Annotated in this window: 47 protein-coding genes and 2 pseudogenes (1 of these 49 cut by a window edge); 21 read left to right on the forward strand and 28 right to left on the reverse strand. The window is 35.3% G+C overall.

Annotation, left to right across the window (positions count from 1 at the left end; genetic code table 11):
* Positions 1–75: 75 nt before the first annotated feature.
* The 3 genes and pseudogenes from ACM9HF_RS10380 to ACM9HF_RS10390 form a co-directional block, all read right to left on the reverse strand.
* A complete protein-coding gene (locus ACM9HF_RS10380; RefSeq protein ID WP_193332372.1) occupies positions 76–438 on the reverse strand; it encodes a hypothetical protein in 363 nt (120 codons plus the stop codon).
* Positions 439–632: 194 nt separating this feature from the next.
* Positions 633–2,015, reverse strand: coding sequence for a PhoH family protein (locus ACM9HF_RS10385; RefSeq protein WP_193332371.1), 1,383 nt, complete (start codon positions 2,013–2,015; stop codon positions 633–635).
* Positions 2,016–2,273: 258 nt separating this feature from the next.
* A pseudogene (locus tag ACM9HF_RS10390) lies at positions 2,274–3,119 on the reverse strand (PIN domain-containing protein); the annotation flags it as partial.
* A gap of 604 nt (positions 3,120–3,723) precedes the next feature.
* On the opposite strand from ACM9HF_RS10390, the gene rapA reads away from it, so the two are divergent.
* The 3 genes from rapA to ACM9HF_RS10405 all read left to right on the forward strand — a co-directional run bounded on the left by rapA (position 3,724) and on the right by ACM9HF_RS10405 (position 8,692).
* Positions 3,724–6,633, forward strand: a complete 2,910-nt coding sequence (rapA, locus tag ACM9HF_RS10395; RefSeq protein ID WP_473607390.1) for an RNA polymerase-associated protein RapA — start codon at positions 3,724–3,726, stop codon at positions 6,631–6,633.
* A complete protein-coding gene (gene rluA / locus ACM9HF_RS10400; RefSeq protein ID WP_473607394.1) occupies positions 6,633–7,301 on the forward strand; it encodes a bifunctional tRNA pseudouridine(32) synthase/23S rRNA pseudouridine(746) synthase RluA in 669 nt (222 codons plus the stop codon). The genes rapA and rluA overlap by 1 nt, the downstream gene beginning before the upstream one ends.
* A 458-nt stretch (positions 7,302–7,759) precedes the next feature.
* Entirely contained in the window at positions 7,760–8,692 is a 933-nt protein-coding gene (locus ACM9HF_RS10405; protein WP_473607398.1) for a DUF3530 family protein, read from the forward strand.
* Between the two features lie 27 nt (positions 8,693–8,719).
* On the opposite strand, the gene djlA is transcribed toward ACM9HF_RS10405, so the two are convergent.
* Genes djlA through ACM9HF_RS10420 form a run of 3 tightly spaced genes read right to left on the reverse strand, consistent with a single transcriptional unit; the run spans position 8,720 to position 11,334 of the window.
* On the reverse strand, positions 8,720–9,520 hold the full coding sequence (gene djlA / locus ACM9HF_RS10410; RefSeq protein WP_473607402.1) for a co-chaperone DjlA: 801 nt from the start codon (positions 9,518–9,520) through the stop codon (positions 8,720–8,722).
* A gap of 33 nt (positions 9,521–9,553) precedes the next feature.
* Entirely contained in the window at positions 9,554–10,285 is a 732-nt protein-coding gene (gene murU / locus ACM9HF_RS10415) for an N-acetylmuramate alpha-1-phosphate uridylyltransferase MurU (protein ID WP_473607405.1), read from the reverse strand.
* Entirely contained in the window at positions 10,282–11,334 is a 1,053-nt protein-coding gene (locus tag ACM9HF_RS10420) for an aminoglycoside phosphotransferase family protein (RefSeq protein WP_473607409.1), read from the reverse strand. The genes murU and ACM9HF_RS10420 overlap by 4 nt, the downstream gene beginning before the upstream one ends.
* A gap of 178 nt (positions 11,335–11,512) precedes the next feature.
* On the opposite strand from ACM9HF_RS10420, the gene lptD reads away from it, so the two are divergent.
* The 7 genes from lptD to ACM9HF_RS10455 all read left to right on the forward strand — a co-directional run bounded on the left by lptD (position 11,513) and on the right by ACM9HF_RS10455 (position 20,303).
* Entirely contained in the window at positions 11,513–13,801 is a 2,289-nt protein-coding gene (gene lptD / locus ACM9HF_RS10425; RefSeq protein WP_473607414.1) for an LPS assembly protein LptD, read from the forward strand.
* Between the two features lie 16 nt (positions 13,802–13,817).
* The gene (gene surA, locus ACM9HF_RS10430) at positions 13,818–15,119 is read left to right on the forward strand and encodes a peptidylprolyl isomerase SurA (protein ID WP_473607418.1); all 1,302 of its coding nucleotides are present in this window, start codon (positions 13,818–13,820) and stop codon (positions 15,117–15,119) included.
* Positions 15,119–16,099, forward strand: a complete 981-nt coding sequence (pdxA, locus tag ACM9HF_RS10435) for a 4-hydroxythreonine-4-phosphate dehydrogenase PdxA (RefSeq protein WP_473607422.1) — start codon at positions 15,119–15,121, stop codon at positions 16,097–16,099. Before surA ends, pdxA begins: the two co-directional genes overlap by 1 nt.
* Positions 16,099–16,914 carry a 16S rRNA (adenine(1518)-N(6)/adenine(1519)-N(6))-dimethyltransferase RsmA gene (gene rsmA / locus ACM9HF_RS10440; RefSeq protein WP_473607426.1) on the forward strand — a complete coding sequence of 272 codons (816 nt, stop codon included), beginning with the start codon at positions 16,099–16,101 and terminating at the stop codon, positions 16,912–16,914. The genes pdxA and rsmA overlap by 1 nt, the downstream gene beginning before the upstream one ends.
* A gap of 3 nt (positions 16,915–16,917) precedes the next feature.
* Positions 16,918–17,301, forward strand: a complete 384-nt coding sequence (gene apaG, locus ACM9HF_RS10445) for a Co2+/Mg2+ efflux facilitator ApaG/CorD (protein WP_473607430.1) — start codon at positions 16,918–16,920, stop codon at positions 17,299–17,301.
* Between the two features lies 1 nt (position 17,302).
* Positions 17,303–18,130 carry a symmetrical bis(5'-nucleosyl)-tetraphosphatase gene (locus ACM9HF_RS10450; RefSeq protein WP_473607434.1) on the forward strand — a complete coding sequence of 276 codons (828 nt, stop codon included), beginning with the start codon at positions 17,303–17,305 and terminating at the stop codon, positions 18,128–18,130.
* Between the two features lie 154 nt (positions 18,131–18,284).
* Positions 18,285–20,303: a methyl-accepting chemotaxis protein gene (locus ACM9HF_RS10455; RefSeq protein ID WP_473607437.1), complete on the forward strand. Its 2,019-nt coding sequence runs from the start codon at positions 18,285–18,287 to the stop codon at positions 20,301–20,303.
* A 78-nt stretch (positions 20,304–20,381) separates the two neighbouring features.
* On the opposite strand, the gene folA is transcribed toward ACM9HF_RS10455, so the two are convergent.
* The 4 genes from folA to rplU form a co-directional block, all read right to left on the reverse strand.
* Positions 20,382–20,870 carry a type 3 dihydrofolate reductase gene (gene folA, locus ACM9HF_RS10460; protein ID WP_473607441.1) on the reverse strand — a complete coding sequence of 163 codons (489 nt, stop codon included), beginning with the start codon at positions 20,868–20,870 and terminating at the stop codon, positions 20,382–20,384.
* A 107-nt stretch (positions 20,871–20,977) separates the two neighbouring features.
* A complete protein-coding gene (gene cgtA, locus ACM9HF_RS10465; protein ID WP_473607443.1) occupies positions 20,978–22,138 on the reverse strand; it encodes an Obg family GTPase CgtA in 1,161 nt (386 codons plus the stop codon).
* A 257-nt stretch (positions 22,139–22,395) separates the two neighbouring features.
* On the reverse strand, positions 22,396–22,653 hold the full coding sequence (gene rpmA / locus ACM9HF_RS10470; protein WP_076417120.1) for a 50S ribosomal protein L27: 258 nt from the start codon (positions 22,651–22,653) through the stop codon (positions 22,396–22,398).
* Between the two features lie 15 nt (positions 22,654–22,668).
* Complete coding sequence (rplU, locus tag ACM9HF_RS10475) at positions 22,669–22,980, reverse strand: 50S ribosomal protein L21 (RefSeq protein WP_076417121.1); 312 nt, start codon at positions 22,978–22,980, stop codon at positions 22,669–22,671.
* A gap of 234 nt (positions 22,981–23,214) precedes the next feature.
* On the opposite strand from rplU, the gene ispB reads away from it, so the two are divergent.
* Complete coding sequence (ispB, locus tag ACM9HF_RS10480; protein WP_473607449.1) at positions 23,215–24,186, forward strand: octaprenyl diphosphate synthase; 972 nt, start codon at positions 23,215–23,217, stop codon at positions 24,184–24,186.
* Between the two features lie 67 nt (positions 24,187–24,253).
* On the opposite strand, the gene ACM9HF_RS10485 is transcribed toward ispB, so the two are convergent.
* From ACM9HF_RS10485 to mdh, 3 genes are all read right to left on the reverse strand, one after another.
* Entirely contained in the window at positions 24,254–26,149 is a 1,896-nt protein-coding gene (locus tag ACM9HF_RS10485; protein ID WP_473607453.1) for a sulfatase-like hydrolase/transferase, read from the reverse strand.
* 31 nt (positions 26,150–26,180) lie between these two features.
* Complete coding sequence (locus ACM9HF_RS10490) at positions 26,181–28,061, reverse strand: sulfatase-like hydrolase/transferase (RefSeq protein ID WP_473607457.1); 1,881 nt, start codon at positions 28,059–28,061, stop codon at positions 26,181–26,183.
* 340 nt (positions 28,062–28,401) lie between these two features.
* Positions 28,402–29,337 (reverse strand): malate dehydrogenase, encoded by a 936-nt coding sequence (mdh, locus tag ACM9HF_RS10495; protein ID WP_473607460.1) that lies wholly within the window; start codon positions 29,335–29,337, stop codon positions 28,402–28,404.
* Positions 29,338–29,553: 216 nt separating this feature from the next.
* On the opposite strand from mdh, the gene argR reads away from it, so the two are divergent.
* Positions 29,554–30,027, forward strand: coding sequence for a transcriptional regulator ArgR (gene argR, locus ACM9HF_RS10500; RefSeq protein ID WP_473607463.1), 474 nt, complete (start codon positions 29,554–29,556; stop codon positions 30,025–30,027).
* Positions 30,028–30,114: 87 nt separating this feature from the next.
* Here the strand turns inward: argR and ACM9HF_RS10505 are convergent, their stop codons facing one another.
* From ACM9HF_RS10505 to ACM9HF_RS10530, 6 genes are all read right to left on the reverse strand, one after another.
* A complete protein-coding gene (locus ACM9HF_RS10505; protein WP_473607467.1) occupies positions 30,115–31,038 on the reverse strand; it encodes a Dyp-type peroxidase in 924 nt (307 codons plus the stop codon).
* 112 nt (positions 31,039–31,150) lie between these two features.
* Positions 31,151–31,834 carry a 2'-5' RNA ligase family protein gene (locus ACM9HF_RS10510; RefSeq protein ID WP_473607470.1) on the reverse strand — a complete coding sequence of 228 codons (684 nt, stop codon included), beginning with the start codon at positions 31,832–31,834 and terminating at the stop codon, positions 31,151–31,153.
* A 126-nt stretch (positions 31,835–31,960) separates the two neighbouring features.
* A complete protein-coding gene (locus tag ACM9HF_RS10515; RefSeq protein ID WP_473607474.1) occupies positions 31,961–33,244 on the reverse strand; it encodes an ammonium transporter in 1,284 nt (427 codons plus the stop codon).
* Positions 33,245–33,257: 13 nt separating this feature from the next.
* A complete protein-coding gene (gene glnK, locus ACM9HF_RS10520) occupies positions 33,258–33,596 on the reverse strand; it encodes a P-II family nitrogen regulator (RefSeq protein WP_076417128.1) in 339 nt (112 codons plus the stop codon).
* Between the two features lie 307 nt (positions 33,597–33,903).
* A complete protein-coding gene (locus ACM9HF_RS10525) occupies positions 33,904–34,749 on the reverse strand; it encodes an HDOD domain-containing protein (protein ID WP_473618287.1) in 846 nt (281 codons plus the stop codon).
* A 97-nt stretch (positions 34,750–34,846) separates the two neighbouring features.
* A complete protein-coding gene (locus ACM9HF_RS10530; RefSeq protein WP_473607481.1) occupies positions 34,847–35,680 on the reverse strand; it encodes a DUF2797 domain-containing protein in 834 nt (277 codons plus the stop codon).
* 163 nt (positions 35,681–35,843) lie between these two features.
* Here ACM9HF_RS10530 and ACM9HF_RS10535 point away from each other — a divergent pair, with 163 nt between their 5' ends.
* Entirely contained in the window at positions 35,844–36,119 is a 276-nt protein-coding gene (locus tag ACM9HF_RS10535; protein ID WP_473607484.1) for a GIY-YIG nuclease family protein, read from the forward strand.
* 151 nt (positions 36,120–36,270) lie between these two features.
* The gene (locus ACM9HF_RS10540) at positions 36,271–36,978 is read left to right on the forward strand and encodes a DUF3581 family protein (RefSeq protein ID WP_473607488.1); all 708 of its coding nucleotides are present in this window, start codon (positions 36,271–36,273) and stop codon (positions 36,976–36,978) included.
* A gap of 31 nt (positions 36,979–37,009) precedes the next feature.
* Here the strand turns inward: ACM9HF_RS10540 and ACM9HF_RS10545 are convergent, their stop codons facing one another.
* A complete protein-coding gene (locus ACM9HF_RS10545) occupies positions 37,010–37,252 on the reverse strand; it encodes a PGPGW domain-containing protein (protein ID WP_473607492.1) in 243 nt (80 codons plus the stop codon).
* Between the two features lie 150 nt (positions 37,253–37,402).
* Positions 37,403–37,903 carry a hypothetical protein gene (locus tag ACM9HF_RS10550; RefSeq protein ID WP_473607496.1) on the reverse strand — a complete coding sequence of 167 codons (501 nt, stop codon included), beginning with the start codon at positions 37,901–37,903 and terminating at the stop codon, positions 37,403–37,405.
* 113 nt (positions 37,904–38,016) lie between these two features.
* Here ACM9HF_RS10550 and ACM9HF_RS10555 point away from each other — a divergent pair, with 113 nt between their 5' ends.
* From ACM9HF_RS10555 to ACM9HF_RS10565, 3 genes and pseudogenes are all read left to right on the forward strand, one after another.
* Complete coding sequence (locus ACM9HF_RS10555; protein WP_473607499.1) at positions 38,017–38,172, forward strand: hypothetical protein; 156 nt, start codon at positions 38,017–38,019, stop codon at positions 38,170–38,172.
* A 12-nt stretch (positions 38,173–38,184) separates the two neighbouring features.
* Positions 38,185–38,847: pseudogene (locus tag ACM9HF_RS10560) on the forward strand (DNA ligase); the annotation flags it as partial.
* The gene (locus ACM9HF_RS10565; RefSeq protein ID WP_473607503.1) at positions 38,847–39,461 is read left to right on the forward strand and encodes a LysE family translocator; all 615 of its coding nucleotides are present in this window, start codon (positions 38,847–38,849) and stop codon (positions 39,459–39,461) included. The pseudogene ACM9HF_RS10560 and the gene ACM9HF_RS10565, both read left to right, overlap by 1 nt.
* A gap of 244 nt (positions 39,462–39,705) precedes the next feature.
* Here the strand turns inward: ACM9HF_RS10565 and ACM9HF_RS10570 are convergent, their stop codons facing one another.
* The 4 genes from ACM9HF_RS10570 to ACM9HF_RS10585 all read right to left on the reverse strand — a co-directional run bounded on the left by ACM9HF_RS10570 (position 39,706) and on the right by ACM9HF_RS10585 (position 43,742).
* Positions 39,706–40,599 carry a class I SAM-dependent methyltransferase gene (locus tag ACM9HF_RS10570; protein ID WP_473607506.1) on the reverse strand — a complete coding sequence of 298 codons (894 nt, stop codon included), beginning with the start codon at positions 40,597–40,599 and terminating at the stop codon, positions 39,706–39,708.
* 98 nt (positions 40,600–40,697) lie between these two features.
* Complete coding sequence (locus tag ACM9HF_RS10575) at positions 40,698–42,116, reverse strand: sodium-dependent transporter (protein ID WP_473607510.1); 1,419 nt, start codon at positions 42,114–42,116, stop codon at positions 40,698–40,700.
* 199 nt (positions 42,117–42,315) lie between these two features.
* Entirely contained in the window at positions 42,316–43,161 is an 846-nt protein-coding gene (locus ACM9HF_RS10580; protein WP_473607514.1) for an HDOD domain-containing protein, read from the reverse strand.
* Between the two features lie 98 nt (positions 43,162–43,259).
* Positions 43,260–43,742 carry an Lrp/AsnC ligand binding domain-containing protein gene (locus ACM9HF_RS10585; RefSeq protein ID WP_473607519.1) on the reverse strand — a complete coding sequence of 161 codons (483 nt, stop codon included), beginning with the start codon at positions 43,740–43,742 and terminating at the stop codon, positions 43,260–43,262.
* A 140-nt stretch (positions 43,743–43,882) separates the two neighbouring features.
* Between ACM9HF_RS10585 and putA the strand changes: the two genes are divergently transcribed.
* Positions 43,883–47,725: a bifunctional proline dehydrogenase/L-glutamate gamma-semialdehyde dehydrogenase PutA gene (putA, locus tag ACM9HF_RS10590; protein ID WP_473607523.1), complete on the forward strand. Its 3,843-nt coding sequence runs from the start codon at positions 43,883–43,885 to the stop codon at positions 47,723–47,725.
* Positions 47,726–47,812: 87 nt separating this feature from the next.
* On the opposite strand, the gene ACM9HF_RS10595 is transcribed toward putA, so the two are convergent.
* A complete protein-coding gene (locus ACM9HF_RS10595) occupies positions 47,813–50,392 on the reverse strand; it encodes a sensor domain-containing phosphodiesterase (protein WP_473607527.1) in 2,580 nt (859 codons plus the stop codon).
* Positions 50,393–50,644: 252 nt separating this feature from the next.
* Here ACM9HF_RS10595 and ACM9HF_RS10600 point away from each other — a divergent pair, with 252 nt between their 5' ends.
* Positions 50,645–51,484 carry a 2OG-Fe(II) oxygenase family protein gene (locus tag ACM9HF_RS10600; RefSeq protein ID WP_473607531.1) on the forward strand — a complete coding sequence of 280 codons (840 nt, stop codon included), beginning with the start codon at positions 50,645–50,647 and terminating at the stop codon, positions 51,482–51,484.
* A gap of 66 nt (positions 51,485–51,550) precedes the next feature.
* Here ACM9HF_RS10600 and ACM9HF_RS10605 read toward each other — a convergent pair whose 3' ends face one another.
* Together ACM9HF_RS10605 and ACM9HF_RS10610 are read right to left on the reverse strand one after the other, a co-directional pair.
* Entirely contained in the window at positions 51,551–54,772 is a 3,222-nt protein-coding gene (locus ACM9HF_RS10605; protein ID WP_473607535.1) for an efflux RND transporter permease subunit, read from the reverse strand.
* Positions 54,773–54,774: 2 nt separating this feature from the next.
* Positions 54,775–55,971: an efflux RND transporter periplasmic adaptor subunit gene (locus ACM9HF_RS10610; protein WP_473607539.1), complete on the reverse strand. Its 1,197-nt coding sequence runs from the start codon at positions 55,969–55,971 to the stop codon at positions 54,775–54,777.
* A 358-nt stretch (positions 55,972–56,329) separates the two neighbouring features.
* Here ACM9HF_RS10610 and ACM9HF_RS10615 point away from each other — a divergent pair, with 358 nt between their 5' ends.
* Both ACM9HF_RS10615 and ACM9HF_RS10620 read left to right on the forward strand, forming a co-directional pair.
* The gene (locus tag ACM9HF_RS10615; RefSeq protein ID WP_473607541.1) at positions 56,330–56,782 is read left to right on the forward strand and encodes a tellurite resistance TerB family protein; all 453 of its coding nucleotides are present in this window, start codon (positions 56,330–56,332) and stop codon (positions 56,780–56,782) included.
* A gap of 398 nt (positions 56,783–57,180) precedes the next feature.
* On the forward strand, positions 57,181–57,671 hold the 5' portion of the coding sequence (locus tag ACM9HF_RS10620) for a CvfB family protein (RefSeq protein ID WP_473607545.1). The gene runs 340 nt beyond the window's last position; 491 of the gene's 831 nt are visible here — the first part of the coding sequence; its start codon is at positions 57,181–57,183; the stop codon falls past the right edge of the window.

A 57,671-nucleotide genomic window follows, 5' to 3' on the forward strand; every position in this document is an offset into this window, starting at 1 on the left:
CGTAGGCTGTCCGTTCAGCCTTCATCATATAATATCGCCAAAAAACAAAATGACAACTTACGTATTTGTACAATCTTAGGTAGATATTTTGAGTTTGAACTGCTCAAAGCTAAGCCCAAATAGGGATATAACCATTTCCTCATCTATATTGGAGCCGGGAAATTTTTTTTCAAAATTTCCGATGATGCTATCTAGGTGGCTAGCCAATATTTTTACTAAAAATATTTCCGAGTTTGGTGATAGAGCAGATAGTGCTATCAATGAGTTGTCAAAGGATTCAGCTTTTATTTTTACTAGTAAATCGCTGTAACTGTCACAGCCATACAGACAAATAGCAACCCCTTCTTGGGCTTGTCCAAGGGGAATTGATAACTTTTTTGACAACCTCTTTGCCTGACGCTTTATATTACTTATAAGCGCTTCTGATTCAAAAGACATACGCACACCAAAACATAACAACTAAGGTCCACAGCACCTAAGTCATTACATCTTCAATGTATGATTAATCTTTTAAACCCAGAGTAAATCCATTTCGTCCGCAAGTGTGGAAACTGGCTTCTCTGAAAAGCCACTACAATAAGCAGTGGCTATTGTCGCAATATTATAAGTAAATGTGAATTGTAGTTTGATGTCTACATGTTCTTTTCAGTGAACTCAGCTAAGCTACTACGCTCTACTTCATCAAAAATTAGAACAGACCCTTTCTCATAGTTTCTATACACATTAACAGCCGCACTTGCACCAGACGAAGCAGGTGTTACAAACTTATCATCAATCTGGGCAAGGTTACCAAGTACAATTGTACGACAATTTTTACCTCCCCTACTAAGCATCCCTTTAATTTGAGCGCGTGTCATATTTTGAGCTTCATCAATGATTAAAACAGCATCGTCTATTGAACGGCCTCGAAAGTAAGCCATACTAGTAAATTCTATATTGGCTTTTTCGATCACATGCTCAACTGTTGCATGAATATTTGTTTCATGATTATCATCTGAATGCATTGAAATTAATGCATCGGTAATGCCTGCCAGAAGAGGCATCGATTTTTCAGTTAAATCCCCCGGAAGAAATCCGGGATCGTCGTCCATGAAGTCTCTAGAGCGTACCACAACGATTTTTTTGTACTTTTTCAACTCCAATACTTGATGCAGCGCCGAAGCAACTGCCAAAAAAGTTTTTCCGGAGCCAGCAGGGCCAAGGATAATATTTAAGTCATAGTAAGGGTCTGTTAATTGGCTTAAAGCTACCGCTTGACGCTGATTTTTTGGCAATATGCCCCATACCTTTTCTTGCTTACGAGGCAATAACTTTGTGTATACCTCAGTATCAGTCACTTCTGAAATCCGGCCAATGTGTCCGGCTTCATCGTACCAATACATGTTTGGCTGAACTTCATCGTTGAACAAGCTGATTGGGAATGTATAAACCTCTCCTGAGACTTTGAAATCTTTATCTGATTCAATTCGATCAAAAAGATCACCTTCAAAGGCTTGTACGCCTGTATAAAGCAAATCTATATCTGCGATTTGATTATCAACGGATACATCTTCAGCCATAACACCAACAGTTCGAGCTTTTAATCGCATATTGATGTCGCGGCTAACGATGGTAACGTCTTTATCTAACTCTTTCTGAAGATGGAGTGCATAGTTAATTATTCTATTGTCAGCATCGCTACCTATCGTGTGCTTTAATTCTTTTGCCATGTCCAATTGAGTATCAATACCAATGAACAACTTGCCTCTTTTAGCTGTTTCAGTAGAAGGCAGTGGAATACCTGCTTCCATTTCTTCTGCACTGTGCCCATTAATTATGTCTTCAAGCATACGAATACATACACGAGCATCAGCACTTACCGATTTATTGGTTCTTTCTTTTAAATTATCTAACTCTTCTAAAACTGTTAGACAGATGTATACATCTTCACTGTAAGCGAGCAATGACTTTGGATCATGAACTAGTGCCGATGTATCTAATACTCTTGGGTTTCTGTGTTCACTTAGATTATTCATTTTAGTTCTCCTTTGAGAACGATTTTCATTAATTAGCATTTTAGATTTACCTTAGGTTTATTATTTTTGTTTGTGCCTTCTTGCAGGTTAAATCCGTTATTTATATTTATTGATTAATGGTTCTGTTCTTTAAGTCACACTTAATGACATGTTAGAGAGATTAGATCTGAGCTTGTTATAAATACTCAATTTCTTCAGTAAGAATAAGGTCTGTAGATAGGTCTGCACAAATATTGGAAAAAAGCTTGCAGTAATACCTGTTTTACCACTCCCTGCTGCGCCTGTTAAAATAACTAAATCAATGGTGGGATCTAGCAAAGCATCCATTGCCATACCTTGATAGATGTTTTTAGGATTAATTCCCCACGCTTGTTTAGCCATTAAACGTTCATAAGATAAATCAGCAATGGCGAGTCTTCCTTCATCCCAACCCGTTATTTTACCTGCAAAGTGTTGGCTATCATCTAAAATATATTCGTTCATATAGCTATTAGGTAAAACATCTCTGTTGACGTAATGAGTGGTATTTCTTCCCTCACTTTCGCTATCGCATTCATCAATATGCTGCCAAAAATCACCTTCAAACTTATGGTAACCTTTTGATAAAAATTGAATATCGTCAATAAGTTGATCTGTTCTATAATCTTCAACGTGCGCTAATCCGGCTCCTTTAGCTTTAAGTCGCATGTTGATGTCTTTTGTTACCAGTACAACTTTTTTCTTTGGATTTTCTTTCTGAATATGTAAAGCGGCATTAATAATACGATTATCATTTTCATTAAACGACAACGTACCTGCGGTTTGTTTTAAGGTGTAATCATTAAAAATAGATAAATGACCACTAGGATGTTCAGGATCATTTTCAGGTAACTTAACACCTGAAAGAACTTCTTCAGGCGATGCATCAACTAAGGAATCTTCTAGCGCTCTTATGGCAACTCGTGCATCTCTGCTCACATCTCTCTTTCGATCTTTTATGGAATCAAGTTCTTCTAATACCGTCATAGGGACAATAACGTCGTGTTCTTTGAAAGATAAAAAAGCGAGAGGTTCGTGGAGTAATATATTGGTATCTAAGATATAAATAATTTTATGTTCATTCATATAGGCATCCTTAGTTTAGGCACTAGGTATAATTTAATTGAGGAGGAAAACATAAATACGATTTCACTCAAATGCTTTGCCAAGCTATGTATCGATATTTTTTGATAAAATGATCCTCTACGTTAATGAATACTACATCGAATCATAAGAGTATCTAAGCTTTATTACGATTATATGAAGTCATGTAGAGCATACTGCTTCATATTTTTTTAACTCTTATAAACTAAATATAGACCATATTGAGAGATTTATTGTTGATTTATTAAGATCTTAAAATCAATATTTTATAATTAATATTACTCGACTTTGTGCGGTTAAATATAAAGCAATAAAAGTTCATTTATTAAACTAAACTCTATTATCTTTACTATTATTACAAAAAAGAGAAAGCATTGACCTGTATGAGTTATACCCATTTAAAAACAATTTACCGAAAATATTTTAAGTAAACAGCCATGTTTTTATATAAAAATTATATGACTAACTAAATTCTTTCTCTTTTTAGCACTTTTTTAATGACCCATTTTACGAAAAACGTTACTATAGCGCCCGTTTTTCAAGCCCTATTACCTTATAAAGCTAAATTTTAAAAGTTGGAGTTGTTATGTCGTTTCACCCTGGTCAACGTTGGATAAGTGATGGTGAGTCAAATCAAGGACTTGGTACTGTTACTACTGTTGAACACAGATTTGTAAGTATTGTTTTTACCGCTACTGGAGAGTCAAGACAATACGCAATAGCGAACGCTCCGCTTACACGCGTTATATTTAATGAAGGCGACACTATTCCTAGCCATGAAGGTTGGACGTTGGTTGTTGAATCGCTTGAAGATATTAACCATTTAATTACTTATCACGGTACTCGACAAGATACAGGTGAAAAAGCCTCGATAAAAGAAGTGATGATCGATCACTTTTTAAAATTCAATAAACCTCATGACCGTTTATTAAATGGCCAAGTAGATCGTTTAGATTGGTTCCAGCTTCGTAAAGACAGCCTAAAACATCAGCATACTCAGCAACAATCAGAACTTATGGGCCTAAGTGGTGGCCGAGTGAGTTTAATTCCTCATCAGTTATATATAGCTGAAGAAGTAGGAAGTCGATTTGCTCCACGTGTTTTATTAGCTGATGAAGTTGGTTTAGGTAAAACCATTGAAGCGGGTTTGATCATTCATCAACAGCTGGTAAGTGGCCGCGCACAACGCATTCTTATTATTGTGCCTGAATCACTCATGCATCAATGGTTGGTTGAAATGCTACGTCGCTTCAACTTACCTTTTAGTATTTTTGATAATGAACGCTGTGTAGAAAGCTCAAGTTCAGAAGATGGCGCTAACCCATTTAGCTCTGAACAATTAGTATTAGTAAACTTAAACTTTATTACTGAAAATCCAAAATGGTATGAAGCACTTATTGCCGAAGACTGGGATTTAATGGTAGTTGATGAAGCTCATCATTTAAATTGGACACAAGACGCTCCAAGTATTGAATATCAATGTATTGAGCAATTAGCACAAGTAATACCTGGTGTATTATTACTTACGGCAACACCTGATCAATTAGGCCATGAAAGTCACTTTGCTCGTTTACGCTTACTCGATCCTGATCGTTTCTTTGATTATCAAAAATTTATTGCTGAAGAAGAAAACTACACTCAAGTAGCTGATGCCGCCAATACACTTGTAGCAGGTGAGCGACTAACTCAAACACAATTAGATACACTGACTGACTTATTAAAAGAGTCAGACATTAGCTCGCAATTAGCGATTATTAATGAAGACGACAGCGAAGCCGACGAAGCCCGCCAGCAAGTGCTTGCGCAATTATTAGACCGTCACGGCACAGGTCGTATTTTATTTAGAAACTCGCGTAATACCATTAAGGGCTTTCCTGAACGACAATTATTACCTACGCCTTTAGCAATGCCAGAGCAATATCAAACCATTATTAATGATTTGTTATTAAGTGATAGTGTTGACAATTTACGTGAGCTTTCACAAAGTAAATTCGTATTTACTCCAGAAATATTATTTGGTTTAGAGCAGCATGATAATTGGTATGACGTTGATCCAAGAGTTGATTACTTAATCAATTTATTAGACAGCTTAGGTAAAGAAAAACTACTTGTTATTTGTGCACACGCGCAAACGGCTATCGATTTAGAAACCGCGCTTCGTGTTAAAGAAGGCATACGTGCTGCAGTATTCCATGAAGGTTTAAGTATTTTTGAACGTGATAAAGCCGCGGCTTACTTCGCACAAGACGAAGACAGTGCGCAGTTATTATTATGTTCTGAAATTGGTAGTGAAGGTCGTAACTTCCAATTTGCTCATCACATGGTGTTGTTCGATTTACCAAATAACCCTGATTTACTTGAACAACGTATCGGACGTTTAGATCGTATAGGTCAAAACCAAACAATACGTATTCATGTACCTTACTTTGAAGATTCACCGCAAAGTTTATTATTTAATTGGTATCACCAAGGTCTTAATGCTTTTGAACATACTTGTGTTACTGGCCATGCAATATTTAAAGAATTTGGTGCTAAATTACAAAACTTAGCTTTATCTGCTCAATGGCAATCAGACGAGTCTGCTCAGCTTATTGAAGCAAGCCAACAAAAACATTTGATCATTAAAAAAGAATTAGAAAGCGGTAGAGATAAACTACTTGAACTTCATTCTTCAGGCCAAGGTAAAGCCCTTGAATTAGTGAAGAAAATAGAAAAACTAGATGAACAAATTGAATTACCTCAATTTATGTTTCAAGTACTTGATGTGTTTGGTATTCAGCAAGACGATAAAGCCGATAACTCTATCGCATTGCAACCGTCTGAACATATGTTGAACAGCAACTTCCCTTGTTTACCTGAAGATGGAACAACGATTACGTTTAACCGCGACACGGCACTAGTTTCTGAAAACTATCAATTACTGACTTGGGATCATCCTATGGTACGTGGTGCTATGGACTTAGTGCTTTCTGACGAAATTGGTAATTCGTGTATTGGTTTATTAAAAAATCCAGCGCTACCTGTAGGAACTTTCTTTGTTGAATGTTTATTTACCGTTGAAGCAACAGCGCCAAGCAACTTACAATTAGGCCGTTACTTACCTACCACACCAATACGTGTATTAGTGGATAAAAATGGTAACAACCTTGCTGATAAAGTGGGTGAAGAAGTGCTTGATCAACAACTTAGCCCAACCAAAAAACAAGTAGCCCTTCAGTTAGTTAAGGCGTTAAAACAGCAAATTACACCACTGGTGACTAAAGCTGAAGCACATGCCGAAACCAGTGTTGCTAGTATCCAACAAAATGCGCTTGATACCATGCGAAACAATTTAGATAAAGAACATGCTCGATTAGCCGCGTTAGCGAAAATTAATCCGAGTGTTCGACAAGAAGAAGTAGATTTTATTCAGCTACAAAAATCTGAGCTTGAAAGCTATATCAACAAAGCACAGTTGAAGTTTGAAGCGATAAGACTGATTGTTGTAACTCATTAATGAGTGCTAACCCTGACTTTGTCTATCAACCGCCACTCGATCCCTATTTACACATAGTTTATAGGGATAACGACCTTATTGTTTTAAACAAAGGTAGCGGACTGTTAACCGTTCCGGGGCGATTACCTGAACACAAAGACTGTTTAGAAAACAGAGTAGCGCGGGTATTACCTAGCGCTACTGTTGTGCATAGGTTAGATATGGCAACGTCTGGCATCATCATCATGGCGCTAAACAAACCTACCCATGTCGCTATTAGCCAACAATTTGAAAAACGTAAAACCAAGAAAAAATATATCGCTAGAGTATTTGGCCGTGTAAAAGAAGCCCAAGGCTCTGTCGACCAGCCGCTTATTTGCGATTGGCCTAACCGCCCTAAGCAAATGATTGATCACAAAAGAGGCAAACCCTCTTTAACTCATTACAAAGTGCTCAGTTATGGCGACAATTCAACCTTAGTTGAACTAACACCTATTACAGGTCGCTCGCATCAATTAAGAGTTCATATGCTTTCAATAGGTCACCCTATTTTAGGAGACCGACTTTATGCTCATACTGAAGCTCTCGCGATGGCTAACCGACTAAATTTACACGCTCAAATGCTAAGTATTTCTCATCCCGTAACGCATGAAGAAATGACTTTTTTAGCTGATTGCCCGTTTGAGTAGCCCTCTTTATATACCCGTTATCATTCAAGATGCAGGTTTCAGTGGGAACTAAAAACAATTTAGGCACAGATTTCATGTTCCAGACGAAATCTAAGTACATACATCCATGTATGCAAGGCATTAAGTTTACGTCATGGTTATTCCCTTACTAAAGTTAATAACGAAGCATAAATTGTTTTTAGACCCATCGAAGAAGCGCTTGAGCAAAATCACTTCTTCGTTAATGCTTTTTATAAGGGAACAACCATTATTACAAAGCACTGCCTTGAATTGATATCGCTCAAGCGCTCTGAAAAACGCATCTTGATCGGTAACGGGTATATGCTTTAAGCTATAGTTTTATATTCATCTAAGTTTATTTATCTCATTTTTTATTAAACAATCATCTAAGCAAGTCGATACATACTTATACCTGCTCATTTTGTAGGTATAAGTAAACCTCTTCACTTTAGGAATTCATGTTGTTGCGTATTTTATTTATTACTGCCCTTTTCTATTTAATACCTAATATACTTGGGTATAACCACGCACAAGCGTATTTTTATTTTGCCGAGGAAGAAGAAGCCGCTGAACCAGAAAAGGTTGATGAAGATAAAAAGCAGCCCTCAAAAAGTATTCAACGTAGTGATATAAAAATAGTAAAACCCGTCAGTTCATTCGAACAACAAAAACAAGATCTCACCCATTATTTATCCGGTAGTAAAACTCAATCAATTAAAGCGGGCGATAGCGAATATATTATTATTGAAGAAAGCAGTTCAACACAAAACAATAAAGGCGTGGCGATTTTAATACCTGATTGGCAACAAGGCGTAGCAAATCCAAAAGCCATGAATTTTTTACGAAAAAATCTTCCCGATGCAGGCTGGTCTACAATCAGTGTGCAATCACCTAATAAGCCAATGAACTACCCTTCGGTAGCATTAACAAAAGAAGAAAGAATAGAACAAAATAAAGCGGCGCTTATGCCCTATCAAAATGAATTAAAAAGCTTAGTCACCGCAGTAATGGAAAAAGCTAAAAATTACCCCGGTATTTTTTTGGTGATCACAGAAGGAAGCCAAGCAGCGATACTGATAGATCTTTATAAAAACAACCAAGATTTATTACCCGCAGCACTGATTACATTAAGTGCAGGCATGTATTCTGAATTAGAAAACGATACTTTTGCGAAAAACATAGCGATGTCTGAGTTGCCTGTTTTAGACTTGATACTAAAAAAAGACCGTAATAGCGTGCTAGAAAATGCCATGTTAAGAAAGAAATACGCTACAAAGGAATTGAAAGTTTATTATCGCCAAAAATATCTACACAATATGGTTCCGGGCTATTACCCAGAACAAACATTATTAACTGAAGTTAATGGCTGGTTAAAAACAATCGGTTGGTAATTTATTCAGAATAAAAATATTCTCCTCCTAACCTCTTGCTTTAGTCACCGCTTCATATGCTGATTGAATATCTTGTGTTTTTTGTTTAGCCATTTCCATCATTTCAGGAGGTAAACCTTTTGCCATCAGCTTATCAGGATGATGTTGAGACATGAGTTTACGGTAAGCTTTTTTAATTTCTTGTTCGCTCATTTCAGGCGTACAACCCAGTGCTTTATAGGCATTGCTAAGTTGTACCTTTGATGATTGTGGAGATCTATTGCCTTGTTGATTAAATTGGTCACCCGCAATAATCATTTCCAGCAAGCGATCTAAATCTCGGGTAGAAAAGCCTAAAATTTTAGCTATTTGGTGCAGCGCTTCACGCTCTTCCTGATCTAATGTGCCATCAGCAAAAGCCACTTGAATTTGAATTTCTAAAAACATCAGCAGTAAGTCATGACGCTTACCGCATTTGTGAGTAAAGTCATCCAATCGTTCTTTTAAAGGAAAACCGACAACTTTTCCGTCTCTAAAGGCGTCTTGAGCTTGTTGCCTAATATCGCCCGTTAAGCCCAATTTATCCATGTAAGCAGTAGCAAAGGCGATTTCTTGAGGAGTAACTCTACCATTAGCTTTAGCAACATATCCCATAACAGAAAAAGTTGTAGAGAAAAAAGCTTGTTGCCGCTCTGCATCTGTAAAACTTTGACCTGCCAAGTTATTAAAATTAAACCCACGTCCTTTATCAAAGCTATGACCGATCCAAACGCCTAGCAAAGCACCAAAAATATTTTTACTCAGCATGAAGCCAAATAAACCACCTAAAATTTTTCCCCAAACTTTCATGTTACTTTTACTACTCTAATTATGTGTTTATGTTTAACAAGATATCGTATTGTTAAGTTCATTTAATCGTTCTGGTGTGCCTACATCAGTCCATTGACCTTTCAATATAGTACCAGAAAGCTCTAAGTTTTCCGCGGTTTCTCTCAATAATGGCCCTAATGGCAATACATTTTCATTGGTATAAGCGGTAAAAAATTCAGGTCGATATAAAGCAATACCACTAAAAGTGAAAGACTGCTGCTGTTGGTGCTGATTAGCTTCACTTGTAAGATTATGTACTTTATTACTTTTGTTTAGCTCAGAAGCCTCTTCCGCAAATAAAAAATCACCTTTTATATTATGCTCTGGATTAGCGACCAGCCAAATATTAGCTAAGCAGTCTGATGGTAATAAAGGAATATGTGTAAAATCAAAGTCGGTATACACATCTCCATTTACGACTAAAAAAGGAGCATTAGGTTCATCTTTTTCTACTAATAATGGTAAGGCTTTAATAATACCGCCTGCAGTTTCTAAAGCCCCTTGTGTTTCTCGACTATAATGTATTGAAACTCCCCATTTGCTACCGTCTTGTAAGTACTCTTCAATTTTATCACCTAACCAAGCATGGTTAATAACAATATCGGTAATACCCGCTTGCGCAAGCTTAACAATATGATGCTCAATTAAGGGCATGCCTGCTACTTTCAATAAGGGTTTAGGGCAATCATCTGTTAACGGACGCATTCGCTCACCACGTCCTGCGGCTAATATCATCGCTTTCATGAATGATTATCCTTACTTTTTACTTTATTTTCTAACCGCGGTATTACTTTATGTAATACCAAATCATGTATAAAACTCAACTCTGGATACTTAGCACTAATATCAACAATATAAGATAAAGTTAACGGAATATCTTTTAAGTAACCGTTTTTGTGATCTCGATGATATAAACGAGCAAAAATACCACTGGCTTTTACATGGCGTTGCATTCCCATTAAGTCAAACCAACGAAGCCATTGCTCTTGTGTAACATCAGGATATTTATTATCGACATCTATTAATTGGCAGAAGTAATAAAAGAGGTCTTTTACTTTTGCATCAGGCCACCTTACATAACAATCTCTAAGTAGCGACACGATATCGTAAGTAATAGGGCCAAAAACAGCATCTTGAAAATCAATAACACCTAACGCTATCTCACTTTCGGTGGTATCTGCAGCCTCTTGTTCAGAGTTTATTAGCATCAAGTTACGACTATGGTAATCTCTATGCATTATCACTTGAGGCTGTTCAAGGGCGTTATCTACTAAGACTTTAAAACAAGATCGCAGCTGCGCTTTTTCTTCCTCATTAAGTGTAATGTTTAAATGTACACCTAATAACCATTCTGTAAAAATATGGCACTCTACATTAACAAAGTTGGCATCGTATTGAGGTAATGAGTAATTTTGAGGTAATTGTGCATTCGCTATTTTTGGTAAAAGCTTTATAGCGGTTTGATACGAATATTCCATATTCTCAAGCGTTAATAAGTCACTAAAAAGCTCATCACCAAAGTCACTTAAACACAAAAAACCTAATTCTAAATCTGAAAATATAATCTCGGGAACGTTAATAACTTGTTGTAATACTTTTTGAATTTCAACAAACGCAAGATTATTCGACATTGCAGGAATGGCATCAACAGCAATATAAGACTTATTGTTAATATTAAACCGATAATATTTTCTAAAACCCGCATCGCCGGTTAGTGAATGTAATTTTATTGAATTAATATCAAAATTGTTACATAGCCATATATTCAGTTGTACTAATCTTGATGGGTTCAATATTGCTACTCGCTTTAATTAACTGACAAAGAATATTTTATTTTACTATGATTTAAATTAGGGAAATACATAAAAGCCCTATATTATTGCAATATTTAACGTTAAAATGCGCGAAAATTTAATTTCTCCTTATAAAATTAAAAGCAAATTATAATTAAAGCTAATTTCCGGAATATAAATGCCTTTTCCCAAAACCATTACATTGCTTTTTTTAAGTTTATTCAGCGCAAAATACGCAGCTGCAAACGATAACTTTACTGCATATCAACAATGTCCTATTCCTAGTTACGCTAAATTAGCGACAGAAGAAATACCTAGTGATGTAAAATCAATAACCATTACATCTCAACATGCCAAAATTGAACAAAATCAATATGCTAAATTTACCGGTGGTGTTACTTTATTTACCCCTTCGGAAACTATTATTGCTGATGAATTAGAATTAAATAGACAAGATTTATTAGTTAATGCACAAGGTAATATTCACTTTCAAAATGATGGTATTGACGTATTTGCGTCTCAGCTTAATGCAAGTAAAGCTTTAGGTAGTACAACCTTAAGTGATACCTCGTATCAATTAATATCAAATGCGGGCCATGGTTCAGCAAAATCTATTTCGGTTAATCAGCTAGGCGTACTTTCCTTAATCGACTCGTCTTTTACTACCTGCTTTGGAGAAACGCCTGATTGGAATATTCAAGCAAGTGAATTAAGAATTAATGCCGCCGAACAACAATTAGAAGCATACCATGCTCGATTTAAAGTATTTGATGTGCCTGTATTTTATATCCCTTACTTTACTATGCCTATTGGCACTGAACGCCATTCAGGTGTTTTATTTCCAAGCATGAAATCTTCAAGTAAGTCTGGCTTTGAAATGGAGATCCCTTATTACATCAATATAGCTGAAAATATGGATGCAACATTAACACCTCGCTTTATGTCTGAGCGCGGTACACAGTTAAATACAGAATTCAGGTACTTATTCGGCCAGCAATCAGGCAAGCTTGATATTGAATATTTAAATAGAGATCATAATTTAACTCAAAATGACGATGCTCGTTATTTAGCACGTATTCAGCATGTGGGTACTTTTTCAGACCGTTTTCGCGCTTATGTTGACTACACAACCATTAGTGATGATAACTATTTAGTGGATTTAAATAGCGATCAATATAACTCAAACGATGCTTACCTGTATCAAATAGGTGAACTCTCTTATTTTGGCGATACTTGGAGTGCAAAAGTTCAACTACAAGATTTTGAAATTTTAGGTAATTACACACCTAGTTATCAAACAGAACCTCATATTGAGCTGAGTAAAACTCATCGCCTTCCTTTCGGTAATGCAATGTTTAACATGTATTCTGAAATGACTCGATTCACCACTGACGAAATAAATTTACCAACAGCTGAGCGTTATCATTTTGAAGCAGGGTTTACTTTACCTATATCTCGCCCTGCTTGGTTTATCAATTCAGAACTTAAATTATTACAAACCACTTACAGACAAGATAATATCCCTGTAGGCAGCTTACTCAAAGAAAAAGTCAATCGCACTTTACCTAAAGTGAGAATACACGGCGGGATGAACTTTGATAAATTAATTACTTTTAAAGATAAAACTTACACGCAAACACTAACACCACAATTACAATATTTGTATATACCCAATAAAGATCAAACAAGTATTGGTTTATACGACACAACTACACTACAAGATGATTTCAACGGATTATTTAGAGATAAAAGGTTTAGTGGGTTAGATAGAATTGCACAAGCAAATCAATATTCTGTGGGGGTTACAACACGTATATTAGATCCCGAAAATCAAGAGCGCTTAAGAGTGAGTCTTGGCCGCATTATGTACTTAAATAGCAAAAGTGATAATGAAGATCTTAGCTCATCTCAAAATATTGCTGTTGCTGAATCAGCCTTAGCAACAGAAGTCTATTTAAGAATTAATGATGTCTGGCAATTTACCAGTGATATTCAATACAATACAGAAAACAGCACAACGAATAAGAGCCAAAGTAAAATAGATTATCAATTTAGTAAAAATCAAACAATTCAATTGAACCATCGCTATACTCGTAATGTCTCAGGTAATAGACTTGAGACATTGTCGCTGTTAAGTAATGTGAATTTAGGTTCCAACTGGCAATTAGTAGGCCGTGTAACTCAAGACATTCAAAACAAACGCAGTTTAGAAAGCTATTTAGGTATGCAATACACAAGCTGTTGCTGGGGTATTCAATTCTCTTTTCATCGAAACATCAACACAACAATTGATGAAGAACAGAACAACCTAGTAAGCAACAATGATAGCCGTGATGCATTTGATAGCGGATTTAAGTTTAAATTTGTATATAATGGCGTGGGCGATAAACAAGCATCAGATAGTATATCGGACATGTTTAACTCAAGTATATTTGGCTATAAACGCCCTTACTTTCTCAATAATTAAAAGAATTCAACTGAATATGAAAAATACATTATCAGCATTAACCTTTATTACAACCTGTTTATTAAGTAGTACATTTCATGCTAATGCCAAGGAAGTAGAACTTGATCGAGTAGCCGCTATAGTCAATAAAGGCGTTGTTTTAGAGTCTGATGTAAAAAGCTTAATAGAAAATATTAAATCTCAATCAGCTAGAAACAATCAAAGCCTTCCCTCAGACAAAGCTTTACGTACGCAAGTTATTGATAAATTAATTAATACCGAATTAATTTTGCAAATAGGTGAACGTATGGGGCTACAAATTAGTGATGCTGAACTTGATCAAACGTTAACGAATATGGCAAAAGAAAATAAATTAACGTTAGAACAATTTCGTAAAACGATCATCGACAGTGGTTTAGATTATGAAGTTTATCGTGAAAATATCAGAAATGAAATTATTACAGGTGAAGTAAAACGCGCAGGCGTTGGACGTAGAATTTACGTATCCCCCCAAGAAATCAATAACTTAATGGGTTTAATGAAAGAGCAAACCAATAATAATATTGAATATCACTTAGGGCACATATTAATTGCTTTTCAGGGCGAACCTGACCAAGCACAAATTACGTCAGAGAAAAAACGAGCTGAAAAAGTTATTGAACTACTTAATAGTGGTAGCGACTTTACTAAAATAGCGATTGCATCGTCAGGTGACTCAACAGCCCTAGACGGCGGTGACCTTGGCTGGAAAGGGATAAACGAAATGCCTACATTATTTTCAGAGCTTGTAGATGGCAAAGAAAAAGGTACGGTTTTAGGACCTATTCGTACAGGTTTAGGCTTCAGTATTGTAAAAATATTAGACATTCGCGGTAAAGAAATTGTTGAAGTTGAAGAAGTAAAAGCCAGACATATTCTGATCAAACCTTCAGTGATCATGAGTGAAGCTAAAGCAGAAGCCACATTACAAGGGCTTTTAGATAAGATTGCCGCAGGAGAAGCTGACTTTGCAGAATTAGCTAAAGAATACTCTGAAGGTCCAACTTCAGTACGTGGCGGTGATTTAGGCTGGTCAGATCCTAAAAATTACGACCCTGCTTTTAGTGACGCTTTAGCCGCTCTTAAAATCGATGAATACAGCAAGCCTTTCCGTTCATCTTTTGGTTGGCATATTGCTCAGTTAACGGGCCGTAGAACACAAGACGCTACCGATGAAACAAACACGCGCAAAGCTCATAATATTATTTACAACAGAAAATTTGGTATGGAAAGCGCTCGTTGGATGAAAGAAACACGCGACGAAGCTTATATAGAAATTCTGGATAGAGGAAATCAATAATGGTACATCGCATAGCGATTACTCCAGGTGAACCAGCAGGAATAGGTCCTGATTTAGCAATAGCTATCGCTCAAAAGGCATGGCCAGTTGAATTAGTAGCCGTTGCTTCACCACAGCTTTTACAAGAAAGAGCAGCTTTACTTAACTTGCCTCTAAAGCTAATAACTTATGATCAGGAAAAACCGGCGCAACCATCACAGCCTGGTACTTTATCGATTTTACCTGTTGAATTAGCAGAAAACTGTATTGCTGGTGAACTTAACCAAGCAAATGGCGCTTATGTTGTTGAGACATTAAGAGTTGCCTGCGAAAAAAACATGAAAGGTGAATTTGACGCCGTTGTTACAGGTCCTGTACATAAAGGCTTAATTAACCAATCAGGCATCGCGTTTAGTGGCCATACTGAATATTTTGCACATCAAGCAAACTGTTCTGATGTAGTGATGATGCTAGCAACTGAAGGTTTACGTGTAGCATTAGTAACAACTCATATACCTTTAGCTTATGTATCAAAAGCAATTACCAGTGAAAGGCTTCATCGCGTTACCACTATTTTACATCACGATTTAGTTAACAAATTTGGTATAGAAAAACCTGTTATTTATGTTTGTGGTATAAATCCTCATGCAGGAGAAGGCGGTCATTTAGGCAAAGAAGAAATTGAAGTAATGACCCCAACATTAGATATTTTAAGAGCTGAAGGTATCAATGTAATAGGCCCATTGCCTGCTGACACCATCTTCCAAGAAAAGTACTTAAAAGAAGCCGACGCCATATTAAGTATGTATCATGATCAAGGCCTTCCGGTACTAAAATATAAAGGCTTTGGCTCATCGGTAAATATAACATTAGGCTTACCTTTTATTCGCACATCTGTTGATCACGGTACCGCAACAGATTTAGCCGGTAAAAATTTAGCCGATGCTGGAAGTATGATAGAAGCATTAAAAACAGCCATCGAATTAGCGAATAATCAATAATGAATTCAAGTACACATTTAGGCCATCAAGCAAAAAAAAGATTTGGTCAAAATTTTCTTAATAATGAAGTGGTTATTGAAAAAATTGTTGACGCTATTAATCCAGAGCCTAATGAAAATTTGGTAGAAATTGGCCCAGGATTAGGCGCATTAACAGAGCCCGTTGTAGAGCGTGCTGGAAACTTATCTGTTGTTGAATTAGATAGAGATCTTGCTCACCGTTTAAGACATCATCCCTTTTTAGCTCCTAAACTAACTATTTATGAAGAAGATGCCCTTAAATTTGATTTTTCAAGTTTAATAAAAGAAGGCCAGCCTTTAAGAATATTTGGTAACTTACCCTATAATATTTCTACTCCCCTTATTTTTCATTTATTAACGTTTAAAGATAACGTTCAAGACATGCACTTTATGCTTCAAAAAGAAGTAGTAGAGCGCATGGCGTCGGGTGAAAACAGTAAGTCTTTTGGTCGACTATCAATAATGACACAGTACCAATGCCAAGTAATACCTGTAATGGAAATTGGCCCTGAACACTTTACGCCGGCACCTAAAGTTGATTCAGCTATTGTTAGACTAGTACCTCATAAAGTCATTAAAAATCCAGTTAAAGACATTAAACTATTAAATACGGTTTGTTTAACAGCGTTTAACCAACGTAGAAAAACAGTCAGAAATAGTTTTAAAAAATTAATACCTGTAGAGATTTTGCAAGAACTGAACATTGATCCTACTTTAAGGCCTGAAAATTTAGCTGTTGATGATTTTATTAAATTAGCTAACTACCTTTATGATAATCCAGTTGAAATAAAATAATCTATGACTAACATGAAAAATGCGCTTGAGACAATAACGGTACAAACACAATTTATACCCGACCAATCAGATCCAGAAAACTTACGCTTTATATTTAGTTACACAATTACAATTACCAACAATACAGATAAAGCTTTTCAAGTGTTAACTCGCTATTGGTTAATTACTGATGCAAACGGCGAAACAACGACTGTTGAAGGAGAAGGTATCGTCGGCGAAAAACCTCATATTATCCCTGGCACAAGTTACACCTATACAAGTGGTTGTTTACTTAAAACCCCATTAGGGACTATGCAAGGCTATTATCAAGTTATTGATGATCAACAAAATACAAGCATTATCGATATTCCTGTATTTCAATTAGCTCTACCAAATATCATTCACTAATATGGCTATTTATTTTGTTGGAGATATTCAAGGATGTTTCTCTGAGTTATCTCTTTTACTTAAACAAGTAGAATTTAATAAAAACAAAGATGAACTTTGGGTAGCCGGTGACATGGTTGCACGTGGTACACAATCCCTTGAAACCCTCAGATTTCTTATATCGCTGGGTTCATCAGCTAAAGTCGTATTAGGCAATCACGATTTACATTTACTGGCCACCTATCACAAACTTAAAAAAGTAAAAGAACGCGACCATTTAACCGATGTACTCAATGCTCCTGATGTTGACAACATAATGAATTGGCTAGCCAGTCAACCTCTGATACAAAAATTGCCTAACGAAGAAGTCTATATGTCGCATGCAGGACTTTCTCCACAGTGGTCAGTTAAAGTGGCTTTAAAACAAGCGCAAAAAGCACATAAGCTTATAAAGTCTAAAAAAAGAATTGAATGGCTGAGTAAAATGTATGGTGAACATCCTAATAATTGGAAAAAAGCCAAAACAGACGTAGAAAAATTTCGTTACACTATAAACGCATTAACTCGTATGCGCTTTTGTCATGAAGATGGTTCATTAGATTTTGACTGTAAAAACACACCCAATAGTGCTCCAAAGCATTTAAAACCTTGGTTTACTCTGTCGGATCAATTAAAAGATGTACAATGGATTTTTGGTCACTGGGCGGCGCTAATGGGTGAATGTTCAAATTGTAATGTGTATGCGCTTGATACAGGCTGTGTTTGGGGAAGTCATTTAACCTTACTTCGTTGGCACGACAAAACCATATTTACACAAACATATGTACCCAAAAAAAATAAATTTCTTTAAATTCCCTTTACTATTATACATATTAGTTGAATTCACTCGTGAATACGGTAGAGTAATTGACTATAAGATAAATATTAGTCTAAGTACTAATTTTTTCTCAATCCGAGTCGATAATAACAATAATATTTAGATGTAACTTTATCAGGTGATATATATGAATTTAACCGTCGCGATAAAAATAATTGGTGGTTTTACCATTATTTCTATTTTCTTAATAGCAACAAGTCTTATCTCTTTAAATAATTTAGATACCATCCACTCTTCAACAACAGAACAAAATGAAGTTGCGATTCCTACATTAAAAGGTAGTAATAGGTTAGCTAATAAATTATCAAAAATTGGTAATTTAACATTAAAAGGCTATTACTTAACCGAGTTAACGCCATTATCTAATGAATTGGCTAGACTTAATACTACAGAAGCCGAATTTACTAACGAGCTAAATGATCTCAAAACCGTTGTAAAATCCAAACAAACACTTTTAGATAACTTAGAAAAAGTTGATGAATTATACGAAGCTCTACTAAAAGATGTGACTAGCGTATATACCAATAGAAAAATATCCATTGAGCAAAAAGCACTTTTAACAGAAAGAGTAGACTCTTTAGAAGAAAAAGCAGACGACTCTGTTACCATGTTACTTGATTTAGCAGACCACGATCTTGCAGATACTAAGTTACAGCGTGCTGTTACTTTAGGCGAAACGATTGAAACACGTTTTAATGGTATTGTTAGTTCTTCTTTTGAGTATAGAGACACAATTAATGCAACAACTGTCAATATAATTGAAAAAGAAATATCAAGTAACCTTTCTGAAATTAACACCTCTATTATTGAAATTCAAAACGAGCTTAACCAACTAGGCTTAACCGAGATATCGAACGACCTGTCTACTTCTCTTGTTGATATTTACGCGCTTATTTCTGGCAATAACAGTATTTTTAATAATAAAAAATTACAAATACAAGCTTTAGAAAATGCAACAAAAAGCTTAGCTTCTGCTGAATATGAAATTGATACCGTTAATGAGATTTTAACGAATCAAGTTAAACTTGCTGATGAAACTACATACAAAGCAGGTCAATCTGTAGAGCAAGCAGTTTCGGACGGTAATACACAAACTATCATTATCATGATTATATCTATTATATCTGCCTTGGGTATTGCTTGGGCAACACTCATTAGTATTACTCGCCCACTCAGTAAAGTTAACGAAATGCTTAATGTTGTTGCTTCAGGCGATTTATCTAAAAAGCTTGATGAATCAGGCCACGATGAATTTGCTCAGCTTGCTAAAAACTGTAATTTATTAATAGATAGTTTACGTACCCTAATCCAAGGTATCGTAAGTCGTTCAACTCAATTGGCTACAGCAGCAGAACAAACTTCAGCTGTTACAGCACAGGGTAGTGCAGCGATTGAAGAACAAAGAGCACAAGTTGAACAAGCAGCCTCAGCAACAACAGAAATGAGTAGTACTTCACAAAGTGTATTAACAAGCGCTAATGATGCTTTAAATGAAATTAAACAAGCAGACGATGAAGCTGAACGCGTAAAAGTTATTTCAGAACGAAATCGCCACACGATTGAAACATTAGCAAGTGAAGTAGAAGATGCTTCTCAAGTAATTAATCAGTTACAACAAGATAGCGCTTCAATTGGTGGTATTCTTGACGTGATTAGAGGCATAGCAGACCAAACTAACCTATTAGCATTAAATGCTGCTATTGAAGCCGCACGAGCAGGCGAACATGGTCGAGGCTTTGCTGTTGTTGCTGATGAAGTTCGTACACTTGCAAGTAGAACACAAGAATCAACTCAAGAAATTCAAACCATGATCACTGCCCTTCAAACAGGGGCTGAAAAAGCAGTATCAGTTATGGATACGGGTAAAATGCAAGCGTCTAATTGTGTAAAACAAAGTGAAGAAGCTGATAAAGCTTTAGAAATTATTACACATGCCGTACACGAAGCTTATGATCGCTCATCTCAAATTGCGACAGCTGCCGGAGAACAAAGCACGGTAGCACATGAAATAAGCAGTAATTTAGAATCTATCGTTGCGATTGCAGAACAAACAACCGAAGGCTCTAAACAAACAGCTGAATCAAGCAATGAAGTGGCTAAACTTGCAGAAGAATTACAGCAATCAGTACAAGAGTTTAAGTTGTAAGAAACGCTCAACAATAATTAGACAATAAAAAACCGCTAAATCAGCGGTTTTTTATTGTCTAATAAAGCAGGGTTAGTATTAGCTTTTTTCATACACACAAAAATCTAAATTATATTGATTTTTTTCATCGGCTAAAAATTTATTACTAACAACTTTTTTCCAAACATTTTCATCATAAAATGGAAATTGAGTATCTCCCTCAATATCCGCCTCTATATGAGTAATATACAAACGATGTGCCGCAGGTAAACAGTGTTGGTATATTGCACCACCACCTATCACCATAACCTCTTCAATTCCCTCTACTAAGCCTAACGCAGCATCAACTGTAGTTACAATATCAACGCCTTCAGCTTTATAATTAATATCACGAGAGATAACAATATTACGTCGACCCGGTAAGGGCCGCCCTATCGATTCATAAGTTTTACGTCCCATGATCACCGGTTTACCTAAGGTTGTTTTTTTAAAGTAAGCAAGATCAGCCGGTAAATGCCAAGGCATATCATTGTCTTTGCCAATAATACGATTATTAGCAGTAGCAACTATCATAGAAAGTATGGTCATATTAGGATTCTGTATTAAGTAAATTATAAGTAACTTGAATTTAAGTTAATAAAAAAGGTGCCTGTATTACTACTTATGCACCTTTATTAAGTGATAGATTAAAATAACTATTTACGATATTCCACTTCAACATCGTATTCGTCTTCATCCCAATCTTCATCGTCTAAGTCGTCATCTAAATCAGACATCGCATCTTCATGATACGTATCCCACTTAAATTCTACCGACTTACCATCAATAATTTCTTCTTCAACTTCTTTTGGTAATGCATCGATAAAATCCATTACATTATAACAAAGCTTTTCAGTCCCTGTTTTGTTAAAAGCAGAGATACTCTGAACATCACCTTCCCATGCTAAACCTTCAAGAATTCTATCAGTAACTTCTTTAGCTTCTTCTTCTAATAATAAATCTAATTTATTAAAAACTATCCATCTAGGTTTACTGGCTAACTTTGGAGAATGACGTTCCAGCTCGCTAATAATAGTTTTTGCATTCTCAAGTGGATCTGAACCGTCAGCAGGTAGTACATCAATAACATGGAGTAATATACGACAACGCTCTAAATGCTTTAAGAACTGTGTTCCTAAACCAGCACCTTCTGCAGCACCTTCAATTAATCCAGGAATATCAGCAATAACAAAACTACGCTGAGTATCTAATCGTACTACACCTAAATTTGGTACTAACGTAGTAAATGGGTAATCAGCTACTTTAGGTTTCGCTGCAGATACGCTACGGATCAAAGTTGACTTACCTGCATTAGGCAGTCCTAATAACCCAACGTCTGCTAATAAAAGCAACTCAAGTTGTAGGTTTCTAATTTCACCTGGTGTTCCATCAGTTTTTTGACGAGGAGCTCTGTTAGTACTACTTTTAAATCGAGTATTACCTAAACCATGCCAACCACCTTTAGCCACTAATAACTTTTGGCCATGAGTGGTTAAATCTCCAATTTGCTCGCCCGTATCCATATCAATAGTACGAGTTCCTACGGGAACCTTAAGCTCTAAAGCAGGAGAACCTTTACCTGTACAATCTCGGCTACGTCCATTTTCTCCACGTTTTGCTCTATGAAAACGTTCAAAGCGGTAATCAATTAGTGTATTTAAATTTTCATCTGCTACTAAATAAACATCACCGCCGTCTCCGCCGTCGCCGCCATTAGGGCCACCAAATTCGATATATTTTTCTTTTCGAAAGCTAACGCAGCCGTTTCCGCCGTCTCCAGCTTCAACTCTAATTTCAACTTCATCAACGAATTTCATTTCAGTTAGGCACTCCAAGTGATGCTTAGTTATATCTATTATACTCATTGCAATAATCAATTCACTATTTAGTGAGTAATCATTCAATGTGCATTATACCAATCGCAATAACCAATTGATCATTTATACTCGTCTAAATGATCAATTGATTAATACGTTTGGTATTATAAGCTATTTTCATTGCTTACAATATTTTATACAAAAAAAAACCCGCTAGCTGCGGGTTTTAGAACAATTTTGATTGTTATTAAATAAAACTACTCAGCAACAATACTTACAAATTTACGGCTCTTAGGACCTTTAACTTCAAACTGAACTTTACCGTCAGTTAAAGCAAATAATGTATGGTCTTTGCCGATACCCATGTTAGTACCTGGGTGAAATTTAGTTCCACGTTGACGAACAATGATGTTACCAGCCAAAATTGATTCACCACCGAAACGTTTAACACCTAGGCGTTTAGCTTCTGAATCGCGACCGTTACGTGTACTACCTGCAGCCTTTTTATGTGCCATGTTATAGTGCTCCTATTAGCCGTTAATACCAGTAATTTTCACTTCAGTGAACCATTGACGATGGCCCGCTTGCTTACGTGAATGTTTACGACGTTTAAATTTAACAATTTTAACTTTATCAGCGCGGCCTTGAGATACGATCTCAGCCACAACTTTACCACCAGCAATGTAAGGTGCACCTACATTAATAGCTTCGCCATCGGCGATCATTAAAACATTTTCAAACTCAACTGAAGAACCAACTTCAAGTTCAAGTTTTTCCAGACGAAGGGTTTGACCTTCGGTTACACGATGCTGCTTACCACCGCTTTGGAATACCGCGTACATAGCTACTCCGAACTGCGCCATCATTTAGTATGACGCTTAATTTTTAAAATATAGGGCGCGAATTCTACTCGAAGAAACCTATAAGGGCAAGCATAAAAGCGATCATTTTTAATTATTTTCTATTAGGTGTAAAAGAGTCAACATTGTGCGCTTCATTCTATCGTAAGATCGTGTAAACTCATCCACAATCTCGCATAAATTTTATCACGAAAAACAGGTTACTTTCTACGCTTTATGGATCTCAAAAACATACAACAACTTGCCCATGATGATATGTCATTGGTTAATGACCTAATTTACTCACAGCTTCAATCAGACGTTGCTTTAATTAATCAATTAGGTATTTATATTGTGAACGGTGGCGGTAAGCGTATGCGCCCAATGTTAACCGTTTTAGCTGCAAAAGCATTAGGTTATGATAGAAATGAACATATTTCTATTGCTGCCATTATTGAATTTATACATACAGCTACCCTATTGCATGATGACGTGGTAGATGAGTCTAATATGCGTAGAGGACGTGAAACAGCCAATGCATTATTTGGGAATAGTGCTAGCGTACTCGTGGGTGATTTTTTATATACACGTTCTTTTCAAATGATGACAAAACTCAATAATATGAGAATTATGGATATTTTGTCTGACGCTACAAATATTGTTGCTGAAGGCGAAGTGTTACAATTAATGAATTGTAACGATCCTGATACAACTGAAGAAAGTTACTTAGAAGTTATTTATTGTAAAACTGCAAAATTGTTTGAAGCTGCCACTCGTTTAGCTGCTGTAGTATCAGAACAGTCTGAAGAAATAGAGCTTGCAATGCTTAATTACGGCAAGCACTTAGGTACTGCTTTTCAACTTGTTGACGATATTATGGACTATACCGCTGACTCGAAAGAAATGGGAAAAAATGTAGGTGACGATTTATCGGAAGGCAAGCCTACACTACCACTACTTTATGCTATGCAACAGGGTTCTGAAGTCCAAAAACAGTTAATTAAAGATGCTATAGAGCACGGTAATGGCATGGATAACCTAGAAGCGATTCTTACCGCCATGAAAGAAACAGGCTCAATAGAATACACGCAGAAAAAAGCGGAAGAAGAAGCCGATAAAGCTATAACTTCGTTACACTTGCTTCCTGATTCACAATACAAACAAGCATTAATTGAACTTGCTCATGTTGCAGCTAATAGAAGTAGTTAATTAGTCTTTTGCCTTTACCTATCAGAGTCTGTTGTGCGCCATCATCAGACTCTGTAATTTTCATGCTTTAATGACACTCTTTAGGAAATAAGTTTTCTACTCCATTAAGCTTTCTATCATGGGCACCTATCGAGAAATCACTTACGTAATATCTATTGGGTTTGAGCCAATTAACCTCAACCCTACCATCACCAACAATAATATCTGTTAGTTTTTTTCTAAGCGCTATAGCCACTTTTTCATATGCTTTATCATAAGCGACATTATTTTGTTCGTTCGTATCACAATGTAAGTCATAAAGTGCCATTTCTACTTGTTCTGCTGAAGCAGAATATACCCACTTGATATTTTCACCAGGTTCATAGCCATGCCCAGGAAAACCATTTTCTTTACGTACTCTCATTGAAAAAGCAAATCGCTCTGCTCTAAGGTACGCTCTAGGAGTATTAAAAACATTAAGTTCACCAATAACATAATCCCTTTTAAGTTCTTTATCGCGAATAATTTGAGCTAAATCAAAGCCATCTAAATGCTTTCCTTCTGCGGCTAAATCAATCCCTGCTGCGCCTAATAAAGTTGGAGCTATGTCAACGTATTCAGTGAACTGATTAAATACGTGCCCTTGAGGAAAACGCTTTTTAGTTGAATCTACCGCAATAATAATACCTTGATTAGAAGTGTTCCATGGTGAAAATTTCGCTTCTATACCTTGCTCACCTAACTGCCATCCATGATCTCCAACCGTTAATAAGATTAAATACTCTTGATCTAATTTCTTATTATATTCCTTAAAAGATTCAACTGCTTGTCCAATTAAATAGTCTCCATATGCACAAAAAGCATAATAATCAGCAATAGCTTGTTGTTTCTCTTCAGGTGTTAATTCATCTGTTTTTAAACGATTAAATACGGTCCTTAATTGTGGAGGTAATTTCTTCAATTCATCGCGGCTAAAATCAGGTACATCGTAATGTTTATTTTTAAACTTATCGCGGAATGATTTTGGCGGTAATACTGGTGTATGAGGAAAATGAAATCCCAAGTTAACCATCAAAGGTTTAGATGTATTTGGCCCAGACAACTTTTTATTATAATCGGTTTGATAAGACTGATTTTGATTACTTAGATATTGTTGAAACGACTTTAAAATATAGCCGTCCAATGTTTCACCAGCAGGTTTAGAGCTAACACCACCAATAATAAGCGTTTCTTGAGAACGAGTATAAGATCGTAGAATATCGAGTTCTTTATCAATGGCGGATGTTGATGAATCAAAACCTTTATTAACCGGTAGATTAACAACACGTTCTTCAGGGAAAATAAAACGCTCTGTTTTTCCTATATGTTTCCATTCTTTATCAAAGTGATCAATTTTCACAAAATCTGTTAAGTTATTGTGAGCAAGATCATTTTTCATATCCACTACCGTGTCGTAAAAACCTAAACTATTCCATGTATTACCATTTTTATATTCATAAATTCGAACACCTTGCTTGCCGAATAATGCCGTTTGATAGCCTTTATCACGTAATGCCACAGGAATAGGTTTAGTCATTAAATCATGCTGATCATGTGTTCGTTCAAAACCAAAGCGACCGCTATGATGTGGGTACAATCCCATGATCATTGAACTACGAGATGGCGCACATGCTGGCGAGTTATTGTAGGCATGAGTAAACATAACGCCCTCTTGCGCAAGCTTGTCAATATTTGGCGATTCTACATATCCTAATGCACTCGCATTTTCTCCACGTTGATCACGATTGAAAGCAGCAATTGAATCAGCACGCTGATCATCAGTAATAATCCAGAGAATATTAGGCTGTTTAGTTACTTTTTTTAACGCTGGCAAGTTAGCTTTTATTGGACTAGCTAATTGACTATCCGTAGAAGCATTGGTCTGACACCCTTGTATCAATAAAATTGTAGCTAGACATGACCATGTTGTTAATCTCTTGAACATTTTAGTTCCTATTTATTACTAACTATTTAAACTAGTTTGGTATTATTTCAGCAGGAATATCCGCCTTTTTATCATCGGCACCTTTAGAAAAGTCACTAAAATGATAAACATTTGCTTGTGACCAATCAGCTTCTATTCGACCATCACCCAATACAATATTGCCTAATTTATTTCTAAACCATTTAGCAAGGGCTTGATATTCTTTATTATCAGCAACATTATTTCTTTCAAGAGGATCGTATTTTAAGTCATATAAAGCCAATTCCACTTTTTCATTTGGCGCAGTTAACCCCCATTTAATATCTTTACCTAACTGCTCAGATCTAAGGTTGTTATTGTTATGTGGACGGGTTCGCATAGAAAAGCGGAAGCGGTCTGTATGCATGTATGCGCGCGGACCATAAACAAGATTAATTTCACCTAAAATATAGTCTCTTTTAATTTTGCCATTCATTACATCAACAAGGTTAACGCCATCTAAATAATCGAATTGATTATCAGCGGTATTAACACCAGCAGCATTTAAAATCGTAGGAGAAAAATCTACAAACTCAACTAAGTCATGATTAACCTGATGCGATGGAATAAGATTTTTATTAGAAGAAACAACAATTGCAGCATTGTTAACTGATTGTACCCAAGGACCAAATTTAGCTTCAATACCTTGCTCACCTAGATGCCAACCATGGTCACCTACCGTGAAAATAATTAAATATTCTTGATTATTATCAATGCTGTATTTTTTGAACGTTTCAATAGCATCACCCATTAAGTAATCGCCATAAGCACAAAAAGCATAATAATCTTGAATAGCTTTTTGTTTTTCTTCATCAGTAAAACTATCAACCTTCATCGTTTTATAAAGTTGTAGTAACTGCGGAGGTAACTTGCCGAGCTCTGCTTTTTTATCAAAATCAGGAATATTGTAAACTTTGTCTTTAAAACGATCTCGAAATGATTTTGGTGGTAATACTGGCGTATGAGGTAAATGAAAACCTAAGTTGATAAATTGTGGCTTTGAAGTATCTGCCCCTTGTGCCTTTTCGCCCCAGCTAGTTTTAAATATCTGATTGGGATTCTCTAAATAATTTTTCATCTCTTTAACGATATAACCATCAACCGTTTCACCTGCTGGCTTAGGGTTAACACCAGACAAGATTAATTCTTTATTACCGCCACGTGTATAAGAACGAATTAAGCTAAACTCTTTATCTGATTGATTTTTCCCTGCAATATCTTCTTTTGTTAATGGCCCTTCTTGGCGTTTTAAATAATACGACCTTTTATCACCATTAGCGTACAAAATATTTTCTGTATAGCCTGTAATTTCGTTCTTCTCATTGTACCCAGCTTTAGTATATATATCCCCAAAGCCATTTTTTTGAATGTCATGCTTAAAATGAATTTTATAATCAAATAACTTAGCATCATGAAAACCTTGGCCAGGGCCCCATTTGTATATATAGCTATCCACCTTTCCAAAAGAAGAGGTCGAATAACCACTACTTCTCATTGTTTGAGACACAGTAGGCTTAACAAAATCAGGTTCTTGATGAGTTAATTCAAAAGCATAATGACCATTTCTAAATGGGTACCTTCCTGAATGTATGGATCCCCGTGATGGACCACAAGCAGGCGAATTGTTAAATGCCTGAGTAAACAACACGCCTTCCGCTGCAAGTTTGTCAGCATTTGGGGATTCAACATAACCTAATGGACTATTTTTACTACCATAAACAGCTTGATTGTAAGCCGAAATAGAGTCTGGTCGTTGGTCGTCAGTTATAATCCAAAGAATATTAGGTTTTTTTTCAGTTGTTAGTTCTTGTGGTGAAGAACCAAGTTCAACAGAACAAGCGGTCAATGCTATACACGTACTTATAAAAAATATTATTAAAACTTTTTTGATCATTATTATGTCTCTATAAAGAACAATATACGTAAAGGTGACTCATCTAATTCAGGCTCTCACCATGTTAACGTTAACATGGTGAGAATTTACAATACTTAACAGACAAATACAATGCGTAATTTGATAGCCTAAACCCGAATAATAGAGAAGTAAAAAATGAATATAAAAAGAAATTTACACTATTTTAATTTCACTTGGATTAATTTAAAAAACAAAGACACTAAAATAACTTTGTATTAAATACATCAATAATAGAAGCGAAATAAATTTAAAAAAGAATAAAAAAAACCAGTCATTGACTGGTTTTTCATAAAGAAATTAACTTACATTTTTAATAATGTTAGCCATTGATAAAATCAATACCTTCTTTAATGTCACTCTTAAGTGTATCAAGCATATCTTCTTTCGCTTTTTGCTCAAATGCACTTAATTCACCGTAAGGTAATAATTCAACAACGCCGTTAGGACCTAAGCGTACAGGTTGAGCAAAGTATTGTGCATCTTCGCCATTACCTTCAACGTATGCATAATCTACAACGTCTTCGCCTTGGATACCTTTCACTAAAGACATACAAAAACGAGCAGCAGCAGCACCCATAGATAAAGTAGCAGAACCACCACCAGCTTTAGCATTCACAACTTCAGTGCCTGCATTTTGAATGCGAGGAGTTAATGCTGCAACTTCTTCATCAGTGAAAGTAGCACCTTCAACTTGTGAAAGTAGAGGTAAAATAGTAGTACCTGAATGGCCACCAATTACTGGAACTTTAACATCAGCAACATTTAAGCCTTTAAGTTCAGCAACAAACGCTTCACTACGAATAACATCTAGTGTTGTAATACCAAATACACGATTTTTATCGTAAGTACCTGCGGCTTTAAATACTTCAGCAACAATTGGCACAGTACCATTTACTGGGTTAGTAATAATACCCACTAATGCTTTAGGGCAGTTTGCAACTATACCTTCAGCTAATGTTTTAATAATACCTGCGTTTACTGCAAATAAATCAGAGCGATCCATACCTGGCTTACGTGGCATACCTGCTGGAATTAATACAATATCAGCTTTAGTTAATGCATCACCTAAAGCGTCAGCACCAAAACCTTCAACTTTAACTGCTGTTGGGATATGGCTTAGATCAACCGCTACACCTGGAACAACTGGTGCAACATCATATAAAGATAATTCAGAACCCGCTGGTAATTGAGTTTTTAATAATAAAGATAACGCTTGGCCAATACCGCCAGCAGCGCCTAGAACAGCAACTTTCATGTGGTGTCTCCGTTATTTGAGTAAATACGTAAATACTGATGCACGAAAGATATAGTATTGGTCATAAAAAAACAATTATTATTAAGAAATATACGATATAGCTTATAGTTTAATGACGTTTTTATTAAAAACACATATACTAATATGTTTATTCAGGTAAGTTGTTGTTATAACACTTAACAACCTTTAATTTACTCAATTTCAGAATAATAAATCATGGCGGAACAATTGAAACAAGAAGCGTTAATACAAGCCTTTAAAGAACTACTTAAACAAGAACAGTTTGCCTCTCAAGGTGAAATTGTTGATGCACTAAAGGCCCAAGATTTTGATAATATTAGTCAATCAAAAATTTCAAGAATGCTCAGTAAATTTGGTGCAGTAAGAACTCGTAATGCACGCCAAGAAATGGTTTATTGTTTACCGGCTGAATTAGGTGTGCCAACAGCTAAAAGCCCTCTAAAACAACTTGTATTAGATATTGAACATAATGATGTAATGATTATTATACGAACGAGTCCTGGTGCTGCTCAGTTAATTGCGCGTTTATTAGATAGCTTAAGTAAAAGTGATGGCGTATTAGGAACTATTGCCGGAGATGACACAATATTTATAGCGCCAACCAATGTGACTACTATTAAAAAAACCATTGCCAAATTAAAAACATTATTCTCGAAGAACTTACCTTAATAATTAAAAAACATCTTCACTCATGTTTAAATTGCATAACGATAAATAGTTATGCATATCTGAGCTGAAGTTCTTATTTTAGTAAAATTAATCAGCCAATTTTTCCAGAAAACTTAAGCTTGGAGCAAAAAAAGCAGCCCCTGTTTCAGCTTGTGTATATTTAAGCATGTGATCAAAGTGACCATCTTCATCGCCAAAAATCATACTTTTCAACATCATTTCAAAAGGTTTTGGCGATTGACAATAAGATACAAAAAATAGCCCTTGATGTTTGATATCTCCGTACGGCATGCTTTGTCTTAATATTTCGATACTATTACCATTATCATCTTTTAAACCTGTGCGTTTAATATGAGAAGTCGGTAACTTGTTTTCTGTACTGTATTCTTCATTGTCTATTTTGGTTCGAGAAAAAACATCTTCTTGTGCTTTAACCTCTAAAGTATTCCATAAATTTAAGTTATGACGATAACGCTGAATGTGTAAATAACTTCCACCTGAAAAGTTTTCATCGTCAGCCTCGCTTACTAGAGCAATTTCCCTTCTATGTTGACCTCTCGGGTTTTCAGTGCCGTCAACAAAGCCAGTTAAGTCTCTTCCGTCAAGAAAACGAAAAGCTCGTACTTGTTCCACTAATTCAACACTGTCATCTAATAAAGCACACACTTTAGTGCTAACAATGTGATTTACATCTAATCTGTCACTTCTAATTTCTATATAAAGATCATAATTATTTGCCGGAGCAATACGATCTTCACAAGCCATTAAGGGAAAATTAGTCAGTTCTTTAGGGCGAGCTTTAGAATAAAACTCATCCCAATAACCCGCACCAATAGCAAAAACACCAATAAGATTAGCCTCAGAAAACCGGTCTGCGTATTTATCAAGTAAAGCAGGCAATCTTGATAATGCTTGACGTAAATGATCGTTTTTATCATCTAAAACATTAAACAGTAAATAACTCCCATGCAAATTAGGTTCTGCACAAATACCAAATTGCTCTCTAGCCATAAAATCTTATTCACCTATTTCATTACTTTGTTTTAACAAAGTTTTATTATTTATTATACCACCTCAAACTGTGAGTTTCTGCGCATTACAGCTGACATAGATATATGTTTAATTATAATTTTATTGTAGACAAAATAACTGTGTTGTCTTCTTTATGATACCAATCATTATAAACTAATTGTAATTCCTTTACGTGCAAAACACCTAAGTCTAATTTTCTAAATTGTTCTAATAACTGAATAAATTCTTTCATCTGCTCTAATTTATGTCGAAAACGAATGGCTGTACTATGTGCAGTATCAATTTTATAACGTTCATCTATTGTATTAAACAAGCCTGATTGAGCAAATATCTTACGCAGGTTATTTCTTAAGTATAATAGTGAATCATCCAACGGAAAGCCTTGAAGCATAATACAAGATGAAGATGCAGTTATTCCTTTAAAGCGAACTTCAAATGGTTTTATACCCACCACAGACTCAGATATTAGCGACTTGTATTGATTAATATTTATTTGTTCTATTGTGAAGTTCTCGTTACACGAAATCAAAGATAAAACAGTTAAATGCAACTCGTTTTCTGAATAATAATATTGCTTTGGTTCTATACATTTTAATTTTTCAAAAAGCTGATTAATCTCAACACCTAAGTCTGATGAAAACTTAGCAATAACGGTGATCCCTTTCCTATTATCGTAATTTGAATAAAGATTAGGATCTATATCTACACCTTGATCTGCAAAATGCGCTTGTGATGTTTCCCACATCGCATTGTATTTTTTCTCTAACATATCCATAAAAAAACGATTCGCCTCGTTATACTTACCACCGATACTATTGATTAAGTTATATCACTTTTATTATTGTGAAATAAAAAAAAGCAGCCCTAGGGCTGCTTTGGAAAGTGTTATTAAAATTACACGTTATTGTCCGCGTGTAAACTCTGGGTATGCTTCCATACCACAGTCAGATTTATCAACCCCTTCATATTCTTCTTCTTCTGTTACACGAATACCCATAACCATTTTCAATACAAACCAAACAATGAAACTTGTTACAAATACCCAAATAAAGATAGTAGCAGCACCAATTAACTGACCACTGAATGAAGAACCATCGTTAGTTACCGGCACTAATAATAAACCGAATAAACCAACCACACCGTGAACAGAGATAGCACCTACAGGATCATCAATCTTAACTTTATCTAAAGCAAGAATAGATAACACTACGATAACACCAGCGATAGCACCGAAAATTGTTGCTTGTAATGGTGTAGGTGTAGAAGGTTCAGCAGTAATAGCAACTAGACCTGCTAATGCACCGTTTAAACACATAGTTAAATCAGCTTTCTTAAATAAGATTTTAGCAAATAATAATGCAGCAATTGCACCTGCAGCAGCAGCAGCGTTAGTATTTAAAAAGACCATAGCTACTGAGTTTGCGCTTGCAATATCACCCAGTTTTAATACAGAACCACCGTTAAAACCAAACCAGCCCATCCATAAAATAAATGTACCTAATGTAGCCATTGGTAAGTTAGCACCTGGAATAGCGTTTACTTTACCGTCAGCAGTATATTTGCCTTTACGAGCACCAAGTAAAAGAACACCTGCTAAAGCAGCAGCAGCACCCGCCATGTGAACAATACCCGAACCAGCAAAATCAGAGAAACCTAAGTCACCTAAAGTGTATAAACCAAATACAGATTCACCGTTCCAAGTCCAGCTACCTTCCATAGGGTAGATAAAACCAGTTAAAACAACAGTAAATGCTAGGAAAGCCCAAAGCTTCATACGTTCAGCAACAGCACCAGATACAATTGACATTGCAGTAGCAACAAATACTACTTGGAAGAAAAAGTCAGACGCATTTGCGTATACTGAACCGCCATCAAAACCAGCTTCAGCAGATTCAGCTAACACAGTTGAGACTAAAGCATCAGCATTCGCAGCACCATCTAGTTCAATTCCACTTAAAAATACACCACCACCATACATAATGTCGTAACCAATGACTAAATACATAATGCAAGATATAGAATACAAGGCTATATTTTTAGTTAAAATTTCAGCTGTATTTTTAGCTCTTACTAAACCAGCTTCTAACATAGAGAAACCAGCTGCCATCCACATAACCAATGCACCACATACTAAAAAGTAAAAAGTGTCCATTGCATATTGAAGTTGAAAAATATTTTGTTCCATTATGACTTACCCCTTAAAGTGCTTCAGCATCGTTTTCGCCAGTACGAATACGTACAGCTTGTTCTAAGTTGTAAACGAAAATTTTACCATCGCCAATTTTACCGGTATAAGCGGCTTTAGTGATCACTTCAACCAAGCGATCAACTATATCGTCATTTACAGCAACTTCTAATTTCACTTTAGGTAAGAAATCTACTTGATATTCAGCGCCGCGATAAAGTTCTGTATGCCCTTTCTGACGACCAAAACCTTTAACTTCACTTACGGTAAGACCTTCAACACCTATTTCAGATATCGCTTCGCGAACATCGTCAAGCTTAAAAGGCTTTATAATTGCATTAACTATTTTCATGTATGTACCCCTATTTTTGTTTAATAAGTACTATACAAATCACATGCCAAAGAATTAATCATATAAAAAACATATAGATAGTGGGTTTTGTGGATTTACATCTTTAATTATTGCACCAAAAACACACACACTAAGGGCAAGTTGACATAAGTTGGTGCACATAAATAAAGGATTGTAAAAAAGTAGAAAAAGTGAACATTTAGAGGAAGTTTAATAAAGAAGATTGTAACCTATACCTCTACTATTCAAGGTATAGATCCCTATTAGAACTAAAAGTATTATCAAAAGAAGTATTCAGCTATCACTTTTAATAAACAAATGCAGAGCCTGGCGATAAAATCGATAAAATACTTAATCGCTCGATATTACAAAAATGATTAGCCGCAACAATCATTTTTGGAGAAACATTTAAATCAGTTAAAATATCTTTTTTTATCAATGAAGAGGGTTTATGAGTTTTACATTGATAATTTAATAGCATGACACGCTTAGATAAATACAACAGTTTAGCTTCAACAGTGGCATGTTCAACATCATATTCATCTTGACTACGTATAGGCTCAATTAAGCTATAAGGTAATTGCCATTGTTTAAGTAATTCACCACTACATTGCCCATAGGTAAAATCAATAATGCTCTGTTGTTTATCCCATGGAAATTCAGAAGTAGTAATCGAGTTACATGCCTTAATTTTACTTGGCATACTTTGATGAACAGCTAATTCACCAATATTATGTAATAAACCTAATATGAATAAGCGCTCAGCATTAATCACATTTAATTCTACACCTAAAAATTTGATGATTAACGCACAATCCACCGCTTGTTCCCAAAAATTATCTAAATACTCAGGAGCTGCAGAAATAGATTTAAACGCATCAGTTGTAAAGTAAGCGATAACTAAGTTATATACTTCTGTTATACCTAGTACTAACACAGCTTTTGAAATGGTTTCGATCTTACCGGGGTAATTAAAAAAAGAACTGTTAGCTAATTTAAGAATGGTTATCGAGAGTGTAGGATCTAAAATAATAATCTCGGCAATATCATCAATGGTCGATGAGTCATTATCAATTAATTCTTTAATACGAGTAAATGAATCAGAAAGAACAAAAACCTCTTCAGCATTTTCTGCACATTCAAATGCATTCATCACACTATCTCCAAAATGACTAAGATTAAACAACCAGTAACTAAATTGTAGTAGAAAACGTGAGTAAATCACAGCTAACTTATTAATAGAATAAAGGTTAACTCCACTTAATACTAATATGATAAGAAGTAAACTTTCTCATATTTATAACACCTTTATCAAAAATAAGGTATTGCCCTTTAATTCCTAGCAAAACTCCCGACACTACAGGTGTTTTATCAAAATTAAATGAGCTGATTTTTTCTAAATATTCCTGCACGGGGTAATGTAGTTCGACAACCTCACTTTCTAATGATTCAACGGCATCTTCACCATATTTTAAGGCAATATCAGCCAGCTTTTGAGCTATTTTAGGTTTTAACTCTTCAGCTTTAGCTTTTAGATCTATTTTTTCAGGCGAACCTTTTAACATTGCCCGCCAGTTAGTTTTATCAGCAACAAACTCAGAAAGTGCAACTTCTACTAACCCTGATTGAATTCTAGAAGCCACTTTAAATATAGGTAAGGCCTGTATTGCACCTTGATCAATCCACCGAGTTGGTATTTGTGTGTGCCTTGTAATTCCTACTTTCAAACCTGAACTATTTGCTAAATAAACATAATGAGGAACAAAACAGTTTTTGGTACCCCATTCAGGTTCACGGCAAGTGCCTAAATGATGATGACAGGTTTCTGGTTTCATAATACACATATCGCATTGCGCTAGTTTTTGCATACACGGATAACAAAAACCTTGTGAATAACTCTTTTTGGTCTTTCTACCACAATGACTGCAATTAATAGTACCAACATGTTCAAGTGTAATATGTTTACCAATAAGTTCATTCAAAGGAATACTTTGCTCACCAATAGGTAATTGATATTGAATATTTCCTTGAGAATCGAGCTGTGCGGTGAGTTTACTTAATGAACCTATTTCGGATGTGAACATGAATAAAACCTAAAATTAATGATAAATGGATAAACTATTAACGATAAAGAGAGAAGAAAACGTTTATCTAGGACTGTTGCACAGTATACTATGAAAATATCAGACAAACCGCTAACGTTTATAAGGAATAATACTTAAAACGTTACCCCACTAAAAAGTTAACATGTCCTCTAATTGGTACGTATATTTTGTAAGATGCTCTGATAACAGTCTCTATACTGGTATAACCACAGATCTACAGCGACGAATAGATGAGCATAATCATTCAAATAAATTAGGCGCAAAATATACACGTGTACGCCGTCCTGTTGAATTAGTTTATTGGGAGCAACAGCTTGATAGAAAAACAGCAAGTCAGAGAGAATACCAACTTAAACAATTAAAAAAAGCAGCTAAAGAGAATTTAATTGCAATGCAGGATAAAAAAGATAACATATAGTGTTACACGTGTACGCTGAATCTCTCTATTTTATTAACATTCCCCTAATAAACTTCTCTTTTAGTTTTCGATTTTTTAGTTTTACAGTGGTAGAATGCCCCCGTTTTTTACACCCGTAAATTAAATATATTAAAAGTGAAAATAACCTACTATGTTTCTTGATGATTTCTATAACACTTCAAACAACAAAATAAACTTCACGCGCATACAAGCAAGTAATTTTGCTAAAAAAATTGCAGATGACTTTAACCCTTTGCATGATATTGACGCGAAAAGATTTTGTGTACCAGGCGACTTATTATTTTCACTCGTGCTTGCAAAATCAGGTTTGTTTCAACAAATGGATTTTACCTTTTCAGGCATGGTATCAGATGGTGTTCATTTAAACTTTCCAAATGATATTAACGGTGAAGCGAGTATTTCAGACGATAACAATAAAGAATATATGCATGTTAAAACGTCTGGTAACTCAACCAAAAATGAGAAAACGATTGAAGCTCTGATCAGAGCTTATGTAGAGTTTTCTGGCCATACCTTCCCTCATATTTTAGTCAAATTAATGGCTGAAAATAACGTAATGATTAATCCTGCTCGCCCTATGGTGATGTATGAGAGTATGTCTATTCAGCTAGAAAACATTGACTTTACTACTGTTAAGCTAATCGAATCCACGTCAAAACTTACTATTGACGGTAAACGTGGCAATGCTTGTTTAGCCTTTGATCTACTATCTGATGGTGTTACTGTGGGTCATGGTAAAAAACACATGTTGTTAAGCGGATTGCGTGAATACTGCCAAGAAACCATTGATGTTATCGTTAACGACTTTAACAACACCAAAGCAGCTTATATTAAATAGCCAGACATAAAGCGCTAACAAAGATCCATTGTTAGCGTTTTTTATATTTAAAGAGCTTAGCTATTAAAGCATCGAATTTAACCGCACCATTTCTCATCCACCGCTGACAGCGCCTCAACCACACTTTAGCCCATATATACTCCAAGCTCAAAATAGCTAAACCTATGGGTAAAAATAAAAAAGCGGGTCCAGGCAGCAGAATAAAAATAGCACCTATTAGTACTAAGCTCCCACCAATTAAATTAATAAGCCAATACTTGATCTGTTTTTGCATCTATTCGCTATCCTTAATATTTACTCACTATGAAGTAATAGCAAACTTAAGGCCATAAATTTAAATCTTATTAATCAATAGATTAAAAAAAACATAACGCTCAACATTTAAATAAAACAATAATATTTAGTGAGATTAACTACTGGATAGTTAATTTTTATATTGTTGTTCAAACTTATTCTGCTGAGCTGTTTTATCTTCCATGCAAAAAGCAAATACTTGGGTTGTTTTTGGCCTAGCACACTTTTTAGGCCGCTTATAAAACGTAAGCCATTGTAATTGCTTATCTCCTGTGTACTTACCTTTGATCACAATATTTCGGTTTGAAGAGAAAACACTCGGCGCATCATTAGAAGGTTTAGTTGGGTTTTGTGATAATTTTATTGTTTTCTTTTTAGAAGGACTTTTAGTTTTATTTGTTTTTTTCTTTTTACTTTTCGGTTTTAATTTATTGTTTTCGCAATCCCACCATTTTTCTCGAGCTTTATCTTCTTTTTTTCGTAAACTAATACTGCTTTTTAATGAGTGTCCCTGTCGCTGTTGGGATTGAACATTATGATATTTTTTTAATAACTCAGCGCATTCTTTCTTGGCTGCATGTGATTGAAATGACGTTATAAAGATAACAACTAATAAATAAATCCTTTTCATTTTAGCTCCTTTTTACACTTATATTTGTGTATTTTTTATACTTCAATCATATTTAAAACTATTGTACAGTACAACATAATTTAACCATTTTAATTAAGAACAGGACGTTCGATATGAAATACTTCACAATACTTATTCTTCTCTTCACCTCTTTATGTGTTGCTTATGAAACGCCTCCAGCAATACAACTCGCAACCCAGTACAACTTAAAACACGATATTAAGCAGTATTGGATCAGTGAAAAGCTTGATGGCATAAGAGGATATTGAAACGGCTCAGAATTACTAACTAAAAAGGGTAATCTATTACATACACCTAAATGGTTTACCGCTAATTGGCCGACTTATCCTATTGATGGTGAACTATGGATAGGCAGACATAAATTTGAGCAAACCATTTCTTGTGTTAAGCAACAAAAGTCTAATGCATGTTGGAAAAACATCCGTTTTATGGTTTTTGATTTACCCCAAAGTAAAAGGACATTCTCGCAAAGAATTGATGAAATAAAAGCATCGGTAGAAAAAGTTAACTCGCCTTACTTTCAAGCAATTTCACAATTTAAATTATCATCAATCACGCAACTCAATCAAAAACTCGAGGATATTGTTAAACACAAAGGTGAAGGGCTTATGCTCCATTATCAAAATGCCCTTTATACCGTTGGACGCACAAATAATATAATGAAATTAAAACCCTACCAAGATGCTGAAGCTATAGTGTTAAAACACATTACCGGCAAAGGAAAGTATCAAGGCATGTTAGGTGCTATTCAAGTTAAAACACTTGACGGTATTACCTTTAAGATAGGTTCTGGTTTTAGTGATAAAGAAAGAAAAACCCCACCTCCCATTGGCTCTATAATTACCTTTAAATATATTGGTAAAACTCAAAAGGGTGTGCCAAAATTCGCGAGTTTTTTACGTATTAGAGAGCAAGTACAATAATGGAATTACATCTGTGGTTATCTTTCGTCGTTATTTGCTTATTAGGTGCTTTATCTCCAGGTCCAAGCTTAGCTTTAGTTATCAAAAACACTGTAAATGGTGGTGTGGCTAAAGGTTATGCAACGTCTATAAGTCATGGCTTAGGTGTTGCACTATACGCTGCAATAACAGCTACTGGCGTAGCGGTCATTATTGTAAATACCCCTCTGTTGTTTACCCTGATCCAATACGCCGGTGCGGCATTCTTATTATATTTAGGGGTAAAGTCTCTACTCAGTAAAAAATCAGAGTTAACACAATTTGAACAGAGTACGGTTCCGGCCAGCACAATAAACGGTTGGCGAGACGGTTTTTTAATTGCCTTTTTAAACCCTAAACTGGCTATATTTTTTATTGCACTGTTTAGTCAGTTTTTAAATAGCGATTCAAGCGAGCAACAAAAAGTCATCATGACCCTTACTGTAGGGACGCTAGACGCCTTATGGTACTGCTTTGTAACCCTGCTATTATCTAAAGGAAATATTATCAACAAACTTAAAGAAAATAGTCACATTGTAGATAAAGTTACAGGCTGCTTTTTAATTGCTCTCGCTGTTAGAGTTGTTATTAACTAACCTCAACTCGGGTTAATGAATGTTAGCGAATGAATTAAAATTATTATTTATCAAAAACTTAATATGTATCGTTGTTTTCCTAAGCTATATTAGCTTCTCAACATTGATATTTTTGTGTATAACAAGGCGAATTTTTCTATCTAATAGCTGGCTATTAGTAATAAATTCAACGAAGTTAGACGTAAAAATAGCTTGTTGAGTAACTTTACTTATCCCGAGCTGAGGTTAACTAATTAAAACAGTATTAAAGTCTTGGGCTGTATTTAAATAAGAGTACTTTTAGACCTTTACCTTGATGCGCTTCTTTAAAAACTTCTGGTGATTCTATTTTATGAACAAATGTACAATCAGGGCATTCTCTTGCAACTTCAGCTAATAAAAATTCTTCGGCTAAGCTAGGCGAATTCAAACATAAAATAACATCGCCTTCAGGTGACATTAACTGTGGAATTCTTCTAATAATTTTACTGTAATCTCTTTCAATATCGACACTACCTTTTTGAAACGAAGGTGGATCACAGATAAGTAACTCATAAGGCCCATGCTTTTTCAGTCGGCCGTAAGACTTAAATATATCAACACCTTCAAACTTAACATTCGAGGTATCTTGCGAGTTTAATCTATGGTTATCTCGCCCTTTTGAAAGAGGAGACTTACTAATATCAACATTAACGACTTTTTTAGCTTCACCGGCTATAGCAGCCACAGAAAAAGCACAAGTATATGAAAACAAGTTAAGTACATTTTTGTTTTTAGCAAACTTTCTCACCCAATCTCGACCATTTTTCATATCAAGAAAAAGTCCGGTATTTTGAGACTTACCAAATTCAATATTGTATTTAAGGCCTGACTCTACAACAACAGTATGAGATATCTCTTTTCCCCACAATACTTCTGTTGGCGCAAATTTCTCATATCTATGCTGTACTTGAATTGATTCACATAGCGGCACTAATTGCTCTAATGCGTTTACTTGCTTTTCGAACCACTCTTGTTCAACTGCTTGATATAAAGTAATAAGAACAACAGGAGGCAACCAATCAACATTAACATGTGCTAATTCAGGATAAGCGTGCCCTCTACCATGAAATAAACGTTGGCATTCATCAAAGTTAGTCGCTGTAATATATTCAATCATGGGTTCCACACGTAGTTTTATCAAAAAGCAGACAATAAAAAAGCCGTATGATACGGCTTTTTTGTATTTTTGAGGATAAATATCTTAAATTAAAAAATCTAGAACAGATTATATCCAAAGAATTTTTGAGCAATAGTATTTAAGAAAATACCCAAAACAATAACAGGAATAAAGGTACCTAACGAAAAGTTAACATATTTCTCAACCCACGATCCCATATATCCTTCACTACCTATAGCAAGCTCTTCTGACAAGTTATGCTTTTTCCAACGGTAACTTACAAAAATACAAAGCAAGAATCCATTTAACGGTAAAATAGTGTCATAAAAAATATCGTAAATCACATCAAAGAAAGAATTAGTTTTACCTGCATAATCAACAAATTCAGTAAAAAATGAAACCATTCCAAAAGAAAGCGTAGCGAAAACAGTCAAAATTCCCGCAGTCATCAATAAGGTTGATAATGCTTTTTTACGTGTTTGGCCTTTTTCAGTAATAAGGTAAGAAACTGGAACTTCTATAATAGAAACTAATGAGGTTATAGCAGCAAAAAACACTAATAAAAAGAAGGAAGCCGCCACTATGCTTGCGCCAATGTAACCGATGGAAGTTTGCAGCGCTAAAAATATTTTAGGTAAAAAAGTAAAAATTAATGAAACAGAACTATCACTTAAATCAGCAGGATTTATTGCGGGATCAAATGAGAAGATAGCCGGTAAAATCATTAAACCTGCCGTAAATGCTACTGCAGTATCGGTAATGGCGACTAATTTAGCGGAATTAGCAATATTGGTATCACGATTAATATACGAGCCATAAGTAATTAAAATCCCCATTCCAAGCGATAATGAAAAGAAAGCTTGAGATAGTGCACCGTTAATTACACTCGGTGTAATTTTAGTAAAATCAGGGATAATAAAAAACTTAACTCCTGCCATCGCATTATCTAAAGTTAATACAAATATCACCATAAGTATTAGCATGATAAACAAAGCTGGCATCATAATCTTTGCTGCTTTTTCAATCCCGTCTTTTACACCGGCAACTAAAATAAAGTTAATTATTAACGCAACAACAGCCATAACCCCAAATAAATATGGGCTATTGATAAACTCACCAAAGCCTTGTTCACTGGCTAAGTAATCTAAATTACCTGTTAAAGTTAGAGCAAGATAACCAAATAACCACACAGTAATTACCATGTAAAAAACGGCGATCATAAAAGGAGTTAATACACCAATAAAACCTGCGGCCCCCCATAATTTATCATTATTGGTTAGTGCTTTATAAGCTCCTACAGGCTGCTTCCCTGTTTTACGGCCTACGGCCATTTCAGCAATCATTACAGGCAAACAAATAATAAATATAAAGAGTCCATAAACGAGTAAAAACGCCCCTCCACCGTTTTTTGCTGCATTTACAGGAAAACCAACCAAGTTACCAATACCTACTGCGGAACCTGCTGCAGCTAATATAAATCCAAGTCGGGAACTAAAGTGTTCTTTTTGTGTGCTCATAGATGTCCTTGATTATATTTTTTTTAGGGCATAAATATTGTTGTAAGTTATGTAATACCAATCGTTCAACAAACTGGCCTAAGCATTTAATATGCTTATTTTCGATGCTAGCAAGAATTTATTTTCCTGTCTTGTTTTCAATTAAAGTAAAATTCAAACAAGTGTATAAATTTCGGTCCAGTTTCTATTCTTGTATATTTTACTTACGAGTAAAAAATTTTACATTCATTATGTTAAGAATGTTTTCTGCTTCTTTACTGGCAAAAGAAGCCGCGTCAATCAAATCTTCTGACGATATTTTTAAAGCACGACACAAGTTTTCATCAATGGTGTCGTCATAAGAAAACTCATCTGGATGACTATCAACCAAAGCTAATCTAGCTGCTAAATACAATACTTTTACATCTTTATTAATTTCATTAGAACTCGCTTGGTTGTAATGACGAATAGGTAAAATGATTTTTTCAGGTATCTGCCAAATTTTTAAAAGTTCAGCCGAAACATCAGTATAAGTAAAACCTAAACGTTCTTTTTGTAAATCCCAAGGTAAACGTTCTGCTGAATATTGTTCACACTCTTGAGCAAGTTCAGGTGATATTGTTGCTACAATTAATTCACCAAAATTTTGTAAAAGTCCCGCAACAAATAAGCGTTCGATATCTCTAATACCTGATTTAATGGCTAAGTTTTTAGTGGCTAAACCACAAAAAACGCTCATTCGCCAAAAACGTTTCAAATCGATTGCTTGGTTAGAAAAGTGTTTAAAAGCTGTTGCCGCAACATCCACTAACATCATATTGTAAATAGCTTGCGTACCTATGATCGTAATAGCTCGCGAAATAGTGCTAATTTCACCGGGAAAGCTATAAATTGCGCTATTCGCAATTTGTAACAGCCTTGATGTTAATGAAGGGTCAACACTAATTAAGTTTGCAAAATCTTCAATAGTTGAACTTTCATCTTCCATTAATGATTTTATTTTGAAGCAAGTATCTGGTAAGGCAAAAGAACCGTTCGCCTGTGTTGCGTAGTCATGTGCATTCATAGTTTTATATCTTTAAAAATTAACTTAAATACAGTGTAACTCGAAGTTTTTAAACATAAAGATAAAAATCAAAAAAACACCTGTTTACTTAAATACAATTAAACACTAATAGGCACACCTTGATCATTTTTCACGTGCTCCATTACAACATAAGTATGGGTTTGTGAAACTGCCGGTAATTCAACAATTAAACCTAAAACCTCCCGATATGCGGCCATATTTTCAAAACGAAGTTTTAATAAATAATCAAAACCTCCTGCTACCATATGACATTCCGCAACTTCTTTAATTTTAACCACCTCTTCTTTAAAGCGATTAAAAACATCTGAAGTTGTTCTATCTAAGGTAACCTGAATGAAAGCTGACATACCATAATTGAGTTTTGCTGAATTTAAAAAAGCACCATACCTTTCAATATACCCCTCATTTTCTAACTTTTTAACTCGATCTAAGCAAGGACTTGGACTTAAATTAACATTTTTAGCTAATTCAAGATTCGAAATACGCCCATTCTTTTGTAGGGTATTAAGAATAGTTAAATCAATACGGTCTAATGTTCTATTTTTGGGTGAATTATTCACTAAAACCTCACTTCAGCATTTATTATTGCATATATAACATTTTACCAAATAAAATATGGCATAAAACAAAAATAAGCTAGCACATTCTGAATAAAAAACTCTAATATCAGTTTTATTAACTATTCATTTATTGGTGACTTATGCTTTTTAACGGCTCTTTACAAACAAATAACTCATTACGTCAAAAAATTAGAGATCATTATCGTGCTGATGAAAACTCAACACTACAAACCTTATTACCTATCGCAGAAATTAGTGTTGATAAAAAATCAAAAGCTTGGGAATTCTCTCGCCAATTAGTGATTAATATTAGAAAAGATCAAAAAGGTAAAGGCGGTGTAGACGCACTATTAAACGAATTTTCATTATCTAGCGATGAAGGTGTTGTATTAATGTGTTTAGCTGAAGCCCTACTACGCGTGCCAGATAAAGACACAATTGACTCACTCATTAGAGATAAACTGATTAAAGGCGATTGGAGCTCACACATTGGTAACAGTGATTCATTATTTGTAAATGCTTCATCATGGGGGCTTTTATTTACCGGGAAAATCGTTAATTATTCAGATTCTGACGAAACCGTTATCAAGCCCAAAAGCCAGCTCAATTTACTTAAAAGAACTGTCGGCCGATTAGGCGAACCTGTCATTCGTCAAGCCGTAAAGTATGCCATGAAAGTTATGGGGACCCAATTTGTAATGGGTCACAAAATATCTGAGGCAATAGAAAGAGCAAAAGAAACTGAGTCTAAAGGTTATACCTATTCCTACGATATGTTAGGTGAAGGCGCAAGAACCATGGAAGATGCCCAACGATATTTTGATAGTTACCAATCAGCCATTGAAGCCATAGGTAAAGCAGCAAATAACAAAGGTCCAATGAAAAGCCCTGGTATTTCAATTAAACTTTCAGCAATTCACCCACGTTATGAATTATCTCATCGTCAACGTGTAATTGATGAGTTAGTTCCTAAATTACGTACTTTAGCTCTTGCCGCTATGAAATACGACATAGGTTTTACGGTAGATGCTGAAGAAGCAAACCGTTTAGATTTTTCATTAGATATTATTGAAGCTGTTTACAGTGATAGTGCTTTTGATGGCTGGGATGGTTTTGGTATGGCAGTACAAGCTTATCAAAAACGTAGTTTATATGTTATTGAATGGATAAGAGAATTAACGCAAAAACTGAATAGAAAAATGATGATCCGCCTAGTAAAAGGTGCTTACTGGGACAGTGAGATAAAAGATACACAAGTAGAGGGTTATAACGACTTTCCTGTATTTACTCAAAAAGCGGCAACCGACGTATCTTACCAAGCGTGTGCGAAAAAATTATTAGAATATAGAGATACTATTTACCCTCAATTCGCTACTCATAATGCCTATACCGTTGCGACTATTATTGAAATAGCTGAAAACAATTCAGGGTTCGAATTTCAACGCTTACATGGCATGGGTGAATCTTTATACGATCAAGTGGTTACAAACAAAAAGATCCCCTGTCGTGTTTATGCACCTGTAGGTAAACATTCTGACTTGCTTGCTTATTTAGTGCGCCGTTTATTAGAAAATGGCGCTAATAGCTCATTTGTTAACAACATTGTTGATGAAAAAATTCCCGTTGAATCATTATTGTCAGATCCTGTTGAAACCGTTCAACAGTGGGATAATGCTTACAATGAAAATATCCCTCAGTCGATTAATATTTATCAAACTGAAAGCAAAGCTGGGCGAATAAATTCTAAAGGTATTGATTTAACAGACATTGATGATCTTATTCAAATGCGAGATAACTTGCTTACTCAGGTTACTCAACAAGCTCAAAAAGTAACACAACAAGCATCATCTATAACTGAGAATACCCATGCGGTGACTAACCCCGCCAATATAGATGAAATTGTTGGATATATTACTCACCTCGATGAAGCAGGAATGAAATCAGCTATAGATCGCGCTGAATTAGCTTTTAATACTTGGTCTCAAACCCAAGTTAATGAAAGAGCGGATATTTTATTAAAAACAGCCGATGCGTTAGAAGCCAATCGTGATGAATTAATCGCCTTGTGTATTAAGGAAGCTGGGAAAACAGTTCCAGATAGCGTATCAGAAATAAGAGAAGCTGTAGATTTTTGCCGCTATTATGCAGCGCGTGCAACTGAGATGTTTGAAAAAGGTGATATACAACCCAAAGGTATAGCACTTTGTATTAGCCCTTGGAACTTCCCGCTTGCGATCTTTTTAGGCCAAGTATCAGCAGCCATAGTTGCTGGTAATACTGTTATAGCTAAACCTGCAGAACAAACGAGTTTAATTGCTTTAAGAACAATTGAAATTATGCAGCAATGTGGTTTACCTAAAGGTGTAGTTGAAATTGTAATAGCTCAAGGTAGTGTTGTTGGTCAACACATAGTGCCTGATGAACGTATTAAAGTGATTATGTTTACAGGTTCAACAGAAACTGGAAATTGGATCTCACAAAAATTAGCCGAACGCGATTCAGAACAAATACCACTGATTGCCGAAACCGGCGGACAAAACTGCATGATTGTTGACTCTACCGCTTTACCTGAACAAGTAGTAGATGACGTAATTGCTTCTGGCTTTCAAAGTGCAGGGCAACGCTGCTCGGCCCTTCGTGTACTTTTTGTACAAGAAGACATTGCCGATAAACTCATCAATATGATCAAAGGCGCAATGAAAGAATTACATATTGGAGATCCCAGCTATTTGTCGACTGATATTGGCCCTGTAATTGATAAAAAAGCGCACAATGCACTAACTATGCATGTGGAATATTTGAAAAATCAATCCGCGTTACATTATGTTTGCGATACGCAACACCTTGACGAATATAACAATTACTTCTTTGCACCTAGACTATATGAAATTAGTAATCTATCGCTTCTTAAAAAAGAGGTTTTTGGTCCTATTGTTCATGTTATTCGTTATAAATCTAAACATCTTGAGCAAGTTATCGACCAAATTAACGATACAGGTTTTGGCTTAACTATGGGTATTCACACGCGTATTGAAGAAAGAAGCCAATACCTAGCAGCACGTTCAAAAGCAGGTAATGTTTATATTAACCGTAATATGATAGGTGCCGTTGTTGGTGTTCAACCATTTGGTGGTAGAGGTTTATCAGGAACAGGTCCTAAAGCAGGCGGACCACACTATTTAACAAGCTTAGTGGAAAATAAATCTGACAACGACTTATCTAAAAAGGCTAAAAACACTCAAACAGTAAGCGATACTTTTACGACAAATCTTAGTGCAACAACTGAGCAAACGACTCAAGCCCAAAGCTTGCTCTCTAACGCGAAAGTTATTGAACTAGAATGGAGCTTCACTCCATTGTCTCAACGCATTTCAATTATTAGACAATCACTCGCTCACCTTGCTTCAAACGATTCGGGTTTCAATGCAAATACAGCTGAAGTAAGCGCTTGTTTAACTACAATAAGAGCTATATTGATCCGTATTGAAAAAACACTAAAAAATCCAACTATTTTGCCAGGACCAACAGGTGAATCTAACGTATTACATTTAGAGTCGCGAGGAGTTTTAATTCACCCAATTTGTGAAGACAGTTACCTTGAGTTCTATTTAACATCAATGCTTTCAGCAATAGCCTGTGGCAACTGCGTGATTGTTGCTAATAGCTCTTCAAAAAATAAAACCGTTGAAGACATTATCGATGCGCTAATAAAATCGGGGCTACCTAATGGTGTTATTCAGTCTACCAATCTAAACACCTTACCTGCGTTGTTACAGGATAATCGTATAAGTGGTGCTGTTATTATGCCTAATAGTAGTTTACTGAATTACGTTAAAAAGACGATTGCGGCGAGAAAAGGAGCCATTTTACCTGTGTTATCAACACAAGATTATGTTTCATTATTTCAAAAGATGATGACTGAAAAAACAGTCACGATTGATACTACCGCTGCAGGAGGAAATGCATCACTGATGACAATGTAAATAAAGTTAAATAAGTTATAGGTGCACTGCAGCTGAACAATACGTTAGCTGCAGTGCTACACAGGCTAGCACCTGTCAATATTTGTATTAATTATTTTTAAAAGACTCTAATAAAACGTATTCAGCATCACTTGCTTTCATGGGTTTAGAAAAATAATAACCTTGACCAAACTTACAATCCATTTTTTTCAGGATTTCAGCATCTTCAAAACTCTCAATCCCTTCTCCAACAGTAGCCATACCTAAATTTATTGCTAAATCAATAATCGTTTTAATAATAGCTTGATGACTTACATGGTCATGCACGTTAGTGATAAATGAACGATCTATTTTTAAGACGTCAATAGGAAATAAATGTAGGTAACTTAAACTCGAATAGCCTGTGCCAAAATCATCAAGAAGAATTTTAACACCAAGATCTTTAAGTGCTTTCATATTTTCTAAAACGACATCGCTATTATTCAATAATGCGCGCTCTGTTAATTCAATACGTAAATGTTTTGACGCAATACCTACTTTTTCTAGTATGTTTGCAATTTCCTCTGCTAACGATAGTCTAAAAAAGTGATCACAGTAAAGGTTACAACTAATGTATAAATCTTTACAACCAAATTGATTTTGCCATTTTTTTAACTGTAAACATGACTTTTCTAATATTTGTAAATCTATCGCCATCACTAAATTACGTTCTTCCGCTAACGGAATAAAATCATTAGGATATACAAACCCTCTTTTACCGCTTTCCCATCGAGCTAGAGCTTCAAACCCCTTTATTTTTCCTGTGTCCAATTGCACTATAGGTTGGTAATAAGGTGTAAATTCTTTGGCTTCAATTGCATCACGAATGTCGGCTTCCAGTGTTAATGCATTTTGAATATTACTGTGCATACTTGAATCAAAAACTTCATACCGGCCTCTTCCCTTTTCTTTAGCATGATACATAGCAGTATCTGCGTCACGTAGCATAATATCTGCGGTATCGTAACGTTCGTTATTAAATAACACACCAATACTCGTTCCTATATAAACAGGGTGATCATCAATAACAAAAGGGCTAGATAAAAATTTAGTTATTCTGCCAGCAACTTCGTGGGCTCTCTGTTCAGACTCTAAATCTTCAATAAGAATAACAAACTCATCACCACCAAAACGAGCCACCGTATCTTTAGTGCGAACCATGTTAACCAGTTCATTGGCAACAATTTTAAGTAATTTATCACCAGCATGATGTCCTAAACTATCATTTACGACTTTAAAGCGATCTAAATCTAAAAATAAAATAGCAAATAATCGTTCAGGGAAGCGTTTACTTGAGGCTATCGCATGGTTTAGCAAGTCAATAAAAATAATTCTATTGGCTAACCCCGTTAAGTTGTCATGTGAAGCGGTATGGGTAAGTTGTTGTTCAGCGAGTTTACGTTGCGCAATTTCTTCCTCTAACGCAAGTGTTCTAATTTTAACTTGTTGTTCTAAAACATCATGGCTTTGACGTTCTATGGTAATAAGATCTCGTCGCCTAATAGCTGAAGAAATATGATGAGAAACAAAATTTAATAATTCAGCATCTTGTTCGGTGTACACAATTTTATTTTGATAACTTTGAATAACCATTGCTCCTAATACATTACCAGAATGTATTAAAGGAACACCCAGCCAAGTTGTTGTATTTCGGTTAAAGTCATCAATTTCCCCTTGCTCATAAAGCGCTTCAATATCTTTATGACTAAGGAATAACATTTCTCCTTTTCGTATCACCAATTCAGTTAAATAATTCGACATGACTCTAGGTTGAAAATCAGTATTTGCATCATTCGCCAGTTGATCCGAGTAATAAACAAAAGTTAATAAATTCGATTCTGTGGAATGCTTTGCAATATAAAAATTAGCCGTATTAATTAACTGCCCAACAATATTATGTACTTTAGAATAAAAATCTGAGATATCGAGCTTAATATCACTGGTTAATTCTGAAATTTTAAATAATGATTCTTGTAATAAATCGGATTTTTCACGATCCCTTATATGTTGCATCAATTCACTGGTACGCGCATCAACCGCTTTATTTAACATTTCAAAATTTTGTAGGCAATTAATTCCTGACATCACTTGTTGAGCAACAAAGCTTAAGATATCTAATTGAGATTCATCATATATCGTATGTTCATCGCGACTTTCTATTGCAATTACGCCCGTAACATAACCTTCTTTAACTAAAGGAACCCCCAACCATTGCTGTGTATCATTATTGATTAAATTAGCTTGGTTCGAATCTATAAGTTGCTTTATTTTATCTTGATCCGCTAACAAAGGCTGTTTAGTTTTTAAAACATAGCTGATGAGAGAATCTTTGTATTTCTCAGCGGCAACAGGACGATTAGGATAAATAGTTTTTTCGTCAACCCAATAAGGGAATTCTATTGTTTGAAAAGTAGGTTCAAAAATCGCAACACAAATGTTATCTGCTGTAGCAAAAGACTTTATAATCAGGTGAATTTGTTTTAAAAAAAGCGGAAGTTGGTTAATTTCACTCGACAACTGATTGATTTTACATAGCACATCATGACGACGTTCTAATTGTTGGTATTTATCACGCAGCTTAATAGCTTCTTTAACAAGCTCTTTTTCAGAGTCTCGTAAATCATCTAAATTTTCTGAAGATAAATCCATTAATCAACTTACTATAAAATAAAATATATGTTTATTTTGACCTTAAATAGGATAAATATCCACCTTGTTGTTTTAAAACCGAAAAAACTCGATTAAAAAAAATTAATGTACGTGAATAACTACGTAATCACTATATGCTCTAGAGTTAAATTTAAGTAAAAATTTTAACCTGTGAAAGCACATGATATATTTAATAAATTCATTCTTAATATCTCAACCTTTGTTGTGAGATGCATACTCTAAGGAAAATAAATGAATGTTCAAGTGGTCGACTACCTAGCTGAAAATGCTCCTCAAAAATTTGTTGAAAGCTTACATAACACAGGTTTTGGTGTACTTATAAATCATCCTATTAAGCAAGAGTTAGTCGAATCAATTTATAGAAATTGGCAAGATTTTTTTAATTCTGAAGAAAAAGAACATTATGCTTTTGATCCTGAAAAACAAGATGGTTTTTTTTCAAGCGAAATTTCTGAAACCGCTAAAGGCCATGCAAAAAAAGATATTAAAGAATACTTTCATATTTATCCGTGGGGAAGAATTCCGCCATCACTAAAAGAAGAGATATTACATTACTATCAATTAACTTCCACTTTAGCTGAAGAATTACTCGACTGGGTTGAAAAACATAGCCCTGAAGATGTTGCCAAACATTATTCAGAGCCTTTATCAAATATGATAAAAAACACACCTAATACTCTATTACGTGTATTACATTACCCTCCGTTTGAAGGCAAAGAAGAAGCGGGGGCTATTCGTGCGGCTGCACACGAAGATATTAATTTACTCACCATTTTACCTGCCGCAAATGAACCAGGCTTACAAGTTCAAGGGACTGATGATCAATGGGTTGATGTGCCTTCTGACTTTGGGCATTTAATTATTAATATTGGTGATATGTTACAAGAAGCGTCTGGTGGTTACTTTCCTTCGACAAGTCACCGAGTTATTAATCCAACGGGTAGCAGTAAGTCAAAATCTAGAGTGTCTTTACCCTTATTTCTTCACCCAAGAAGTGAAGTTGTATTATCTGAAAAACACACACAAGAAAGTTACCTATTAGAACGATTAAAAGAATTAGGCGTAAAATAGCTACAACTCAGCATACAAAAAAGCCATCATAATTCGATGGCTTTTTCATACATCACTATCAATCACCTAATCAACAGACGTATTTTCAGTTAACGCTTTATTAAGTGGTGTTAAAGGTTTCTCATCTATTTCTTTATGTTTACGACGAGTAAATAAAGCACGAATATCTTCAATAATAATATAAAGAATCGGTATCAATATTAGCGTAACCACTGTCGCGAATAACACACCAAACGATAAAGAAACCGCCATAGGTATTACAATTTGAGCTTGCATACTTTTCTCAAAAAACACAATCGGCACTAGCCCTATAAAAGTGGTTAGCGAGGTTAATAGTATGGCTCTAAAGCGTTTACTACCTGCGTGCATTACCGCATCGTGTAAACGAATCCCCTGTTTTCTTGAGTTATTAACATAATCCACCATCACCAGCGAATCGTTAATAACAACACCTGCTGCGGCAATAATACCAAATACAGATAATGTACTAAGCTGCATACCCAGTAATAAATGCCCAATAATAGAACCGACAATGCCAAAAGGAATAACGGTCATGATCATTAACGGCTGTGAATATGAACGAAGTGGTACAGCTAACAACGAAAATATAACCATTAATGAAATTACAGAGTCACGTAATTGAGTATTGGCACTTTCCATTTCTTCTTGAACTTTACCTGATATTTCACTTTGAACGGCAGGATACTTTCTTAAAAGTTCAGGAATAAAATTATCACGAATATCGTTTGCGACTTTAAAAGGTTCTACTTGTTCAGCATCAACACTTGCCCAAACATTTATCGTTCTATTCCCATTTTCACGACGAATACGCGTAACACCTTCAGTTAATTTTATATCGGCCAATTCAGAAAGCGGCAGTTCGGCACCATTCGGTGCTTGGATCATCACCTCACTTACATGACCAATAGAACTACGTTGTTCTAGCGGATAACGTAACATCACTTTAACTTCTTCAGTATCACGTAAAATACGTTGAGCTTCTAATCCGTAAAAGCTATACCCTACTTGAGAAGCGATATCTGCCACAGTAAAACCAAGGCTATAGGCAAGTGGTTTCAGTTCAAATTGCACTTCTTTAGCGCTGGTTTGGCGGCTATCGTTAACGTCTCCAACCCCTTTCAAGGTTTTTAATTTTTTCGAGAGTTCTTTAGCTGCTAATAGTAGTTGTGGATCATTTTGACTTTCTAGTCTGAAAGCAATATCGCCATCTTCACGACCATTACCAAACAAGTTATCAGAAATGGTTAATGACTTAACTCCAGGAAAGTTAGGAATAGCCTTGCGCCACCTATCTGCCAATGCGAAAGTGTCCATGACACGTTCAGTCGGGTCTACAAGTTTAACGGTCATTTCACTTTCTACTCGTCCTTGCAACCTCACTTCAACATCAGCAATCATTCTTTTACCAAATTCTTTTTCTATTTGGTCGTCAACATCTTGAAGTATGTTTTGAATATTCAATACCGTAGCAAGTGTATGTTTTTCAGCACTATCAATATTCATTTCTACTTTAATACGCGGAAAGTCGTGCGGTATTTTAGGTTGCCCAATAAACTTGATAACGCCGCCACTAAATAGTCCTGCGCTTATCAGCAATATACTCATAAAAAACATAAACACGGCGTAACGATAAGTTATACACACCTGAAGCGCAGGCGTATAATAATTATTGATAAAATTCTTTAATGCGCCATCTACAGCTCTACGTAATCGATCTAGAGGGTTTTTAGGGTTGAACACTTTAGGTTTCATTTGCGCTAAATGTGCGGGCAAAATCAACTTAGATTCTATTAATGAAAATATTAAGCAAAAAATAACAACAAAACCTATCGCCTTACCAAAGGCAGATGAAGGCCCGTCATCTAAAACAAAAGGTACAAATGCCGCAATAGTAGTTAATACACCAAAAGTTGCAGGCATCGCTACGCGTTGTACACCACGTATTACACTTTCAATACTATGACCTTTTGCTTCAATTTCATCATGGGCGCTTTCTCCCATCACAATGGCATCATCAACCACAATGCCTAACACTAAAATAAAGGCAAACAAGCTCACTACATTGATAGTTACATCAATAAACTCCGCAGGCATTACTAGCAAAGTACCTAAGAAACAAACAGGTAATCCCATCATTACCCAAAAAGCTAAACGTACACGTAAAAAAACAGCCAAAATTAAGAAAACTAATATGGCGCCACTTTTCATGTTGTCGAGCATCATATTCAAGCGACCTTCAAGGTAGTAAGTTAAATCTACCCATGTTTCCATATGAATATTTGCAGGAAGAACCTTTGATTTTTCAGCGACGTATTTTTTAACCACGTCAGCTACATCAGTAATACTTTGATTATCAGCAGCACCAATAAAAAAGGTTGTAGAGTTTTGACCATTAAATTTAGAGTATTGAAGACCTTCTTCAAAACCATCATTAATGGTGGCAATATCACCTAAAAGAATTTTAGTTCCGTCATTCAGTGTAACCACGGGGATTTGTTCGAACTCGTATCCTCTGTAAGCTTGCTCTTCAACACGTAAGTTTATGTAACCATTTTCAGCTCTTATTTGCCCAGCCGACATATTGCGTGAACTGCTACGAATAGCTTGGGCTACTTGATTAAAATTGAGTCCATATTCTCGAAGTTTATCTTTACTCACTTCTACCGATATTTCGTAACCAAGACCACTATAAAATTCAGAAATATTCACTTGAGGTAACTGCTGAATTTCATCATGTATATTACGACCTAATTCTTTAAGTTCAGCATTACTGACATCACCATAAAGACTGATATACATAACTTCTTGTCTATATTTAATTCGCTCAACAGTTGGCCTTTCCATGCCATCAGGAAAACTTGGAATTGAATCGATTTGTGATTTTACTTCGTCTAAAACTATTTGAGGATCATAACTTTCATCAACACGAAAATAACCACTCGATGAATTTCGGTTTGAATAAGTAATTACGCGATCAAGGCCTTGAACGGTTTCCAGAGCCTCTTCAATTTTAATGGTAATACCTTCTTCAACTTCTTGCGGTGCAGCTCCAGGATATGGCGCTCGAAACTCAATCCAGTTTATTTTTACTTGAGGAAACATTTGTTTATTAATGGTTAAGGCTGTTAAAAAACCTCCCACTAAAATGAAAATCATTAATAAATTGGCAGCCACCGGATTACGGGCAAACCAAGCTATAATTCCTTTATTTGTTGTATCGTTACTTGAATCGCTAACGGCTGCACTATCCGTTTTAGTGTTATCCATAATTAATCCTTAACACTCGCTATTTGTGTTTCAGTTTCATCACTTTTTTCTTCTAATTCACTTTTATTAGCGGGCAAAGCCAGTTTCATTCCATCAATAGGGTAATCAAGCGCTGATACAATCATTTGATCTCCTGACTTTAAGCCACTAGAAATAATAACGTTAGAGCCTTCTTGGCGAATAATATCCACCACTGCAAAATGTAATTTTGACTCATTATCTAAAATGGCCACTCGACCATTTTTAACTAAATAACGAGGAACTGAAGTGGCTTGAGCAATTTTTTGTCCAATAATATTAGCATTCACATATGATCCGAATCTAAGCGGTAAAGTGTTTTCGTTATTAGACGTTAATAAATAAGGGTCTTGAATTTCTGCAACCAAATAACTCATACGACTCGTTGTATCAATAACTCCTTCGCTTCTGTTAATTTGAGCCGTCCATTCTTTAGTCGCGCCAGAATAAGTTCCTTCAAGTAAAACGGTTGAATTAACGCCATTCCCATCTAAAAACTGCAATTGGTTATCAGCAACAGGTAAACGAATTTGAGCAACATCTGTACCTAAAAGCTTACCTACTTGAGTTCCTGTTCCAACAAATGAGCCTAAACCAACCATTCGGCTTTCAATCATTGAATCATACGGCGCTCGAATCTCTGTACGTTCTAAATTTCGTTTAGCTCTAAGAATTGAAGCTTGTGCTGATTTAACTCGTGCAATTTCTTGCGCCAATTGTGGCTTACGTAAACTAAGTTCAGTTGGTGAAGTATCGGTAATACTTTTCCAATCACTTTCAGCCACCTTACCTTGTGCCCGCTCTTGTTCTAACGAAGCTCTTGCCGATGCCATATCTGCTTCTGCGTCAATGAGTGCAGCTTGATAATCATTTGGATCAATACGTGCAAGTAACTGCCCTTTTTTAACAAAACCACCACGTATAAAGGTAGGAGATAACTCAACAATTTGTCCGCTTACTTGCGCAACCATTTCTGTTTCATATTTAGGTTTTACAATACCGTATGATTCTACTTTTAGCGTCATTGGCGACACAGTAACTTCTTCAACAGCAACGATAGGGATATTTTCTACTTCAGGTTTTTCTTCTGGTGGCTTTTTTAGGTTTTTAAAAACAACAAAAAGTATGGCACCTATAAGAATAATTAAGATAGGTAATATGATTTGTTTTTTCCGTGTCACAGTGTAACCCTCTTGTAAATACCCCTCTTGTCTGCTTATAAAAACAGCGTTTAAAGGGTGAATAACATTTTTTAATTGTGAATATAATAACTAATTTTTACATACAAAAACTAATTTTGTTGCAAATACTTGTTACAAATTTCAAGCCGATAATTATCAAAACCTCATATTAAAAAATAATAAAATAAAAGCATTAAAAAACAATAAACTAAGTTATAAATAACGAATATATTATGATTAACACGATATAACTTAAAAATAAAAACTAGTGAATTAGACTACTTTGTTAATTTTTACGCTAATTATTAACGATATACTTACTGCTAAATACGATGTATAGCCGCAACAAGGATCTAAAATGATTGATAAAATTAATGCTTTTTTCAAAAAATTAAATACGCCATTTCAAGATACTGATAAAACTGAACTTTCTTTAGAAATAGCGTGTACGGTACTTTTATGTGAAGTAATGAAAGCTGATGGGATTCTACAAGAAGAAGAACAGATATCACTCAAAGCTTTTATTGCAAAACAATTCCAGCTTCAAAATAGTCAAATAGACGAAATAGTGAAAACAGCTTTAACTTTAAGCGACAACGCTACTGATTTTTACCAATTTACTCGTAAAGTAAACGAGCATTACACCATTGAACAACGCATGGAGATTGTAGGCTATTTATGGAGACTTGCTTATATTGATGGCGAACTTGCAACGTTAGAAGAACATATTATTCGTAAAATTGCTGACTTATTACATTTAAGACACAGCGAATATATTCAAACAAAGTTAGCAAATACTCCCTCATCTTAAGCTGATGATGTATCATACCCGTAACCATTCAAGATGCAGGTTTCAGTGGGAACTAAAAACAATTTAGGCACAGATTTCATGTTCCAGACGAAATCTAAGTACATACATCCATGTATGCAAGGCATTAAATTTCAGTAATGGTTATTCCCTTACTAAAATTAATAACGCGGCATAAATTATTTTTAGACCCATCGAAGAAGCGCTTGAGCAAAATCACTTCTTCGTTAATGCTTTTTATAAGGGAACGACCATTATTACAAAGCATTGCCTTGAATTGATATCGCTCAAGCACTCTGAAATAACCTCTTGATTGGTAACGGGTATAAGTACCCAACAACGTATTTAATTATTTTAATAAAATACAACTTCTTATTATTTCTAGAAAACGGCGAACATAAATGGCTGACTTAGGTAAATTTAATACACTTTCTGTAATTACAGTAAATGACACAGGGGCATATTTAAATGCCGATGACTTAGGTGAAGTACTGTTACCTAATCGTTTAATGCCCGAAGGTTGCACTACAGGTTCACAAGTAAGTGTCTTTTTATATAAAGATTCAGCCGATAGAGTTGCCGCAACCACTCAACAACCTTTAGGTGAAGTTGATCAGTTTGTTTCGTTAAAGGTTTCAGCTATTAATAAAATGGGCGCTTTTTTAGACTGGGGGCTGCCTAAAGAATTACTTGTTCCATACAACGAACAACATACTGAAATGGAAATAGGTAAATATTACCTCGTGCGTATTTATTTAGACTTACGTACAGAACGTATTGTTGCCTCAAGCAAGTTAGATAAATTTATTGATATATGGCCTGCTGACTATCAAAAATGGGACAAGGTTGAGCTTATTATTGGTGGTAAAACAGATTTAGGTTTTAAAGCTAT

This window comes from Colwellia sp. RE-S-Sl-9, assembly GCF_048296855.1.
In the GTDB taxonomy this organism is placed as follows: domain Bacteria; phylum Pseudomonadota; class Gammaproteobacteria; order Enterobacterales; family Alteromonadaceae; genus Pseudocolwellia.

Coding starts and splice junctions, on each gene's coding strand:
- ACM9HF_RS10380 (WP_193332372.1), bottom strand. CDS start 438: ATGTCTTTTGAATCAGAAGCGCTTATAAGTAATATAAAGCGTCAGGCA.
- ACM9HF_RS10385 (WP_193332371.1), bottom strand. CDS start 2,015: ATGAATAATCTAAGTGAACACAGAAACCCAAGAGTATTAGATACATCG.
- rapA (WP_473607390.1), top strand. CDS start 3,724: ATGTCGTTTCACCCTGGTCAACGTTGGATAAGTGATGGTGAGTCAAAT.
- rluA (WP_473607394.1), top strand. CDS start 6,633: ATGAGTGCTAACCCTGACTTTGTCTATCAACCGCCACTCGATCCCTAT.
- ACM9HF_RS10405 (WP_473607398.1), top strand. CDS start 7,760: ATGTTGTTGCGTATTTTATTTATTACTGCCCTTTTCTATTTAATACCT.
- djlA (WP_473607402.1), bottom strand. CDS start 9,520: ATGAAAGTTTGGGGAAAAATTTTAGGTGGTTTATTTGGCTTCATGCTG.
- murU (WP_473607405.1), bottom strand. CDS start 10,285: ATGAAAGCGATGATATTAGCCGCAGGACGTGGTGAGCGAATGCGTCCG.
- lptD (WP_473607414.1), top strand. CDS start 11,513: ATGCCTTTTCCCAAAACCATTACATTGCTTTTTTTAAGTTTATTCAGC.
- surA (WP_473607418.1), top strand. CDS start 13,818: ATGAAAAATACATTATCAGCATTAACCTTTATTACAACCTGTTTATTA.
- pdxA (WP_473607422.1), top strand. CDS start 15,119: ATGGTACATCGCATAGCGATTACTCCAGGTGAACCAGCAGGAATAGGT.
- rsmA (WP_473607426.1), top strand. CDS start 16,099: ATGAATTCAAGTACACATTTAGGCCATCAAGCAAAAAAAAGATTTGGT.
- apaG (WP_473607430.1), top strand. CDS start 16,918: ATGACTAACATGAAAAATGCGCTTGAGACAATAACGGTACAAACACAA.
- ACM9HF_RS10450 (WP_473607434.1), top strand. CDS start 17,303: ATGGCTATTTATTTTGTTGGAGATATTCAAGGATGTTTCTCTGAGTTA.
- ACM9HF_RS10455 (WP_473607437.1), top strand. CDS start 18,285: ATGAATTTAACCGTCGCGATAAAAATAATTGGTGGTTTTACCATTATT.
- folA (WP_473607441.1), bottom strand. CDS start 20,870: ATGACCATACTTTCTATGATAGTTGCTACTGCTAATAATCGTATTATT.
- cgtA (WP_473607443.1), bottom strand. CDS start 22,138: ATGAAATTCGTTGATGAAGTTGAAATTAGAGTTGAAGCTGGAGACGGC.
- rpmA (WP_076417120.1), bottom strand. CDS start 22,653: ATGGCACATAAAAAGGCTGCAGGTAGTACACGTAACGGTCGCGATTCA.
- rplU (WP_076417121.1), bottom strand. CDS start 22,980: ATGTACGCGGTATTCCAAAGCGGTGGTAAGCAGCATCGTGTAACCGAA.
- ispB (WP_473607449.1), top strand. CDS start 23,215: ATGGATCTCAAAAACATACAACAACTTGCCCATGATGATATGTCATTG.
- ACM9HF_RS10485 (WP_473607453.1), bottom strand. CDS start 26,149: ATGTTCAAGAGATTAACAACATGGTCATGTCTAGCTACAATTTTATTG.
- ACM9HF_RS10490 (WP_473607457.1), bottom strand. CDS start 28,061: ATGATCAAAAAAGTTTTAATAATATTTTTTATAAGTACGTGTATAGCA.
- mdh (WP_473607460.1), bottom strand. CDS start 29,337: ATGAAAGTTGCTGTTCTAGGCGCTGCTGGCGGTATTGGCCAAGCGTTA.
- argR (WP_473607463.1), top strand. CDS start 29,554: ATGGCGGAACAATTGAAACAAGAAGCGTTAATACAAGCCTTTAAAGAA.
- ACM9HF_RS10505 (WP_473607467.1), bottom strand. CDS start 31,038: ATGGCTAGAGAGCAATTTGGTATTTGTGCAGAACCTAATTTGCATGGG.
- ACM9HF_RS10510 (WP_473607470.1), bottom strand. CDS start 31,834: ATGGATATGTTAGAGAAAAAATACAATGCGATGTGGGAAACATCACAA.
- ACM9HF_RS10515 (WP_473607474.1), bottom strand. CDS start 33,244: ATGGAACAAAATATTTTTCAACTTCAATATGCAATGGACACTTTTTAC.
- glnK (WP_076417128.1), bottom strand. CDS start 33,596: ATGAAAATAGTTAATGCAATTATAAAGCCTTTTAAGCTTGACGATGTT.
- ACM9HF_RS10525 (WP_473618287.1), bottom strand. CDS start 34,749: ATGAATGCATTTGAATGTGCAGAAAATGCTGAAGAGGTTTTTGTTCTT.
- ACM9HF_RS10530 (WP_473607481.1), bottom strand. CDS start 35,680: ATGTTCACATCCGAAATAGGTTCATTAAGTAAACTCACCGCACAGCTC.
- ACM9HF_RS10535 (WP_473607484.1), top strand. CDS start 35,844: ATGTCCTCTAATTGGTACGTATATTTTGTAAGATGCTCTGATAACAGT.
- ACM9HF_RS10540 (WP_473607488.1), top strand. CDS start 36,271: ATGTTTCTTGATGATTTCTATAACACTTCAAACAACAAAATAAACTTC.
- ACM9HF_RS10545 (WP_473607492.1), bottom strand. CDS start 37,252: ATGCAAAAACAGATCAAGTATTGGCTTATTAATTTAATTGGTGGGAGC.
- ACM9HF_RS10550 (WP_473607496.1), bottom strand. CDS start 37,903: ATGAAAAGGATTTATTTATTAGTTGTTATCTTTATAACGTCATTTCAA.
- ACM9HF_RS10555 (WP_473607499.1), top strand. CDS start 38,017: ATGAAATACTTCACAATACTTATTCTTCTCTTCACCTCTTTATGTGTT.
- ACM9HF_RS10565 (WP_473607503.1), top strand. CDS start 38,847: ATGGAATTACATCTGTGGTTATCTTTCGTCGTTATTTGCTTATTAGGT.
- ACM9HF_RS10570 (WP_473607506.1), bottom strand. CDS start 40,599: ATGATTGAATATATTACAGCGACTAACTTTGATGAATGCCAACGTTTA.
- ACM9HF_RS10575 (WP_473607510.1), bottom strand. CDS start 42,116: ATGAGCACACAAAAAGAACACTTTAGTTCCCGACTTGGATTTATATTA.
- ACM9HF_RS10580 (WP_473607514.1), bottom strand. CDS start 43,161: ATGAATGCACATGACTACGCAACACAGGCGAACGGTTCTTTTGCCTTA.
- putA (WP_473607523.1), top strand. CDS start 43,883: ATGCTTTTTAACGGCTCTTTACAAACAAATAACTCATTACGTCAAAAA.
- ACM9HF_RS10595 (WP_473607527.1), bottom strand. CDS start 50,392: ATGGATTTATCTTCAGAAAATTTAGATGATTTACGAGACTCTGAAAAA.
- ACM9HF_RS10600 (WP_473607531.1), top strand. CDS start 50,645: ATGAATGTTCAAGTGGTCGACTACCTAGCTGAAAATGCTCCTCAAAAA.
- ACM9HF_RS10605 (WP_473607535.1), bottom strand. CDS start 54,772: ATGGATAACACTAAAACGGATAGTGCAGCCGTTAGCGATTCAAGTAAC.
- ACM9HF_RS10615 (WP_473607541.1), top strand. CDS start 56,330: ATGATTGATAAAATTAATGCTTTTTTCAAAAAATTAAATACGCCATTT.